Origin of the sequence: Citrifermentans bremense (assembly GCF_014218275.1) — a bacterium.
In the GTDB taxonomy this organism is placed as follows: Bacteria; Desulfobacterota; Desulfuromonadia; order Geobacterales; family Geobacteraceae; genus Geomonas; species Geomonas pelophila.
Genome location: NZ_AP023213.1, coordinates 3,487,177 through 3,543,559, shown reverse-complemented (window position 1 = coordinate 3,543,559; position 56,383 = coordinate 3,487,177). Strand labels below are relative to the sequence as shown.

Sequence of the window (56,383 nt, the reverse complement as noted above, 5' to 3'; positions counted from 1 at the left end):
AGCGGGGGGAAGAAGGACCCCGTCCTGGCGCTGTCCTGGCTGCACCGGGCTGCCGACGGCGACTATGTGAAGGCCTTGACCACCCTGGCCGTCCTGAACTACAGGGGTGAAGGAGTCACTCAGGACAAGGCCGAGGCGGCAAGACTCTATACAAGGGCTGCGGCGCAGGGAGACGTCAATGCCGCCTACAGTCTAGGGGTCATGTACTACCAAGGCGACGGGGTCTGCCAGGATTACTGCAAAGCCGCGCGCTTGTTCGACTTCACGGCGCGGCGCGGAGATGCGGCCGCTCAAGGCTTGCTGGGCTTTCTCTACGACAACGGCTGGTGCGTTCCGCGTGACAAGTTCACTGCCGCCATGTGGTATCTTGCCGCGGCTCGTGGCGGAAACGGTCAGGCACAGTACAACTTCGCGGTCATGTGCCTCAATGGGGAGTTAGGCCGCACCGATCGGAACATGGGGTTGGAGTTCATGGAAAAAGCCGCGGCCAACGGAATTGCCGAGGCCCGCGATGCTTTGGGAAAACTGAGGTGATTTGACGGGGGAGCTGATGACGAGAGTTTGGATCGTTGCGATTATAGCTGTTTGTTTTTCTTGCGAAGCCGTTTGGGCGTCGGCGTCCGACCCTGCGCCGGCGGCTGCTGCTGCCGCATCCGGGCTGGTTGATCTCAACCTGGCGAGCAAGGAGCAGTTGATGACCCTGCCTGGGATCGGCGAGGAGGAGGCCGGCAAGATCATCGACGGGCGGCCTTACAGCGAGAAGACGGAGCTCTTGCGGAAAAAAATCCTCCCGTCCTCGTTGCTGTATCGCATCATCGACAAGCTCACCATCAACTTCAAGGCCTTCAACGAGGTCGGCAAGGCAAAGGAAAAAGAGACCTTCCTCGCGGAGATGCGCAGCAGCAAGACGATCAGGACGGTTAAGACCGCCTCGGGTCTTTCTTACCAGGATCTGAAGGCGGGGCACGGGGCGAAGGTCGTAAACGGCAAAAAGGTCCGGGTGCAGTATACCGGGTGGCTTCAGGACGGCACCAAGTTCGACAGCTCCCTGGACCGCAACAAACCCATCACCTTCACGCTCGGCAAGGGAGAGGTGATCCGCGGCTGGGATGAGGGTATCCAGACGATGAGGGCGGGCGGCAAGCGCAGGCTCATCATCCCTCCGGTGCTCGCCTACGGAGACAAGGGGAGCGGCGGCAAGATCCCGCCAAAAGCCACTTTGGTCTTTGACGTCGAAGTCCTGGACGTCGAACCCTAAACTAAGAGATCTGCAACAGGTTCCCCATGAAAGCATCATCCTGCTCGCCGAAAAACTACCGCAAGAACCTGATCTGGTTTTTGCTGGTTTCCCTCGGTTCCCTGATCCCTGCAGGCTGCTACCTGGCCGCCGGCCGAACGCTGGTCTGGCGCGACACGGCCAAGTTGTTCCTGCCGGTACGCTCCCTTGTTGTCCAGGCGCTGCGCAACTGCCAACTCCCCCTGTGGAATCCACACGAAGCCCTGGGGATACCGCTCTTCGCCCAGATGATGCACGGTGTTTTACACCCGTTCTCCCTACTGGGCGCCTTCTTGTTCCCTGATGCCGGGATGGACTTCTTCATAGTCGGCCATTTCTGGTTGGCCACCCTGGGCGCCGCCGTGCTGGCACGAACCCTCGGGGGCTCGTTCGGCGCCTCCGGCGTAGCCGGTTTCGCCTACGGGCTGTCCGGCTATACCCTCGGGATGAGTTCGATCGTGCAGTACCTTAGCGCCGCCGCGGTGGTCCCCTGGATGCTGGCGGCCTTCCGACTGGCGGGTGAGGGGCGCCGCTTCGGGGTGCCGGCTGCAGCGCTCGCCCTGGCCGTGCAGTGGTTTGCCGGCGACCCGCAGTGGGCGGGTATTGCCGTTGCCCTCGCCCTGGCTCTCGCGGCGGACGCGGCTGCATGGGCCGGACTGAAGCGCGCCGCAGCCGCCGCTCTTCTCGGTACCGTTGTCGCTGCCGTTCAGCTTCTTCCTACGCTCTCCTTTTTGAAGGAAGCCTCCCGTGGGGCTGGGGTAGATGCTTTGGACAAGGTGCAGTGGGCTTTCGCCCCGTGGCGCACTCTCGAGTTGTTCGCACCGGGGTTCTTCGGCAGTGTAAGTTCCGGCGCGGAGAAATGGCCGGTCTTCATGTGGCTTGGGGGACTGACGCGCAGCGGTTTCGAGATTCCCTTCGTCCCCAGTGTCTACGTAGGAAGCACGGTCCTGGCTCTTGCTGCTGCTGGGATCTCGCGGCAGCGTCTCAGCCGGATCCTTTGCGTCGCCGCCTTGCTGCTGTTCTGGCTGGCCCTTGGGTGCAACGCCGGTGCGGACTCGGTCGGCGCCTTCCTGCCGGTCTGGAACAAGTTCCGCTACGCCGAAAAGATGATTGGCCCCTTCACGCTCTGCCTCGCGCTTCTCGCCGCCTTCGGGGTGGACCGTTTGTCGCGGCGCCCCGGCGTGAAATGGAGTCTGGCCGTGGCGGCAGCGGCGTCGCTATCCCTTGTGGCGGCACTCGCCTTATCGAACTGGACCGGGTTCGAGGCAGGTTTTTCCGACCCCTCCGTCCGCATCGCCGCAATCAAGGCACGTCAAAACCTTGCCGTCGGGCTCTTGCATTCCGGGGCGGGGCTTGCCGTTTTGGCGGGAATCATCGAAATCTGCCGGCGCCGGGGAGGTGAACGCGGCTGGTTTCCAGCTGCGTGCGCCTTCGTGGTTCTGCTGCAACTCGCCCTTGCTTCCGGATTCGCGTTGCACCCTGGGCGACCCGATGCGCGCGACGAGGCGCCTTTGGCTCAGCTTAAAAAGGGGGGAGAGCAGGTTCGCATCCTCACTCCGATCGAGGAGAACTTTCTCTATCCTCACGACCTGGATGACAATGACGCCCAGGTGGCCGTGCAGTCACACATGGGGGAGCCGGCTTTCAACGTCTCGTCCCGCATCGACCAGTTCAACACGTACACGGGGCTGGTGCCTGAGCGTTTTCATCTGCTCACCCTCGGCATGTCACAGCAGTTGGGGGAACAGGCGGTGCTCGCCCTGCGGCGCTACGGCATCACCCATGCCGTCATAAAAGATCCGTATACCCCGCGGGAGCTTCAGGTCGCACAGCTATCGAGCGCCGGAGGCGTAAAAGTACTGGAAGATGCACGCTGGGGGTTCAGCGCCTGGCAGGTGCCGCATCGTCCCTGGGCTTTCTTCGCGACACGCGTGCAGACGGCGCCAGACGCCGGCCAGGCGCTGAACCGGGTGATCGAGAGCGCGGGTCGAAACGACGCCACAGTGGTGCTGGAAGGGGCGCCGGGAGTGGGAGAGACCGCTCCAGGCAGGGTGCTCGCCAGTGAGCGGGGCGGTGATTATCTGAGGATAGAGGCAACCTGCGAAGGTAGCGGCGTGCTCGTCGTCAACGACACCTTCTGGGACGGTTGGCAGGCAACACTCGACGGGCGCGAGGTGCCGCTTTGGCGTGCGGACTACCTGGTGCGGGCCGTGCCCTGGCCCGCGGGAAGGCATGTGCTCGAAATGCGCTACGCGCCGGGGGAGGTGAGGGTCGGGTGGGCGCTTACCCTTTGCGGAGCGGGGGCTCTGCTTGCGCTGCTGTTTTGGGAGTGGCGCTACGGCCGGAGCGAAAAAACGGGGTCAGCGTAGCAGGTTGTACTTCAGGATGCACTTGAGCGCGGCAACCCCGTCCTTCCAACCGATTTTCTTCCCTTCCTTGTAGGTCCTGCCGGAGTAGGAGATGCCGACTTCGTAGATGCGCACATTCATCTTGGCGATCTTCGCGGTGATTTCGGGCTCAAAGCCGAAACGGTTTTCCTCGATGGTGATGTTTTCCAAGACCTCTCGCCGGAACACCTTATAGCAGGTTTCCATGTCGGTGAGGTTCATATTAGTCATCATGTTGGAGAGAAGGGTGAGGAACTTGTTGCCCAGCATGTGCCAGAAGAACAGGACTCTGCGATACTCACCGGTGACGAACCTGGAACCGTACACGACATCGGCCTTACCCTCCCGTATTGGCTGGGTCAGCTTGACGTACTCCTGGGGGTCGTATTCAAGGTCGGCGTCCTGGATGATCACGATGTCTCCGAGCACATTCCGGAATCCGGTCCTGAGCGCGGCTCCCTTCCCCATATTCCGCTCGTGCAGCAGCACCCGGGTGGAGGGGCCGGCAAGTTCGTTCAGGATGTCGCGGGTGCCGTCGGTTGAATAGTCGTCCACAAGGATGATCTCCTTGTCCATAGGCACAGCCTGCACGGCGGCATGAATGGCTCTGATGGTTTCCTTTTCGTTGTAAATCGGAATGACGACCGACAGTTTCATGGGAACGGGCTCCTTGCAATTTGATGTCGCGCCTAGCGGATGCCCGTTGCTGAAGCGTCTAAAGGTGGCACGGCAGGCGCGGGAAGCATCATACTGCATAAGAGCTCGGCAAGGGAAGCACTTTTCATTGGAGCCCCGGTTGGTTGCCGGGGCGGTAAACACTTGCCTGTTGCTGACGCCTTGAGGTACATTGAGCGCTGCCGTGGATGAGATGGATTTCTTATGAAAGGGAGATGAACATGCCGGACACATGCAATGTCTGCGGCGGGTCTCTGCATCCCCTGATGCCCCAAGTGCCGGATCCTATGACCGGTGAACGGTTTGCCATCGCGACCTGTTCCCGCTGCGAACTGGGGCATACCCTGCCGCAACCTCATGACTTGACTCACTATTACACGGCGCAGTATTACGGCAAACGGCACGGGGCTACCGGCGGCTATTGCACGGCGCGTCGCCTGAGGCTCGTACGGCGGGCCCATCTAGGCAACCCTGGCAGACTGCTGGATATCGGCTGCGGCGACGGCTCTTTTTTGGTGGCGGCCCGTGCCGCAGGCTGGCAGGTGGCCGGCACCGAGCTGAACCCCGTTCCCGCCCGCGCGGCGGGGTTCGACGTCCGCGAAGCCGTTGAGGAGTACGGAGGGGCCTCGCAGTTTGACTGCATCACCATGTGGCACACGCTGGAGCACATGCGCGACATTCCGTCCATGCTGTCGCAGGTGGCGAGACTCCTCAAACCAAAGGGACGACTGATCGTCGCGGTTCCTGATTTCGGGGGGCTGCAGGCCCGGCTCTTCGGTCCTGCCTGGCTCCATGCCGACGTGCCGAGGCACCTTTATCATTTCAACCGAAAGGCGCTGGAATGCAGCCTTGCCGTTGCAGGCCTGACTCCTTACACCTGGCGTCACCAGGAATTCGAGTACGACCTGCTCGGATGGTCGCAGAGCGCGCTGAATCGGCTTCAGAAAAAGCCAAACCTCTTCTTTTACCTGCTCACCGGTAAGCGGTGCGACGCGGGACTGGCGAGCCGTTTCTTCGCCATGGTCGCTGGCACCTTCCTTACCTTCTTGTCTCTCCCGGCTCTTGCCGTGAGCACAATGCTCGGGCGCGGCGGCACCTTGATCGTAGTCGCCGGCCGGGCCCAATCGCCACAGGAACAAACAAAATGACCGAGGCAACTATCGGCACCCGCCGCCCAAGCAGGCGGCTTTGGCTCCCTCTCCTGGTTCTGACTGCGGCGACGCTGCTGGTCTACTCAGTCAGCTTCTTCAACGGTTTCGTTCTCGACGACGAGATGATCATCGTGAACAACCCGCAAACGCTCAGCCTGCGTAACGTGCCCGACGTGCTGTTCGCGCCCGACCTGGTCAAGCCTTACTACCGTCCGCTGAACCGAGCCACCTACCTGTTCGACTACCAGGTCGCCGGGATGAACCCGGTCTGGTATCACGGCGTGAACATCGTCATACACCTTGGAAACGCGCTGCTTCTTTATCTGATCTGCCGGCGCCTCTTGTCGGACCGATGGGCCGCGCTTGCCGTAGGACTGCTCTTCGCTGTGCACCCGGCGAACAGCGAGGCGGTGAACTGGGTCTCCGCACGCAACACCCTAATGGCGCTCTTCTTCAGCCTCGCTTCTCTTCTGGCTTATCTGGAGGGGAGGCTGAAAGGAAAGACGCTGCTGGTCGCCTCCCCTTTACTTTACTTCTGCGGCCTGCTCAGCAAGGAGACGGGGCTCATGATGTCCGCCGTTTTCTTCGTGCTCACCTTTTTCCCCTTGCAGGAGGGGGAGCCGCGGCTTTCTTGGAAGGACCGCATTATCCTGCTTTCCCCGTACTTCATCCTCACCCTGGTGTACTTCGGGATGCGCTTTTATTCGCTGCAGGGGGTCGTAGGCACCCCGGTCCCAGCTTCGGGGGTGCTGGAGCGATTGGCCCAGAACTACCACATCATCCCGCAGTACCTGGCCCTGCTTCTCTACCCGGCGGACCTCACCCTGTTCCACAAGGTGCCAAATGGCGGGCTTTTCTCCCCTTTCTGGCACCTCGCTGCCATGCTTTTCCTGACCTGGATGGTCTGGCTCGCGTTGCGCAGCCGCAACCGCGTCGCGCTTTTCGGTCTTGTCTGGTTCGCGATCAACTACGCTCCCATCTCCAATATCGTACCCATCCCGAGCGAGCAGATCACCGAGCGGTATCTCTACATGCCCGCCGTCGGGTTTTTCTTCGGTCTCGGCGCCGTGCTCTCCTGGATCTTGGCGCTGGCAACCCCGCGCTTTGCCAAGGCGGCGGTCGTGGTTATCCTCGTCGCCGCCTCGGCGGTCACCGTGCACCGCAATCTCGACTGGCGCAGCGGTCTGTCGCTTTTCTCCAGCGGCGTGCGCAACGATCCCGAGTCTCCGGGCGCCCACTACAACCTTGGGACCGCCTACATGGAAAACGGCGACTTGGCCTCGGCCCGGCGCGAATGGGAGCGGACCCTCGCGCTCAACCCAAAGCATGCCGAGGCCATGATGCAGATGGGGACGTTGGCGGCCATCGGCGGGGATCTTCGCACCGCCGAGACCTACTACCTTGCTGCCCTGCAGGCCCCTTCCGGCGAGACGGACCCGAATAAGTCCATGGCCCACCTGAACCTAGGCAAGATCTGCGAGAAAAGGGGGGACCTGAAGCAGGCGCTGCAGCACTACCGACTGTTCATGAAGGCGGCTCCCGTTACCTACATCGAGTACAAGGGGGATACCCTACGCAGGATCAAGCTTCTGGAGCAAAAGCTAATCGCCGAGGGCGCCACCAGCCATAGACCGCCGGGGCCGGCGGTCGGCCTTACCGACATCGAATCTCTATAAGCAGCAAAGTGGAGCACATGAAGCGTGCGGCGATCCTCATAGCATCACTGGCGACACTGGCCGTCATCCGGCCGGGTGCCTGCCACGCCATAGTAGGGGGGACTCTCGTCGGCAGCGACGAGCCCTTCCGGAAAAGCCTGGTCGGCATAGTCAACCCTGCCGCCGATGCGGTCTGTACCGGTATCCTCGTGCGCAAGGATGCGGTCCTCACCGCCGCCCACTGCTTCGACGGTTCCCGTGACCCCGAGAAGTACCTTGCTGTTTTCGGCACAAACCTGTTGCCCGGACACGGCGGCCGCGTCCTGCACGTTTCCTCAATCAAGGTGCCTGAGCAGTACGTCCCCGAACTGAACCGGGAGCAGAGTAACTTCGACATCGCCATCGTGCGACTCGCGGAACCCGCCCCTCCGGGTTACCTCCCGGCGGAGTTCGCAGAAGAAAGCGACTATGGCATTTCCGAAGGAGACAGCTTCCTAGCCGCCGGCTACGGGGTCTCGAAGTTTCTTCGCAACGACCCGGGGGTGCTGCGCAAACTGGTGCTGCCCGGGGCGAAACTCGCCGTCAAGAAAGAGGGGCGCTTGATAGAGCTGCAGCATGTGGGAGCAGGCCCCTGCAGCGGCGACTCGGGGAGCCCTCTCTTCAAGACCACGCCGGACGCTTCCGGCAAAGAGCGCTACCTTGTCATGGGAGTTCAGTCCCAGGCGGTCCAGCGTGCAGCCGACGGTCGATTCGAATACGGCATCTGCGAGGATATCGGCCTTTACACGAATCTTAAACCCTACCGCCCATGGATCGAGCGGACTCTCGCTCCCTGATGGAGACGCGCCTATGCTGAAAAACGATGCGAAGAAAACGATCCTTCTTGCAGTTATCCTCGTCGTCGCCACCCTCGCGGTCTTTGCCAAGACCGCCGGCAACGATTTCATAAACTTCGACGACCCCGGTTACGTCACGAAGAATCCTGTGGTCCAGCAAGGACTCAGCGCCGCCGGCTTCTCCTGGGCGTTCACCGCTACCGCCATGTCGAACTGGCACCCTCTCACCTGGCTGTCCCACATGCTCGACGTACAACTTTTCGGCTTGCACCCTGCCGGGCATCATCTGATGAACGTCGCGATCCATGCCGCGGCGGCGCTCCTTTTGTTCCTGTTCCTGGTCCGGGCCGTCGGAGGTGTCTGGCTCGGCTTCTCCGTTGCCGCGCTCTTCGCCCTCCATCCGCTTCACGTGGAGTCGGTTGCCTGGGTTGCCGAGCGCAAGGACGTGCTGAGCTGCCTACTCATGCTGGTGTCGCTTCATTTTTGGGTTAGCTATGTGAAAAGACCGGGTCCGCGTCCGTACCTAGGCGCCCTGCTCACCTTCGTGGCGGGGCTGATGGCGAAGCCGATGCTGGTGACCCTTCCCGTGGTACTTCTTTTGCTAGATTACTGGCCCTTTCGCCGTCTGTTCTCCGAGGTGGAAACGGGCGGGGCAGGTGTCGGCACCGCGAGGGTTACAACGCTTGTCGTGCTGGTGAAGGAGAAGATCCCCTTTTTCCTTTTCTCCGCGCTCTCCTCCATCATCACCATCTACGGACAGCAACATGGCGGGGCGATGGCGACCCTGGCCAAAGCCCCCGTCTATCTGCGCGTGGAGAATTCTCTGGTCGCCTGCGCGAAGTACCTCGGGCTCATGTTCTGGCCCCGGGGGCTCGCAATCCTGTACCCCTTCCCGCAGTCGGTACCATTGTGGCAGCCGGTCGCAGCTGCGCTCATGCTTGCGATGCTCACCGCGGTTGTTTTTATCCTGCGCCGCCGCTACCCGTACCTGGCCACCGGCTGGTTGTGGTACCTGGTGACGCTGCTCCCCGTGATCGGCTTGATCCAGGTTGGTGGACAGTCCATGGCGGACCGCTACACCTACATCCCATTGATTGGGATTTTCCTCGCCATCTGCTGTCTCGTCGCCGACCTGACTAAAGGGTGGCACGTGCAGCGAGCGTTTCTTTTCGCAGCCGGAGCCGTGTCACTCACCGCGCTGACCACGGTGAGCATCCGGCAACTGGACTACTGGAAGGACAGCATCGCCATCTGCCGCCGTGCCCTCGCGGTCACCCATGACAACTACCTCATCACCAACAACTACGGCATTGCCCTGGATGCGAGGGGGGATCTCGCCGGGGCCTACCGGCAGTTCCAGGAAACCCTGCGCATCAATCCTCGCTCCTCCATTGCTTACAGCAACCTGGGTGCGCTCAGCGTCCGCTGGGGGAAGTACCAGGACGGACTGATGTATTATGACAAAGCCCTGGAGATTACGCCCAACAGCGCCATCGCTATGGAAGGGATGGGGAAGGCCTTGGCGGGGCTTGGCCGCGGCGAAGAGGCCATTGCCAAGTTAAGGCAGGCCCTTGCCATTGACCCCAGGCTTCCAGAGGTCCACCTGGCGCTCGCCGCCGAGCTTACCAAGGCTGGCCGCCCGGAGGAGGCGCTCGAGCACGAGGAGGCGGCCCGGCAGTTGGCGCCGCTTTCTTCGCAGACGGCGATCAACCTGGGAGTGACGCTCGCGAAACAGGGACGCCTGGCGGAGGCGCTCGATTCGTTCAACCGTGCCGTCGCCATCGATCCGGCCTCGGTGGAGGCCCATTTCAACAGGGGGGTCGCCCTGGCGGGGTTGGGGCGTCCTGACGAGGCTGCCCTGGAATTCAACCGGGTTCTCGCCATCCGTCCCGACACAGTAGCGGCCCGCAATTGGCTGGAGAGGATCGGCAGGAAGTAACGGCTGGCTAAGACAGCTCTGTGGTTGACACCGGGAGGATGTCGGCTTAGACTCCGCAGCTGGTTCGCGCGGAGATTACACCTGAGAAGGGAACGGTTATGGATTACACACTATCTCGCTTAGCACGGTCCTTAAGGACGGCGGTGTCGCTGCTGTTACTTGGCGCGGCACCTTCGCTGGCTGCGGACGTCAACGCCGCCTATCTCTTCAACCTGTCGGACTTCGACGGGATCATCCCATACAACGCCGCCAGGACTTTCGTGGATGAGGCGCGCGGCGAGGTCTACGTCTCCACCAGTGGCGGGCTGGATATCTACAACCCCAGCGGCATGCTGACCTTCCACGTCGACTACGACCGCGAACTGGGCGGAGTGTATGACGCTGCACTCGACGACAGTGGGAACATCCTGCTGCTGACCAACAAGAAAGGGGACTATGGCATCGTCACCTGCAATTATCGCGGCGAGCCGCTTTCTTCGGTACCGTTGCGGCATGTCCCCCCCGATTTCGCCGAAGCTCGCCCCGGCCGCATGATCGTGCGCCACGGTGAGATCTACCTTGTGGACCAGGGCGGTATGTTTGTCGTCGTCGTGGATGCGGACGGTGAATTCATCAGGGGCTACGATCTCGGGGCAATGATGCGTGTGTCCGACGATCACCGTCCCGACGCAGGGTTGGGGGGCTTCACCGTCGACCGCGACGGACACATGCTCTTCGTCGCGTCCTCGTACGGCAAAGCATGCCGCGGTACTCTCGATGGCGAATTGGCTGTTTTTGGCAAAAGGGGGAGTTCCGCGGGCAAGTTCGGCGTCCCCGGGGGAATCGCCTCGGACCGCAACGGCAATCTGCTCATTACCGACAAACTGCGCGCTGTGATCATGATCTACAACAAGGAGTTCCAATTCGTTAAAGAGTTCGGTTACCGCGGCACCCAGCCCGGTAATGTTATCGTACCCAGCGAGATCACTGTGGACCCCGTGCGCAACCGTGTCTATGTCAGCCAGATGAGGCGTCGGGGCGTGAATATCTATCAGTTGAGCTACGGCGACTGATATCCCCGACTTTTAGCCGTTTCAACACGAACAAGCCCCGCCTTGCAAAAGGCGGGGCTTGTTCTGTTTTGGGATGCAGCGGTTGTCGGTAGGCGCGGTCCCAGCAGATGGGGCGCTGCCCGGGACGGTGGTATGGCTGGGGGGCGGCGAAATAGCCGGTGGCTTCCGGCCAAAGCACGGGTAAAACGCGGGGTCGGCCGTGAGGATGAAATGCCCCCTTGCGCTAAATAGTTGAAAGTAAACGGAAGACATTTTTTTTTTACGCTTGGCATGTGACGTGCTATATGGATGACAAAGTCGGTCAAGCAGCAAAGTTTCGAGTAGCACCATGTAATGCAGTTGAAATCTCACTGGCAGTACAAACTAAAAAGGAGAGAAAAATGAAACTGACCAAGATTCTCGCAACAACAGCAGTCCTCAGTCTTGCTACCGCTGGTAGCGCCCTTGCTTTCCACTCCGGCGGCGTCGCCGAGTGCGAAGGTTGCCACTCCATGCACAACTCGTTCGAAGGTGCAGCGAACGTGACCGGTATGACTCAGTACCAGTCCGGCCCGTACCTCCTGAAAGCTCAGGATCAGTCCGGCGCCTGCCTTAACTGCCATGAGTCTGCAGACACCGCACCGACCGGCTACCACATCTCCACCGCAGGTGTAACCCCGAACAACAGCTCCGCTCCGGTCGAAATGACCCCCGGCGGCGACTTCGCCTGGCTGAAGAAATCCATGACGGGCTCCATCCGCGGCAAGGCAACTACCTGGGAAGGCGATCGCCACGGCCACAACGTCATCGCTACCGACTTCGGCTACACCGCTGACAAAGTCCTGACCGCGGCTCCTGGCGGCACCTACCCGGCAGGCAATCTGGCCTGCTCCTCCTGCCATGATCCCCACGGCAAGTACCGTCGTCTTGCTGACGGCTCCCAGGCCACGACCGGCGCGCCGATCTTCAACTCCGGTTCCTACACCAACAGCAAAGACCCGATCACCGGCGTCTCCGCAGTCGGCGTGTACCGTCTCCTTGCCGGCGCAGGCTACCAGCCGAAGTCCCTCGCTGGCTCCTTCGCCTTCACCAACCCGTCCCCGGACGCAGTCGCTCCGAGCAGCTACAACGGCGTCAACACCACCATCGCTGGTACGTTTGACAAGGTCGCTTACGGTCAGGGCATGTCCGAGTGGTGTGCTAACTGCCACACCGCTATGCACAACAGCACCTTTACCTCCGGTGCGAGCGGCACGGTTCACCCGGCTGGCAACGGCGCCAAGCTGACCGCCGCTATCGCTGGTAACTACAATGCCTACGTTTCTTCCGGCATCGCCGGCACCCCGGCTGCCAATGGCTACAGCGCCCTGGCACCGTTCGAAGTAGGCATGACCGATCGCACCCCGGCTTCCTACACCGCACTGAAGGCGTTCCAGGCCGCTCCCGCTGCCGCCAGCACCAGCAACAACGTGCTCTGCCTCTCCTGCCACCGCGCTCACGCTTCCGGCTTCGAGAGCATGGCCCGCTACTACCTGGGCAACGAGTTCATGACCGTCGCTGACGCAACCAACGCCGCAGTATACGACAGCAGCACCACCGAGGCCAAAATCAACACCGGCTACGACGTCACCCAGCAGACCAACGCTTACAACGGCCGTCCGGCTACCCTCTTCGGACCGTATGCTCGTGACTACTGCAACAAGTGCCACGCTAAAGACTAGTACTTCAGTCTGACACTCTGTCATGCCATGAAGGGCCGGCTCAATGCCGGCCCTTTTTTTGCCTTTTCTTTACCATAATCCTTTGACTTTGGGGCGCGTTGCAGCTAGCATAGCGTCGCGTCTCGGTTCCGGTCCGGCCGTCGGTGACCGGGGGCTGTTTGTGCAGATGGAATGTTAATTGCAAAAAGTAAGCGCTCCCCTAGGTCGCCGTGCTGAACCTTTGCCGACCGGCCGGGTCAGCTTGTCCTTCTTTTCAGTCCTCGCTGCCTTGCAAAAAACAGCAAAATCGCTACTTCCCCGGGTTACGGCAGGGGAGGCTGGGGTAGCACCGTGGATCGGGATCTCGCCATTCCCTCATGTGACCTTGGTCTTATGGCGGAGGCAGTGGGGCGACATGCCGTCAAAAGACGTAAGGCTGTTGCGTGGGGGGCTTGATCCATGCTTTTCAACCTGAGGTCACTCTTGAGGATATCCAAACTTTTCGCCTTGCTTCTCTTCGGTGCGGTCTGCGGCGCTCTTATATCTTCCCACCCGGCTCTAGGGTTTCATTCCGGCGGGGTAGGTGAGTGCGAAGGGTGCCATACCATGCACAACTCCAAGGAAGGGACCAACGTGGGCGCCGGCGGTGCGGCACTGCTCAAGGGAAGCGATGCGACCTCCACATGTCTTCTATGCCACCAGGCGAGCAACCTCACCGGCCCGACTACCTTCCACGTCAGCACCCCCGACGGCGAGATCCTGGCGGGCGCCCCGCCCAAACAGCTGAGCCCCGGAGGTGACTTCGCCTGGCTCAAGAAGACCTTCACCTGGTATCCGGATATGGTGTCACCGCTCAACACCAGCCCTGGCGAACGCCATGGCCACAACGTGGTCTCGCTGGATTTCGGATACCAACCGGACGGTACCAACCTTACCGCGCCCGGAGGGGTTTATCCTTCCCAGTCGCTTTCATGCATCAGTTGCCATGATCCGCATGGCAAGTACCGCCGTAACCTGGATGGCACCGTCACCACGGAAGGACGCCCCATTAAGTCCTCGGGCTCGTTCGATGTCAGTCCCGCACCGGACGGTCAGACTTCGGTCGGTTCCTATCGGATGCTGGCCGGCTCAGGCTACGCCCCCAAGGGGGTTGGCGGCTCCCTGGCATTTGTGTACCCCCCGCCGGTCGCGTTGGCGCCGTTGACCGCCAACCGTTCCGAAGCGACTTCCCAAACCCGCGTGGCCTACGGCTCCGGGATGTCGGACTGGTGCCGGAACTGCCATACCGGTAACATCCACAACGGCAGCTTCGGCTTTCAGCATCCCACCTCGGGATCCGCCTCCGGAAGTTCCACTGGTACGCTCGATGCCGTGATGACCGCCTACTACGACAGTTACGTCAAGACCGGCGACCTGACGGGAACACAAGCCACAGCGTACATCTCCCTGGTTCCATTTGAAATCGGCACCAGCAGCTATTACGTGATGCAGAGCATCCTGGGGAATACCCCGACCAAGGGGCCGGACAGCGCGGACGGCACACCTTCGGTCATGTGTCTTTCCTGCCACCGTGCTCACGCGAGCGCCTGGGACAGGGGCGCCAGGTGGAATACGAACACGGCGCAAATCGAACGTAACGGCAAGTATTCCGAAGAGGGGGCGCTCTACCAGCCCTACGGACAGGGGCGCACCGAGGCCGAGGCGCTGCAGGGATACTACCAGATACCCGAAACGAGGTTCGACCCCAACCAGCAGAAGCTTTGCTACAAGTGTCACTCGACGCTGCCGCAATGATCCGTGCATGCAGCGGCGGCTCTGCCCACATCCGGAAAGCCTTTCGCCTGGAGAGATGAGAATGCCTATCAAGACGTTTGCGATACTTCTGATTCTTCTGCTCTGTGGCGCCTGCACATCGCAGGTGACCAGGCTTAAGCCGGTGCCGACCGAAGACGGTGAAGTCTACCTGTACGCGCAGCCGCTGCCGCAAGAGGCGACAGGCCTGCGTTTCCGCCTCAAACAAGTGATCGCGGTAAAAGGAGACGGCGCCGAGGTGCCGCTCACCGTGATGCTCCCGGACTTGAGGCCCGGAACTTCTGACCGGCAGCGGCTGCTGGCGCACGGCTTTCTGCCTCCCGGCCAGTATCAGGGTTTTTACTTCCAGGCGGAACAGGCGTTTTTGGCTGGGGAAAAGGGCGAGAACGAGTTGGCCATCGACGAGAAGCGGGAGCTGCAGGTATTCCCTTTCACAGTGAAGCGTAGACAGGCGGATCTTTTTTCCCTGTCCTTCAAGGTGGGGGAGTCACTGCGGAGAGTTCAAGGGTTCATGCCTATCTTCGTCCTCGGCACTTTGCCTAAACCATTGACGAACCTGACCGGCTATGTCACCAATTATGCCGCCGGCGATATCACCGTTTTCGACAAAAGATCGGGCGAAGCTCTAGATGTCATAGCGACGGGGCGCGCGCCTAAGACCGTCGTATTCGATAAGGAGCAGTTGCGGGCCTACGTGGTAGCCTCGGCGGACGATGCCATCGAAGTCATTGACATCCGGTCCGGCCAGCCTGTCAACACCATACGCCTCAACAACGGCGACCAGCCCAGCGACGCGCTCCTCACCCCCGACCGGGCGACGCTGATGGTGGTCAACCAGGGCACCAACTCGGTGAGCTTCATCGACCCCAACTCCAATTTCGAGTCGACCCGGGTCAAGGTGGGCAACAGCCCGGCTAGTATAATCCTCGACCCCCAAGGCAAAAGGGCGTACGTCTTCAACACCCTATCCAGCAATTTTTCCGTGCTGGATGTAAATGCGCGGGTGGTCCTTGCCACCGTGTCGACCGAGTCTGTGCCGGTCCGGGGCGATTTCAACAGGCAGGGGGACAAACTCTATGTCTTTCACCAGTGGTCTCCCACCTTGCTGGTTTACGATACCGCGTCCCTGACTGTGCTGAAGAGGATTTACACTGGGCTCGGGGTGAGCGCCATCAAGGTAGACCGCGCCACCGATCGCCTGTACGTGGCCAAAAAAGACAGCGCCATTATCGAGATCTATGATCCTTTTTCCCTGATACCGATCGATTTCCTTGAAGCGGGAGGTTGGGCGTCTTACATGCTCATAGACGCGGATGAAAACAACCTTTTGTTGGTGCTGCCGGAGAAGAACGCCCTTCAGAGCATCAACCTGATTAGCAAGAAAAACCGTTTTCTTATGGACACCGGCAGCGCACCCAACTGGTCTGCCATAATGGGCGCGAGGTAACCGGGAGTGCTGATTCGTAGTCAGAAAGTGACGACGGTGTCCCCGGTGGTGAAGAACGGAGTGCCCTTGGCGCTGGTCTTGACGCTGTTGGCAGCGCCCGGTGCTGCCCTTGCCGATGGCATTAGCGGCTTCCTGGAGTATGGCTTCGGCAGCGCCAACAACAAGGCCCGAGACATATCGGGGGCAACCTCCAACAGCAGTAGCAGCAACTTCCTGCAACGCTACAACCTCGTTTTCGACAGGTCACTGTACCCGTCTTTGCAGCTCAAGGGGGGGGGACTTTTTGAACAAACCACCCAACATGGCAGTTTCGAAGGGCGGGACAGCAGGTCGACCGCGGAGCGCCTCAGCCCATATCTGGAACTGAGCCTTAGAAACCCTTTTGTCGGTTCAGGCATCGGCTACAGGCGCAGGGAGGACATGTCCAGCGCCAACGGCGTCTCCGCTCCCAAGGAAATTCAAGATATCTACACCTTCGATTTCGGGCTCAACCCGTCGGACCTGCCCACGCTGTCCTTCAATTACGGGCACAGGGATCTGTACGACGAAAACCGCGTCATGCAGAATATCTCGCTCGACGACTTCACTTGGTCCAGCAACTACAGATCGTCGCAGGGACTCGAACTTAACTACAGCGGCGGCTACAGCTTGATGCAAGACCATCTGCTCCAGTCGGAGAACACCTTGCTCAATAACGCCGTACGCGCCGCCTATGCGGGTAAGCTGCCGTGGAAGCAGGTAACCTACCAGACCAGCTACAACTTCAATATACAGAATTCGCAAATCTCCTCTAAGGGCGACAGCGGTGCGACCGGCTACCTTCCCCAGGTTGGACAGCTGTTGTCTCTAATCACCGGCAACGTGAGTCCGACGGTTACCGAGGGGCAGTTGCAGGGCTTCCAGTCTCTCAACCTGGTCCTCCCCCAGGTGGGGGGGGACCAGGTTGCCACCCAGAACAACATCGGGATGTCCTTCGCCTCGGATACCGACGTGAGCACCCTCTTCCTGGCAGTGAGCTCGACGACGTTAAGCGGGACGAACCCAAGCGTCGGCAGCCTCGAAGGCTACCGGAGGCTCTTCACCTGGCAGCTTTACACCAGCAAGGACGGGATCAACTGGTCCATCCCGTCCGGGGTCACGCTGGAGGTTCGCGCCGGCAGCAACCCGGCCGCTCCGGGCTCCGACCAGACCGGTTTCGTTTTCACCTTCCCTGTGGTGCGAACCAGGTACATCAAGATTGTCGAAACGCCGGTCAAGTTGACGGCGCCGTTTCCCGTGGACATCAACCAGGACAGTATCATGGCCAAGAGCCTGCAGGCTTTCACTGTCCTGCAGGCGGCCCCAGGTAAATCCGCTTCTTCCAGCAGTTCCGGCGGTATTTTCAACTTCAACGCCAGGGCGCTGCTTTCGCCCAACGTCTCCTATGACCTCGGGCTGGTCTTTGCCCACAGCAAGACGGACCAGGCGTCGCTCAGCACGACCACGCTGGTCAATAACGGGCTTTCCCTGGTCTACCGCGTCAGCGACGCCGCCTCCCTGAACAGCCGTCTGACCGAAGAGTTCAGCCTCGACCCTGAAGGCAAAATCAGGAACACGCTGACCTACAACGCGGCCTTTTCGCTGATGTCGCTGCCGACCCTGACGCACTCGCTGGTCTATGGCGGCAGGACCGAGTTCGCCGAGGGGGGGACGGTGATCAACAACTCGATATTCCTGAACAACTCGGCCCAGCTCTACCAGGGGCTCTCATCCGTCCTCGCCGCAGGGTACAGCACCACCAGCCGGTCCACCGGCGAGGTGTCGGACGCGGTCACCTTCACCTTCGGCGCAGATATCGTGCCGAACAGGTACGTGACTGTGAGCCTCAGCTACCAGGACCAGACCGGGCTGCAAAGCGGTGGCGGGAAGCCCGACAGCAAAACGTATACGCGAACCGCAACGGCGAATGCGACCTATCGACCCTTCGATGCTCTCTATCTTACCGGCGGATACGGCCTGACGATGCAAAACGACAGGGCTAACGTCACGCTCCAAAATTACAGCATCGGCTGGGCCCCGTTCCGAGACGGCGATTTGCAGTTCGCATTCGGGTATAGCGAAGTTCTCGACTCCACAGGCAACCAGAAGACGAAAAGCGTGGCGCCCAGCCTCAGGTGGAATATCCGCCCGGGCGCCAGCCTGGATACATCCTACAGCGTCCAGCAGACGACAAGCGATTTGTCCGGCTCAACCGATACTAGAGCCTTCAGCGCCCAATTGCGGATAACACTCTAGCCTTATAGGAGCTCCACAATATGACAAACCCTAGAAAGATGAGAGCATGGAACCTCGTACTCTGCATGCTGCTGGCAGTGGCGCTGCTGCTCCCCGGCTGCGGCGGCAAAACCGGTGTTTACCTGGACTCCACCATGGACTTCGGTGCGGTGCGCTCCGTGGCCGTCATGCCGCTTGCCAACCTTACCAGGGAGCAACAGGCAGCGGACAGGGTCCGTGACGTCTTCAGCACGGCGCTCATGGCCAGCAGCGGCATCTACGTGACCCCCCCCGGTGAAGTCATGCGCGGCATCGTCAATTCCGGCATCGCCAACCCCAGTAGCCCCACAGCTGACGAGGTGGTCAAGTTCTGCAAGGCGACCAAGACAGACGCCGTTTTTACCGGGGTGATCCGTGAATATGGTGACCTGCGGTCTGGGACCGCCACAGCCAACGTTCTTTCGATGAGCATGCAGATGATCGAAGGGCAGACAGGTAAGGTCATCTGGTCGGGGGACTCAACCCAGGGGGGGATCAGCATTAGTGACCGCCTGTTGGGAGGCGGCGGCCAGCCGCTCAACGTCATCACGGAAAAGGCGGTTTATGATCTCCTGGGCAAACTTTTTTAGAAAGGTCGCCATCCTGGCGTCGGCCGCCCTGATCTGCCTGCCAGGGTGTGCTGCCCACCAAGTCGCACAACCGGCAGGTTCCGCGACCCCTCCCGGGTTCACGTTTGTCGTTTTCCCTGTCGACAACCTGACCGGAGCCTATGCCCCTACCAGGGAATTCGGCAAGGCGTGGCTTAGTAAGCTTCAGGAGTTCGAGATTCCCTTGATCACCGATGCGACGCGGGAAAAGATCCTGACTGAGCACCGGATACGGTCTGTCTCGGGGGTCGATTCCGTCTCTGCGAAAGCCTTCCGGGAGGAGGCCGGCGCTGGCGCCATATTCATCACCTCCCTGGAATATTATCGCGAGATGTATCCGCCCAAGCTTGCCGTGACCGTGAGAGTTGTCTCGACCGAGGAGACGCCGAGGATCCTCTGGATGGACAGCGTCGGCATGGCAGGGGACGATGCCCCTGGCTTGCTCGACCTGGGCCTCATCAAGGATTACGAGACGCTACAGGAACTGGCTTTGCGGCATTTGGCCGATTCCTTCGGCAACTGGCTTGACGAGCAGCGGCGTTACGTCTCTGACGGCGCTGTTGAGCGGCGCTTTAGTCCCAAACTGATGTACAACCAATCACCCATGCGGGAGGCGGAAAAAGCGACGGTAGCCGTCGTGCCCCTGTACAACGCAAGCCAAAGAAAACGCTCAGGCGAGATAATGCAGCTCCATTTCATCCGCCAGTTGCTCGCGACCGGGAGCGTCGAACCCATCGAGCCCGGCGTTGTCCGGGAGAAGATGCTCAGTTCCCGCATGATCATGCGCGAAGGCATCTCGGCGAGGGATGTTGACATCCTCACCTATATCCTTGGGGCTGACTATGTCCTTTCGGGGACGGTGTTCGACTATTACGATCCGCAAGGCGGCAACGGAACCCCTGTGGTCGACTTCACCACCTTGCTGATGCGGAAGTCCGACCGCAAGGTCGTGTTCAAATCCAAGAGTTCGAATATGGGGACAGACGGCGTTTACTTTTTCGACCGGGGCAAACAGAACAATGCCGCTGTCATGGCTGAGGAGATGGCGCGCAGCGTGGTACTGAACATGGTGCGGGCGAGATAGGTCAAACAGCTTTCCGCCGGGAGGACAGGGGCGTTTTTGAGGTTGCTATTCGTTCCGAATTTATCTAGATTGATCGTCGTTTGGAGTCATACGTTACTCAACCAAAGGAAAGTGAGGAGCAATGAAAGCTAAGTTACTTACTACTGGAACCGTTGCAGTTATGGCCGGCATGGTATTGTGCATGGAAGTCCCGGGCTTCGCATCTGAGCAGCCCGCACCTCAGGCAGTCGCGCAACCGGTTCAGACCCCCGAGCCGAAAGGCGCAACCCCGGAAGCCGGCACAGCTGGTACGGCTAAAACGGAATCGGTTGCAGTCACAAAGCCGGTTAGCGACGAGGCCAGGGCCGACGGGGTCTACATCCACCTGAAGGCACCGTTTTACTCCCCACTTTTCTTCGATGTGCCTCTAGCCTCAGTGAACGACGAGAAAATCACCTTGGGGGACCTGCAAAAAGCCCTGATGTCCTTGCATGAAAAGATGACCGAGGAGAAGGAAGTCTCGGCGAAGAAAAATTTCATGGAGCCGCTGGAGCGCCTGATCAACGTCAAGCTCGTGGTGCAAGAAGCGAAAAACATGGAGCTCGACCAGCAGGCTGAAATAAAGAGCAACCTCGAAAAGTTCGCGGATCAGCAACTGAGGCAGGTTCTTTTCCTTGAAAGGGTGAAGGACATCAAGCCGGACGAGAAGAAGGTCCAAAAGGAATACCGCGACGCGATCAAGGAAATGAAGCTTAAAAGCGTGATGTTCCTGAAGGAGAAGGACGCCAAGGCCTTCCTCGAGGAAATTAAGCACGGCAAGAAATTTGAGGAGCTGCGCGACAAGGTCCTGAAGGAAGGAAGGGCTGAAGCGGTAGGGCAGGACGAACGGCAGTTCGCCACCAATGCAGCCCTGGGGCCCATCGTCAGCGCGGAGCTCGCCGACGTCAAAGCCGGGGCCGTCAGCCCCATCATCGAGATCACGAACGGCTTCATCATCGCCAAGGTCGAGGAAATCCGCTATATCGATAATCCAGAGGCCCTGGAGCAGGCACGCAGCAAGGTGCTCAGCCAGATGAAGCTCGACAGCCTGAAGGGGTACAAGGCCGAACTCGTCAAGAAGTACGCGAAGGAAAACACCAAACTGGTTAACTCCCTTGATTTCGAGGCCAAGAAGCCGGGGTTCGAGAAATTTCTCACGGACAAGCGGGTGGTTATGTCCATCAAGGGGGAGGAACCGATTCGCGTCAGAGACCTGGCCGATGCTCTGAACTCCAAGTTTTTCCACGGCATCGAGAATGCGATCAAGGAGAAGAAGCTCAATAGGGAAAAACTGCTGGCGCTCGACGAACTCGAGTCGGTGCGGGTCTTCAAAAAGGAAGCCCTGGAGAAGAGGCTGGACAAGTCTGAAGAGTATCTGAAGAGGATCGAGGACCACAAGACTTCGGTGCTGTTCGGGGCCTTTATAGAAAAGGTTGTCAAACCCGACGTCACCTTCACGGTGACCCAGGTCAAGGACTATTACGAGAAGCATCTTTCGGATTACGCAGGGCCGGAAACCTTTCAGATAGCCGGCATCGCCTTCACCAAGGAGGGGGATGCACAGAAAGCGATCGACAAGTTGAGGGAGGGAGTGGATTTCGCCTGGCTAAAAAACAACGCGGACGGCCAGGTGGCTAAGAACGCGCGTGGCCTGCTCCAGTTCAACGATGAGGCACTTACGCTGCAGAACATGCCGGAGCAGATGCAGAAGGTGGTGAAAGGCGCCCGCAAAGGAGACTACAGGTTGTATGAAAGCCCGGAAGGGTATGCCTATGCCCTGTTCATCAAGGAGAAAGAAGAGGCGAAACCGCGTCCTTTGGAAGAGGTGAAAGATGAGGTCGGCCAGAAAGTTGCCTGGCTGAACATGACGCAGGATATAGAGAAATGGTTCAAGAAGCTGAGGGAAGCCTATCCCGTGAAGATTTACCTTGAATCGCGGTAATGCCGGATTGGTTAAAATGCCAAAATTAGCCCAAGGGGACGGTATGAAAATGCACGATATGCGTAACGGCAGGAGATTTTTGGTTTTTATGCTGACGGTGCTGCTGGCGGTGATGGTTTCGCTCACCGGTAGCAGGACCGCCCTCGCCGCAAAGGCATTTGTCCGTAAGGATTGTTCGGACTGTCACAAAAAATTCGACGACAAATTTTCCTCCGTCAAGTATGTGCACCCGATGGTGCACGACAAGAAGTGCGAGGACTGCCACCTGCGTCACGGCATTATCCCGAAACTGCTTCTCAAGCACGATGGCAACCAACTCTGCTTGAACTGCCATCCCGCCAACAAGATAGGTTTGACCAAGCCCAAGGTGCATACCCCCATTGTTAAGGGTAAATGTACGACCTGTCACAACCCCCATGGCTCTGATTCCCGTTATTTCATGAAGTCTGCCGGGAAGGAAGCCTGCTTCCAGTGCCATAAGAAATCAGCGTTCGAAAAGAAGGTCGTGCACAAAGTGCTCACCGACAAAGGCTGCAGTGCCTGTCATCTGGCTCACAGCTCGGATTACAACAACCTGCTCTCGTCCGAGGTGCCGAAACTTTGCCTGAACTGCCACGACAAGGGGAGCGCCTCCTTCAAGAAGTCGCACGGCGGCTACCCGGTCGACCAGAAAAACTGCACTGTATGCCACAACCCTCACTCCTCCGATCAACCAAAGCTGCTCAAAGGCAGCGTGCACAACCCTGTTGCCTCCGCCGGTTGCGACGGTTGTCACAACCCGCCCAATTCGGCCAATCCCTTTGCTGTTTCTCTGAAGAAGGGAGAACTGTGCGCCCAGTGCCATGAAAGCGCCACCCTCAAAGGGGGCGGCACCGTCGAGCATATGCCGTTCAAGGAAGGTGACTGTCTGTTGTGCCACAATCCGCATGCTTCCGAACAGACAAAGCTGTTGGTGCAGGAGGGCAACGATCTCTGCAAGGTCTGTCATGCGTCGGAAACGGCATCGCACCTTTTCAAGCACAAGGCTGTGATCGATGGCAAGGGGTGCCTGTCCTGCCACAAACCGCACGCTGCGGCCAAGAAGAAGCTTCTCGTCGCCGAGGGCGCCGACCTGTGCTACTCCTGCCATGCGAAGACCAAAGAGGCGCTGAAAGGTAAGGGCCTGCACGAGCCGTTCTCAGGCGGGGAGTGCAGCAGTTGCCACGATGCGCATGGCTCCAACTTCCCCGGCATGATGAAAGACCGCATGGATACTGTCTGCTTCAATTGCCACAGCGACGCGGAGACAAGGTTCAAGAAGAACTACACTCACAAGCCGGTCCAGGATTCCAACTGTGCTGCCTGTCATAAGCCGCACTCGTCGGACCTGAAGAAGCTCCTAAAGGCTGACGGGGCGCAGTTGTGCACGTCGTGCCACGCGGAGTTCATGAAGCCTGTAAGCCAAGGGGTTAATCACCAGCCCTTCACCGACGGGGACTGCCTTGGCTGCCATGATCCCCATGCCAGCAACATCCAGGGGATGATCACCAGCAACCAAAGCGAACTGTGCGTCACCTGCCACAGCGACCTGAACAAGAACGCCAAGGACGCCAAGAGCAGCCATGCTCCCTTCACCAAGGGGGACTGCACCAAGTGCCACAGCCCGCACAAGGCGAAACTCAACAAGCTCCTTCTTGCGCAGAGCCCCGACCTCTGCGTCAACTGCCACAAGGACATCAAGGAGAAGATCGCCCGGCAAAGGCCCCACCCCCCCGCGCAGAAAGATTGCTCGACCTGCCACCTGCCGCATCTCTCCAAGCAGAAGTCTCTTCTGGTCGAGCCGTTGCAGACGATGTGCGCAGAATGCCATGAAGTCGAAAAACCTTCTTTCGTCAAAGCTCATATAGGCATCAAGGCAGCCGACATGGATTGCATCAGCTGCCATAGCCCGCACGCTTCGAACGATCCCAAGTTTTTCAAAGATGTCGTGCATCCTCCGTTTGCCGGCAGAACGTGCGATGACTGCCACCTAAAACAATAGTCATTTGAGGAGCTTTACAATGATAAATAGACACAAGGTATTGATCCTGTTTGGTGTTATCGGCTCTCTCATGGTCGGCCTCATAGCCAACGCTCAAGATAACACCGCGAAATTCCGGCTTAAACCGGGGGCCTTCGGTAAACTCTGCCAGGATTGCCATACGACCTTCGAGGAGAAGCTGAAGAAGACCTATGTGCACACCCCGGTGAAGAAAGGGGACTGCACCGGGTGCCACAACCCGCACAGCTCGAATTTCAAGAAGCTATTGTCTGCCGACAGTTCCAAGATATGCTCGTCCTGCCATAAAGACCTGTTGTCTGCGAACGCGATAAGCAACCATAAGGTCGTCGTTGAAGGCAACTGCATGAAGTGTCACGACCCGCATTCTTCCGCCATCAAGAACAACCTGCTCAAGGGGGGGAACGAGTTGTGCCTTGAGTGCCACAAGGCATTGAAAAACGCCATCGCGAAGGCGAAGTTCCAACACGCGCCTGTGACGAAGGACTGCACCATCTGCCATGACCCGCACATGTCGGTCAAGGAGGATTTTCTCCTGAAGGACAAAGTAAGTGCGCTGTGCAGCGGTTGCCACAAAACAGACAAGCCTATGTTCATCAAGCGTCACATGAACTACCCCATGGCGAACACACATTGCACCTCCTGTCACGATCCTCACGGCTCTAGCGTGCAGGGGATCCTGTACAACAACGTGCACAAGCCGGTGGCAAGCAAGATGTGCAACCAGTGCCATGAAGACGCCGCATCGCCCAACGCCCTGAAGACCAAACGTCAGGGCGGCGAACTCTGCAAGGGTTGTCACAATGACATGTACAACTCGGCCTTCGGCAAGAACAAGGTCCACTCACCGCTGTTCAGCAAGAAAGGATGCCTGACCTGTCATAACCCGCATGCGGGTAAGGAAAAGGGGTTACTGAAGGAGCCGATGTTGATTGTTTGCGGCAAGTGCCATGCTGACACTATTCAGCGACAGAACAAGTCAGTGACCAAGCATGAGCCGGTGGCTTCTGGAAACTGTACTGCCTGCCACGATCCGCATTCCTCGAACTACCAGTTGCTCGTAAAGCAGGGCTCAGTCATAGACGTGTGCGCCACCTGCCACGACTGGATGAAGCACTCTACGCACCCCATCGGCGATAAGTACAAGGATCCCAGAAACAAGAATGCAACGCTTAACTGTTTGAGTTGCCACCGTTCTCATGGAACCGAGTACAAAGGCCTGATGCCGTTCAATACGGTAAGTGAACTGTGCGTCCAGTGCCACGAAAAATTCCGGAGGTAATTGACATGCGAGCCTTGATATACGCCAACCTTCTGCTTCTGGTCCTGCTGGTGCCGGTCCAGTCTTTTGCCGCTGGGTCACTTAAGCTCCGGTTCCTTACCACCATCAGCGCCGATGACAAGGAGGGGCTCATCAAGAGCCCCGAGGGTATCGCCTGCAACGACCAGTCGGAAGTAGTGGTCGCCGACACCGGCAACGGACGCCTTCTGCGTTACACCTTTCAGGACAGGACCCTCAAGGGGGGGCAGGAGATTAAACTCCCCCAGGTGCAGGTTCCCGTTAAAGTGCAGTTCGGTGCAAAGAACGACATCTTTGTCCTTGACGGCAAGCAGCAGAAGCTTGCACACCTCAACCCTGATGGCAGTTTCGCCGGTTTCGTAACCCCCTATGGCGTGACTAACCCGGATAAGTACGTCATCAAGAGCTTCAAGGTGGACGGCGCTAACAGTGTCTACCTTCTTGACATAGGCGGCGAGCGCGTTTTGCATGTGGCCATGGACGGTAAACTTCTTGGCCAGATACCTTTCCCTGCCGGATTTGGTTTTATAACGGATCTTGCCGTGACCCCTGGCGCTGATGTGATTTTGCTCGATTCGGTTGGCTCCAGGCTGTACGTGGCGAAAAAAGACGCGACGCAGTTCACGCCGCTCACTAAGGACCTGCATGAGTACCTGAATTTCGCTGGTTTCGTGACCACCGCGAGCCGGGGTGGGGAACTGTACCTGCTGGATCAGGATGGAGGTGCAGTCGTGACCATAGGCCCGGATGGCAGCTTTCAGGGGCGCCAGTTGGGTTTGGGCTGGAAAGCCGGCCAACTGTATTACCCCACCCAGATTTGCTTCGACAAAAACGGGAATGTCTTCATAGCCGACCGTGGGAACTCCCGGGTTCAGGTTTTCGAGAGCGCCAAGTAGCGCCTTGGGAGAGCGTCACCTCCATACCACCGGGTGACCTGCCACCCGGACTATTGCATGGCTGAGGAAAGCGACGATGAAGAAATCTCTGCCCGGTTTTGTTCTGTTGGCATCTTCTCTAATCTGTTCCCTTGCAATTGCGGCCGGCAATCTGGAACTGGCCGAAAAAGCCCTGAACGACGGAGACTATGAAACGGCCTTGCAACTCTACAGGGCGGATGGCGGGGCGCAGGCCCTCAATAACATAGGGTTGATGTATTACAGAGGAGATGGTGTCCGGCAGGACAAAGCCGAAGCGGTGCACTGGCTCTTGAAGGCGGCCGTTCTCGGCAATGAGGATGCTCAAGTGAACCTCGGGCAGATGTATAGAACCGGCGACGGCGTGGAGGAGAATCCCGCCGAGGCCGTTAAGTGGTACCGCAAAGCGGGTGCGCAGGGCAATCAGGAGGCGCTGGACGAACTTGAGCGCTTGTACGCCCTCAAAGAAGACATGGAGACCAAATGGTATCGACGTGACGCCGAGCGCGGCATAGTGCGAGCCCAGGTGAATCTGGGTCTGGTCTACTACTTTGGTCAGGATCTTGGGGTGGACAAGCGCGAAGCAGCCCTCTGGTTTAGCAAGGCTGCCCGGCAGGGCGATGCTCAGGCGCAGTACTACTACGGCCTGATGCTTTCTGAAGGTGACGGCATCGATCCGGACGTGGTAGAGGGCGCCAGGTTTTTGCTGCTGGCGGCCAAGGCTGGGCACGCCGATGCGCAGTATCAGATTTCAAAGTGCTACCTGCATGGTAAAGGTGTCGCACGCAACGCTGACGAGGCTGTGGCATGGCTTCGCAAGGCAGCGGCGCAAGGGAACCATAATGCCGCATCTGAACTTCAGTTGCTCGGGAAGTAGGAGAAGGTACCCTCAAAAGCTGAAAAAACATGTGTAAAATTCAGGGAATTCAGTAGGTCAGGAGGTAGGGTGTGAAAAGATTTGTTGTGGGAATTCTGGTGTTTGTTTCCCTGGCCGCCATCATATCGTGCAGCAAACCCGAAAGCAGGCTTCTTGGCAAATGGGTTGGCAAAAGCGGCAGCTTTCAGTTCAATGAAAACAAGACCGGGGTCATGAACCCTCCCGCTGGTGTGAATCTTCCGCACAACATCCAGTTTATCTGGGCGGTACGCGATGATGATTCCGTCCAGTTGAGCATTCAGCCCCCTATAGGAAAAGAGGTGCTCGCCAGATTCGAAGGCAAGAAAGTACTCGTCATCGAGGACGACAAGTTCGTGAAGGAGTAACGACTACTTTATGGACGAAGTAAAGGTATCACCAAGGCACCAAGGAGAACTTGATGAAAAGAAGAATCTTTAAAAGGTACATCCTCTCTACTGCCGTTATTGCCGGTGTTTGCTTTTTGACGTCGCCGCTGAGAGCCGACTACAGCAAAGGGCGTGAATTGTATCTGATGAAGGACTATCAGAACGCCATGAAAGAGTTCATGTTCGACGATGACCAGGGCTCGCTTTACATGGTCGCCTATATGTATGAGCACGGCGAAGGCGTCCCTGAAGATGGTGTGAAAGCTAGTGAATGGTATATGAAAGCGGCCGAGAAGGGTTCTGCCAAGGCCATGTACCGGCTTGGTGTGATGTATGCCAATGGTTACGGGGTCGACAAGGACGAGAGCGAGGCGATAAAGTGGTTTAAAAAAGCTTCTTTCAAGGGCTTCGCCCCTGCCAAAGACGCCTTGAAAAGGCTCACAAAGGGAACTGACTAGAGCAATTAAGCAGCGGTGAATATCGACGACATAAGAAAAGCCTCCCAAAGATAACGCCTTTGAGGAGGCTTTTTTGCCACTAAAACCTGCCGCATAACCTGCCGCAACTACATCTTTTCAAACTGGAGCACGGTCATCTCAGGATGATTGGGGACATAAAGGAACGACACCTTTGACTGCTTTCCTTTCCAAACGTAGGTCGACATATGCGTACCCTGCTTGCCGGCCTTCCCTTTGCCGTACTGCTGGATGAACATTTGCTTTAGTTTCTCCACGCCCGTTTTGGATACATATTTACCTTCAAATGTGACAGCGACGCTCACCATTAAACCATCTTTGAAGACAAACATGCGAGAAGCTATGGTTTCATCCGGTTTCTCCTGGGTGTACACCATCTGCTTGTTGTACTCGGCCATTTTACCCTTGGGGTAGGCTTCCACGATTTTGTGAAACATGGTGCCCCATCTGATGTCCTCATACCCGTTGGGAATGGTAGCGGCATGGCAGTTGATGGACAGTAAAAGCAGTGCGAAGGCCAGTAAAGCTGTGGTTGATCTAGTCATTGCAATTGGTTCCTTGATTGATTGGAATTGGTATAACCGCCGCTATTTATAACACTCTAGATCGGATTTTAACAGCTTTTACTACCATCGATGTGTTCAGAAAATAGCCTTGGCGCCCGCAGCGAATCAGTCTTTGGCGTGACACTTATTGCAAAGGCTTCTCTGATAAACGGCGAAATCAGATGCTTTTTTGCCATACATCGCCATCTTCACTTCGGCAGAGGTACGTCCCTGCGCTATGGCTGCAGGTGCCCCGTTATCTGTGCCTGGATACCTTCCGTCGTACACGATAAAGGTCGTATTGACATTCCACCTCATGCTGCTGTCCCAACCCGAGGCATGGGCACGGTGGCAGGACAGGCACATGACGTTGGAGTCCATCGTAGCACCGCTTTTGTTGGAACCGTTGCTGTTGGCCGTCGCCTTGAGCACAGAGTACTCGTCTGTTCCCATTTCAAAAGGCGCTAAAGAGTTGTATGCGGTCGCAGAGGACCCGTTCAGGTTTCCTGAGGAAATGTAGGCATTGTAGTTGTAAGTGACCTCTGCGCTCAGTTTGCCCTGTTTCCCGGAAGGATGCTGGGTGGCTCTGCCGGTGCCGGCATCGTGAATCGAGCCGTGGCAGTTGCTGCACCATTCGGACACCCCGCTTCCATAGGCGACCCGGGTGTCAGTTGAGGATTCCTCCCTGTTATAGGCCGATGGCGCCACCGCAGCCGGCGGGTCGGCTGTGAACTCGACACCGGGCGCGCCTTGATACCCCTTGCCTGCCAGCATCCTGTAGACGCTGACGGTGCTGAGTCCGTCTGGATCAGGGCTGTCGTTGTAGGAGCCTGAAGCGATGATGGGCTTGCCGGCATTGCTGATCGTTCCGTCGACGGACCTGCGGTAGTTGCCGTGCGGGTCGTGGCAGCTGATGCAGGATAACGAGTTGGAAGGGAAGTTGCCTCCCGGCGCTATCGAAAGTCTGGTGTCCGCTGAATAGCCGTAATCTGCGGCTACGATGTTGTGACCGTGGCGCTCTCCCTGGCTGGCTTCTTTGTCCCGGCCTTCACCGGACCATCGGTAATTTTTTTTCAACCAGCCGAAGTCCCCGCCGGGAGTGAGGTTTCTTGGAGCGATCCCTTCGACTAGCGTGATACCGCTGGTAGCGACTTGATAGGGTTCATCGTGTTGGAACCCTTCGGTGGACTGGTGGCACCGGAGGCACGTGGAACTTGCATCGCTACCTAACAGGTTTCCGCGTCTGGGTACTCCACTCTCGACGGCGCCGGTTGAATGGCACCCATTGCACTCTCCGGTTCCGCCGTTGTGAAAGGGCTTGGCGTTGCCGGCCAAGTATGCTGCATGGGAATTGTTGACCCAGAGTAAGATGCTTGCGATCACCACGAGACGGATTGCAAACATTCTGGCTGGTGTGCGCTTAAGGCAGGTCGTGAGCATGATGGTTTTCCTCCCTCATTTTTGCTTTCACCACCTGTTACAAATTGTACGCCATACCGTTAAAAATGGGGGGCAAGATTGTATCGTATTGAATTTAAAATGAAAATATGCTCTGGTCATGAGAACTATGAAAACGGTTATCTTTTGCGGGTGTTCTTCAAGCAGACAAAGCTCTGATCAGATCTTGGCTCTCTTGAAGCTAAGTTGCCGATGTTATTAATGGTTTACGAGGTGTTGGCGCGGTGCAGGTTTTGAACAGTGCATAGGCGCCGGGGCAGCAGGTCGTTTACTGCCCCGGCGGAAGAGGTGCATTTTCAGAGAAGACAGGGGGACGGTTGTCTCTGAAAAGGCATTGTGGGGGGAAGGGTTACTTTAAAATGATGACGAGGGCCCGGCGGTTTTTTTTGCGGCCGACCTCTGTCGTGTTATCGGCGATCGGTTCGGAACTGCCCATGGTGCGAATTTCGAACCGCTCGGCAGAGAGGTTGTACATCTTCATCAGGTACTGCTTTGTTCGCACTGCGCGTTTCTCTGAAAGCGCGAGGTTGTGGTCATCGCTGCCGGTAATATCGGCGTGTCCATGGATCTGTGCAATGATCTGTGGGTTGCGCTTCATGAACAGGCCGATCTTTCTACCCACATCGGTGAAGCTCGGCTTGATTTTGTAGCTGTTGAGGTCGAACTCGAAGGTGGCTTGGAGTAATGGGGCGGCAACTGGCACGGAAGGTGTTGACGCTTGTTTTTTTTCGGCGCCAGGTACTATTTGTTTTGCCTGATCTGTTGTTTCGGTGCTGTCGTTCTCTCGCGGCGCTTGTGCCGTCTTCTCTGCAGCCACAGGGGAAGGCTGCACGCTTGATGCAGAGGAGGCAATGCCGGGCGTGGCGATCGTTGAAACGGCAACACTCTGCGGCGTCGTTGCAACAGTTGTAGATGCGGGGGATGCGGGAACTGGTTTAGGGGTTTTCCTTTGCGTTACAACAGGCTGGTCTTTAGCCGTTGGTGTCGACAGGTTAGTCGAGGCTGCGGTGGACGCCGGATTCGTCATAGGTGTCGCTGCGGCAATCTGTGGGCGCGGCCTGCGGCGGGGCTGCTTCTTTTCTCCGCCGAAGACAAAACTTACCCCCGCAGTCAGTTCGAAACTGTTTCCCAGGCTGCTTGCGGCGACATCTCGGAAATCAAACCTGACGGCGACATCCTTTTTTATGAAGTACTTGGCTCCTAGACCGAAATTTACTAAAGGGCTCGATGACCCTTTGTCAGCTATGACTCCGCCAGCACCGAACGTCAAGAATGGAGTGAGATTGGGGCGTTCGAGAAAAGGATAAATAGTCTGAAAGGTGGCCAGGTAGAGGGTAGTGCTGCCGGACGATTTTGCGTCGGCACCTACCATGCTGAAATCTCCCTCAATCCCAAAAGCGTCTGTCAGCTGTTTGTCAATCTTGACCCCTGTCATTAAACCCGGCTTCAGTGAATTGAAACTGCCTGGCATGAAGATACCCACTACAGGGGTTGTGGTGAAACTGTCGTATTTGTCTGCTGCTAGGCATTGCGTGTGTAGAATCAGCAGTAAAGCAATCAGTACCGGTGGAGTGAGCACGCGCGTTATAGCGTTCATTATTGCGACCCTTTCATAGCATTGGAATCTGCTCGTACTGGGAATGCAGCATTTCGCATCCCGCGCTGCGATTTGTTGTAATGCCTAGTGACTTTAAGTGGGGGGAAACTATACTTTATTTATCCGCAAGAGTCAAAAGATGTATGAAGCTGATCTTATCCTCTTCTATAGCATGAGCCTCCCAATACTTTGGGGCGGCGCTAACCGCGGAGAGGCAGATCTTCTGAAATGATAGGATTCACTCCCGCATTCACACAATTTTATTAGGCAGTGCCCCCCTTCTCTAGCCTACGGTTGTGAAAATGCCACTTCGCGGGATGATTCTGTCACGGAGGATGTTTTTCTTCGCGCACACATATCTGCTTGTTTCCGTGTGGCCAGTAGTGGTATTTTGTTTGGCGATAAAACGATTATGCCGGGTAGTTGGCACCACTTCAAAAGCGAGGAGTTGTGATGAAAAAGATGATAAGCATGTTGACCGCAGTCCTAGTAACTTCTGCTCCTGGGTTTGGGGCCTGCTCCGATGTTCCCCCGAGCGGCATGGGGGGCGCCATGTCGGTGAACTCTGGGGTGACTGGCAAGGTTGTAGAGACAACGACTGCAGGGGATTATACCTATATCAACCTAGAGAAAGACGGTAAAAAGGCATGGGTAGCTTGTCCTCCCATGGCCAACGTGAAGTTGGGGCAGCAACTTGGGTTTACGGGATGCACTCCCATGATGGACTTTGAAAGCAAGGCTTTGAAACGGACTTTTGATCTGATCATGTTCTGCGGTGCTCCCCTGTCTGAGGCGCAGACGGAGTTGCTCAGCAAAAAGTCGACCGGTAGCAGCGGACAGGTGCCGGAATCGAAGGAAGGGATCGTTGTTGAAGCGGCTAAAGGTGCTGACGCACACACTATCGCCGACATCTATGACAAAATCGACCAACTTGACAAACAGACGGTCTCGGTTTCTGGGAAGGTGATGAAAGTCACTCCCCGGATTATGGGCCGGAACTGGCTTCACATACAGGACGGCACCGGTTCTGCAATGCAGAAAAACAACGATCTGGTGGTTACCACGAATGCCCTTCCAGGCGTTGGGGACGTAGTGACCATATCTGGGACCATAGCCAAGGACAAAGATTTCGGGTCTGGATATAAATACAGGGTGATTCTGGAACTTGGCAGCGTGAAACCCAAATAGGGGGGCTCGCGGCACGCCTGAAGCTTGGCAACCTCAGTAATCCAGTGCTATTTCCCTTCGTCGTTCGGGTCATCTTGATAACCTGGCACCTTGCCAAGGACGACCGCAACAGCCGACTCTGCCTCACCTGCCACATCATGTAGCGTGGCCTCCTGCTGGTCCGCCGGAAAATAAAGAAAAGGCGTCGGAGAGAACTCCGGCGCCTTTTTCATTTTCTGCCTGCGGCAGCGCTTGCTTAAGAGGGCAAAATCGCGGCTCACACCTTGTCGATGAGCGCGAGGAGCTCGCCGGTCTTTTCCTCCATCAGCGCCTGATCGCCCCGCGACTCCACGTTCAGCCGCAGCACCGGCTCGGTGTTTGAGCAGCGCAGGTTGAAGCGCCACTTGTCGAACTCCATGCTCATGCCGTCGGTGTCGTCGATGCTCAAGGCGCCCTCCCGGTAGGCCTTGCCGATCCGTTCGATGGCCGCCGCTGGGTCGTCGAGCTTCCTGTTGATCTCGCCGCTGGCGGGGAAGAGACGCATCCTCTCCTCGACGAGTTCTGTCAGCGATTTACCGGTCTTCCCCATGATGTTCAGCACCAGGAGCCAGGGGATCATGCCGCTGTCGCAGTAGGCGAAGTCGCGGAAATAGTGATGGGCGCTCATCTCGCCGCCGTACACCGCGTCCTCGCTCCTCATCCGCTCCTTGATGAAGGCGTGCCCGGTCTTGCTCATCACCGGTACGCCCCCCGCAGCCGTAACCACGTCGACGGTGTTCCAGGTGAGCCTTGGGTCGTGGATGATCCGGGCGCCGGGATGCATCTGCAGCATGGCGGCAGCCAGAAGCCCGACGATGTAGTACCCCTCGATGAAGTTCCCCCTGGCGTCGAAGAGAAAGCAGCGGTCGAAGTCGCCGTCCCAGGCAAGACCGAGATCGGCTCCGTGCGCGAGCACCGCCTCGGCCGTCGCGGAGCGGTTCTCCGGCAGCAGCGGGTTCGGTATCCCGTTGGGGAAGGTGCCGTCGGGCTCGTGGTGCACCTTGACGAAGCTGAAGGGGAGGCGGGACTCAAGAAGGTCGATGGTCCTGCCGGCGCAGCCGTTGCCGGCGTTGACCACGATCTTGAACGGCTTGAGCGTAGCCGGGTCGAGGTACCCCAGCAGGTGGTCGATGTAGCTTTTCTCGATGTCGAGCCGCTGCACGCTCCCCTTGGCCGAAACCTCCCCGAAGCGGTTTTGCTCCGCCAGCTCGCGGATGGCGTTCAGGCCGCTGTCGCCGCTGATGGGGCGGGACCCCTCGCGCACGAGCTTCATGCCGTTGTAGTCCATGGGGTTGTGGCTTGCGGTCACCATAATGCCGCCGTCCATCTTCTCGCTGAAGGTGGCGAAGTACACCTGCTCGGTGCCGCAGATGCCGATGTCGTACACGTCGACGCCGCTGTCTGTGAGCCCTTTGGCGAGCGCGCTGCAGAGCGGTTCGCTGGAGAGGCGCACGTCGCGGCCGACGATGACCTTCTTGGGCGCGAGGAAGGCGGCGTAGGCCCGGCCGATGCGGTAGGCGAGATCCTCGTTCAGCTCGTCGGGGACTCTCCCCCTGATGTCGTAGGCTTTGAAGCAGTGCAGGTTGCTCACTGGAAAGTTCTCCCCGTTTCCTTTATTTGCGGATGTTCCCCTGGTTTTCCAGGAACCACTGGTAAGACCTGGCGATCCCGTCCTTAAGGCCCACCTTCGCCTCCCATCCCAGCGCCTTCATCCGGGATACGTCCTGCAGCTTTCTGGGGGTGCCGTCGGGCTTGCTGGCGTCGAAGGCAAGTGCCCCCTCGAAGCCGACCACGTCGCGCACGGTTTCCGCCAGTTCCCGGATGGTGACGTCGATGCCGGTGCCCAGGTTGACGAAGCAGGGCTTGGGGTAGTTGGTGAGCTCTTCGGCGATGGTGGCGTCCGGGAGGTTCATCAGGTAGACGCAGGCCTCGGCCATGTCGTCCACGTAAAGGAACTCGCGGCGCGGCGTGCCGGTCCCCCAGATCACGACCTCAGGCTGCCGCTGCAGGGTTGCCTCGTGGAACTTGCGGATCAGGGCGGGGAGCACGTGGGAGTTGGCGAGGTCGAAGTTGTCCCCCGGGCCGTACAGGTTCGTCGGCATCACGGCGATGAACTTGGTGCCGTACTGGCGGTTGTAGGACTCGCACATCTTAAGGCCGGCGATCTTCGCGATGGCGTACGGCTCGTTGGTCGGCTCCAGCGGTCCGGTGAGGAGGTGCTCCTCCTTCATCGGCTGCGGCGCGTGCTTCGGGTAGATGCAGGAGGAGCCGAGGAAGAGCAGGCGCTTCACGCCGTTTCGGTAAGCCTCGTGGATCACGTTGTTCTGGATCGCCAGGTTCTGGTAGATGAAGTCGGCGGGGTAGGTGTTGTTGGCGTGGATACCCCCGACCTTGGCCGCGGCCAGTATGGCGTACTCGGGCTTCTCGCTTTCGAAGAAGGCCTTGACCGCGAGGTGGTCGGTGAGGTCGAGCCGGTCTTTCCCCGGGGTGAGCAGGTTGTGGTAACCGGCGGCTTTGAGGCTTCGCGTCAGCGCGGAACCGACGAGCCCGTTAGAGCCCGCGATAAATATCTTGGCGTCTTTATTCATGTCTGAACCAACTGTCCTCGCTCTACTCGTGGTAGTTGTAGGTGCTGAACCCGTGATGCTTGCAGAGCTCGTCGCGGCGCGCTTCCTCGAGGTCCGAGTGCACCATCTCGGCAACCAGTTCCTGGAAGGTCGTCTTCGGGACCCACCCGAGCTTCTGCTGGGCCTTGCTCGGGTCACCCAAAAGGGTCTCAACTTCCGTGGGCCTGAAGTAGCGGGGATCGACCTTCACGATGGTCTGCCCCACCTGCGGGTGCCCGGCGGCGCCCCCCTCGGTCTTGGTGCCGTGGCTGTCTATGGACGCCACGATGCCGACCTCGTCCACGCCTTCGCCTTCCCAGCGCATGCCGATGCCGACACCCTTGGCCGCCTCTTCCACCATCTGCCGCACCGAGAACTGCTTACCGGTGGCGATGACGAAATCCTCGGGCTCTTCCTGCTGCAGCATGAGCCACTGCATCTCCACGTAGTCGCGGGCGTGCCCCCAGTCGCGCAGGGCGCTCAGGTTCCCCAGGTAGAGGCAGTTCTGCAGCCCCAGCGAGATACGGGCGATGGCGCGGGTGATCTTCCTGGTGACGAAGGTCTCCCCCCGAATCGGGGACTCGTGGTTGAAGAGGATGCCGTTGCAGGCGTACATGCCGAAGGCCTCGCGGTAGTTGACCGTGATCCAGTAGGCGTAGAGCTTCGCCACCGCGTAGGGGGAGCGGGGGTAGAAGGGGGTCTTTTCCGACTGCGGCACCTCCTGCACCAGCCCGTAAAGCTCGCTGGTGGAAGCCTGGTAGAACTTGGTCTTTTTCTCCATGCCGAGGATCCGCATCGCTTCCAGGATCCGCAGCGTCCCGAGCCCGTCGGCGTTCGCCGTGTACTCCGGGGTCTCGAAGGAGACGGCCACGTGCGACATGGCGGCCAGGTTGTAGATCTCGTCCGGCTGCACCTGCTGGATGATCCGGATCAGGTTGGTGGAGTCGGTCAGGTCGCCGTAGTGGAGGATGAAGTCGCGGTTCTCTATGTGCGGGTCCTGGTACAGGTGGTCGATCCGGTCGGTATTGAATAGCGAGGCGCGGCGCTTGATGCCGTGCACGATGTAACCCTTTTTGAGCAGGAACTCAGCGAGGTATGCGCCGTCTTGCCCGGTGACACCGGTGATAAGAGCTACTTTTGCCATTTTGATTCCTTTCGATTGGTTTGATTCAGCCCAAGCCGGCTAGACGTACTTCTCCACCAGCTCCTCGATGATCTCACCGATGGTGGTCCTGCGGTATGCGGAGGCGATCTTGAGCTTCAGGTGCAGGTCCTGCCTGATGTTGGCGGTAAGGCGCACGTCACCCTCCGGGACCAGGCCGGAGACGGCCTTGGCGCCCTTCGCCGCGCCCTTCGCCTGCTCTTTCTTCCGGGACGGCTTTTGTGCCGCTCTCTCGCTCCGGGCGGCTGCGGGGGGCTCAACAGTCTTTGCGGCGGGGAGTGGGCGCGCTTCGGGGTGCGTCGGGGGCGCCTGGGGCGTCGGTGGGTCAAGGGGCTTTTCCGGCAGGACCTCTCCTGTTTCGAACAATCCCATCTGGTTTTCGGTATCCGACATCGCCGCCCCCTCAACTGCTTTCGATCGCCGGGCACTATAGCAACTTAGGCTTCGTCCGGGCAACCGTTTTCTGGCTTTACAAAGGAATCCTTAATGATGTATGTTTTCGGCGCGTGCGCCCGTAGCTCAGCTGGATAGAGCAGCAGGCTTCGAACCTGTCGGTCGGGAGTTCGAATCTCTCCGGGCGTGCCACGTTACTTCCTCTTCAGCTCGGCCTTTTTCCCTTCGTACCAGATGCTGCCGCTCATGATGTACAGGACACCTTTGGAGCCGCTGTAGCCTGCGCGCCAGCGCCTGTTCTCCACCGTGTCGATCAGTTCCACGGGGTATTCGGGGTCGGTCGTGGCCACCCATTTCCCCTTTTTGCCTTCATAGGAGATCCACTCTCCTCCTTCTGGTTTTGCCGGGGCTGTTGCTGTGGCGGAGAAACTGGACCAGGCGGGTTTTCGTCGGGCGATTGCTGTCATCAGGCTCATCGGGGGGGGATTTGATTCTGGGTGCCAATCGGGCAGACAATAACCCGAAATGACCGCTATTGGCAAAGACAAAATACCTTCTGAGGCAGTGACTCGCGCACTGCAGATTGACAGTCGCGAGCATGCCTTTAGAATTGTCTAATTGTGACAGAGAGGCCTTGCTAGGAAGCGCTTGAAGAGGAGTGGCAGCATAACCAAAATCTTGTTAGGAGTGAAAGATGAACCCTGATCTTGCGAAATTGACTCCGGGGCAAAAGCTTATGAAACAGGCGATCCACGAGATAGACGATTATTTCGGAGAGGGTGTTGCCTTCAAGAACATCGAGTTCCTCGGCGGGTACATGCAGACGCTTGCCATCCTGGAGCTGAAGGAAACCCTGCGGAACAAACTCTGAAAGCATGGCCCCGGAGGTTCCGCAGGGAATCTGCCGCCTTCTAGGGGGGCTGGGTCACTCCCTTTGGCAGCGAGAACCAGAAGGTCGCACCGCCATCAACCGCCCCCTCCGCCCAGACTCTCCCGCCGTGTCGCAGCACGATCCGCTGCACGATGGCCAGCCCGACACCGGTCCCCTCGAACTCCTCGTTGGCATGCAGGCGCTGGAACAGGCCGAAAAGCTTGCTCGCGTACGCCTCGTCGAACCCCACCCCGTTGTCCTTGACGAAGATCTCGGTATCCTGCTCCCGGTCGAGCGCGCCGACGGCTATTTTCGCCTTGTCACGGGAGCGGGTGAACTTGACCGCGTTGCCGATGAGGTTGATCAGCACCTGGCGCAGCATTGCCGCATCCCCAAGCACCACAGGCAGCGGGGCGATCTCCCATTGGATCTCCCGCTCCCGGTTGTCCCCTTCCAACTCGCTCACGATCTCCCTCACCAGTAGCCCCAGGTCGACCCATCCCTTCATCATCTCGCTGCGACCCATGCGCGAAAAGGCCAGCAGGTCGTCGATCAGCAATCCCATCTTGCTGGCGGCCTCGCCGATCACCTGCAGGTAGTGGCGGCTCTTCTCGTCCAGGGCGTCCCCGGCCTTGGCGTTCAAGAGGTCGACGAAGCCGATGATGTGGCGCAGCGGCGCCCGCAGGTCGTGAGAGACTGAGTAGCTGAACGACTCCAGCTCGCGGTTGCTGGCCCCCAGCTGTTCGAGCTGGTTTCTCAGGGCGAGGTTCAGCTCCAGTATCTTCGCCTCCCCCTGCTTTTGGCTGGTGATGTCCCGGATCACGGCGAAGACCCAGGTCCCGTCAGGGGTCTCGATCGGGTTCAGCATGATGTCCACCGGGATCTCGTGCCCGTCTTTGTGGCGCCCGTAGAGCTCCAGGCCGATTCCCATCTTGCGCGCGCGTGGGTCGGCGAAGTAGTTGCGACGGTGCTGGCGGTGGCGCTTGTGATAACGCTCCGGGATCAACAGCTCGATGCGCTGCCCCAGCATCTCCTCGCGCATGTAGCCGAAGATGATCTCCGCCTGCTGGTTCGTCCTGCGGATGACGCCGTTGCCGTCCGCGACGACGATGCCGTCGGGTGCCGTCTCGAAGAGCCGCTCCAGCATGTTGCGGCTTTTCAAAAGCGCCTCTTCCGAGGCGCGTTTTTCGGTGTTGTCGTGAATGATGAGCGCGAACCCGGCGAGCGTTCCCTGCTGGTCGTAAAAAGGGTTCAGCGTCACCGCGCCCCAGAAGCGGCTTGCGTCTTTTTTCAGCCGCCACCCCTGCAGCTCCAGGCTCCCCAGCGAGTGCGCCACGGCGAGCTCCCTTTCTGGAGCCTCGGAGCGCTGTTCCTCCTTTGGGTGTAGCAGCGAGAAATGCTTGCCCAGCACCTCGCTTTCCCGGTACCTGGTGATCTGCTCGGCGCCGGCATTCCAGGAGGTGATGTTCCCCTGAGGATCCAGAAGCGCCACTGCATACTCCTTCACCTGCTCCACCATCAGGCGGAAGGGGAGGTCGCCCTGCAGTTTTTCGGGCTCTTGCTGCTTGCGCGCTCCGGGGTTGGCAGTCAGCTCTTTGTCGGCCATGGCTTTTCCCCGTCCGCTATCGCGGAGCTACTACCCGCTCGAAGCTCTGCATCCACGAGTTGCCGCGTTCCAGGCCGTCTCCGCCTTCGCTGGCCCGGTACTTGTAGGTGAAGCGGAGCCTGTCGCCCGGCTTGACCGCCATCGGCAGCCGCACCGAAAAGGGCGCGATCTCGTCCTGCTTGAGGTCGGTGGGGATGACGAAGCTCACCTCGCGCTGCACCGGTTTCCCCTGGGGGCCAAGCAGTGCCACCCAGATCTCCAGGTCGCGCATCAGGAAGTAGCGCACGTTTTGCACCACCCCCTCGACCGCGGTCCCTCCGTTGTCTACCCTGGTCTCCCACCCCATCACCAGGTCGAACTGCCGGTAGTGCTCCGGCAGCGCCTCGAGACGCTGGCGGTGGTCGGGCGCAGTCGTGGCGCACCCTGCGGTCAGTGTTGCCAAGAGCAAAAGTAAGCCGATCAGTGGTCTCATTTGAATGTCCCTCCTTTTGGCGCTTCTAATTGTACGCGAGGAGCAGGAATTGACAAAAAAAAACTCCCCCGGCAAATGGCCAGGGGAGCAGGCAGGGGATAAAAGCCGCTGAATCTAGAATTCGGGACCCGCAGGCCCGCCGCACCGGGAGAAGCGCTCCCCGCGTTTGGCCCTGAACTCCTTGAGTTGGGCCGCCTGCTTCGGGGTGAGCAGCGCCAGGAACTGCTTCGCCCCCTGCGCCCTCGCTACTGCCAGGTCCGCCTGCACCGCCGCCACCTTGGCCGCCTGCTCCCTGATGGCGGCCTCGTCAGCGCCCCCCGAATGTACCAGGTCCTGCAATCGGCTCCGCTCCGCCCTCAGGCTCTCCATGAGCGGCTTGTGCTCTTGCCGGCTCTTTTTGAACAGCTCCTGCGCCTGGGCCTGCTGCTGGTCGGTCAGGTTCAGCTCGCTCGCCATCCGCTTGAAGAAATGCCCGTCCCGGTGCCCCTTCCTGTGTTTTTGGTGCTGCCCGGCTGCGGGGGTCGGGCCCTGGCCGGTGTACTCGGCGAACGCAGTCTGGCCGCCGAAGGCGGCGGCTGCGGTGATGCAGGCAACCAGGCCGAGCTTTCTCAGATTCCTTTTCATGATGAGGCTCCTTTTCGATGTGGTTTCTGTGCGCCAAGGCACGGTATGGAAGGAAGAGTAATGGGGGATTGTGTAGGCAATGTGGAAGAAGTATGGAAATGCTATCTGGCCTCCCTGTGAGAGAGGACCTTATCTTTTTTGCGGCAGCAGACCTTGATATGGCGGCATTCCATTGCTAGAATGTGCTAACGCTTGCAACAATGATCTCTTAGGGGGGGTGCCATGAAAATTCCGGTTGTGTTTGCAGACGAAAGGCGCGGCTTGGTAAAGGCAGAAGATCTTCAGGAACTGATCGAGCAGGCTGGCATTGTCTCGTTCCTTCGCAGCGACGGCGAATGTGTTCAGATCGGTACCGACGCTGTGAGAGGAATGGGGGGGAAGAACTACCGCGGTCCGGAGCGCAGAGGCAACGTCCTTTTCTGCTGATCGTGCAGCTTTAGAAGAGCAACCGGCGCAGACGGAAGGCCGACCCTGATTGGGCCGGCCTTCGCAGTTTCCGGGCGGCGCCCCCCCCCTTGCCGCCCCTTTTCCCCCCTCCCATCTTCCCCCTCAACTTTCATCCTTGTTATACGAATTGCGACAAATTCACAAATTTGCAAAACAGCTTTTTCCCTTTCGCATATCTGCGAATGCTTTCCCCGGGAGCATTAGCAGTGATCAACGTGCTGATTTTACGGCCGCATCGCAGGAAGTTGACCCTGTTTCAGCAGCACGGCTTTTTGCTGTTGTGCGAAAAAGTGCGCCCGGCAGCCGCCCGCGCAAGCGGTGAGCGTCCTGTCTAAGTCTACGTATTATCGACAATTTTGACCGATATACGAAATGGTAAAACGTTGGTATGCAAGTTGCTAACGTATACGGTAAGAGCGGTCAATCCCAACATGGAGGTATAAAGGCATGTCCAAAACAACATCTAACAAGGGGTGGCAGGTAGTCATCGCCGGAACCGGAATCAACCTGGCACTCGGGGTGCTGTATGCCTGGAGTATCTTCAAGGGTGCCATCAAGGCGTCCATCGAAAAGGGCGGCCCCGATGCGTTCCAGTGGAGCCTGAGCTCCATCAACGACCCGTACGCTCTCTGCTGTCTCGCCTTTGCTTTCTCGATGATCGTCGCAGGCAAGTGCCAGGACAAGATCGGCCCGGCAAAGACCGCGCTCATCGGCGGCATCCTGGTAGGCGCCGGCTTCTGCCTCATGGGCTACTCCAACAGCTACGCAGCCTGGGTCACCGGCTTCGGCGTCCTGGCCGGCTCCGGCTTCGGTTTCGGCTACTCCGCAGCCACCCCGCCGGCGCTCAAGTGGTTCTCCGCCAAGAAGACCGGCCTCATCGCCGGGATCGTGGTCGCCGGCTTCGGTCTCGCGCCGGTGTACATCGCGCCGCTCTCCAGCTACCTCCTGGGGGTTTACGGCATCCAGCAGTCGATGTACATCTTAGCCGCCGGCTTCGCCGTCATCGTCTGCGGCCTCTCCTTCGTGCTGGCCAACCCGCCCAAGGGGTACGTTCCCGCCGAACCGGTGGTTAAAGGCGAAGAAGGCAAGCCCGCCGTCGCCAAGAAGGCCGTGCATGACGCTACCGTTTCCGAGATGCTCCGCTCCCCCAAGTTCTACATGCTCTGGACCACCTTCTTCATCGGTGCAGGCGCAGGCCTTATGGTGATCGGCTCCGTGGCAGGCCTCGCCAAGAAGAGCATGGGCCCCATGGCCTTCGTCGCCGTGGCCATCATGGCGATCGGCAACGCCTCCGGCCGCGTGGTTGCCGGCGTGCTCTCCGACAAGATCGGCCGCCGCGCCACCCTGACCATCATGCTCAGCTTCCAGGCGGTGCTGATGTTCGCAGCCGTCCCCGTCGTCGGCTCCGGTTCCGCCACCCTGCTGGTGCTCCTCGCCTCCTTCATCGGCTTCAACTACGGCTCCAACCTGACCCTCTTCCCCTCCTTCGCCAAGGACTACTGGGGCTTCAAGAACTACGGCCTCAACTACGGCGCGCTGTTCAGCGCCTGGGGCGTAGGCGGCCTGGTGATGGGGCGCGTTTCGGAGATGATGAACGCGCAGCCCGGCGGCCTGAACAAGTCCTTCATCCTCGCGGGCTCCTGCCTTGCCCTGGGCACCGTCATCACCTTCTTCCTGCGCGAGAAGAAGGCGGTCGCAGTCGAGGCTACCGAGGTGGTCGGAGAGAAGGTCGCGGTCAAGGTCTCCGCATAGAACCGGCTTTGGCGTCAAGATGATAAAAAGCGGGGCCATGCATTTTCTGCATGGCCCTTTTTTTAACTGATGCTATCATGGCGCACCTGCGGGTTCACCTTCTGAGTAGTCAAGAGGATCTTAAATGGATACTTCCTACGTCACCATCATGCTGGTGGTCTTTCTCGTGCTGACCGGTCTCGCCATAGACATCGGCTACATGTACGTAAGCGACGAGGACCTGCAGCATACCGCGGAAATGTCAGCCTTGACCGGAGCCGAGTCGCTCAAAAAGCGTCTGCTGGTCCAGGCGCAGCAGTCCCCGGAAAAGCTGGCGCAGGTCTCCGCCGACCCCGTGCAGTCCGCGGCCCGCAGCACCGCCGTAGACACCGCGACCGGAAAGCACAGCGCCTCGGCCCTCGTGGCCCTCCTGAACGATAACGGCAACGCCCTCTCCGAAAACAACGACATAACCGTGGGCTTCTGGAACATGAGCAGCCGCAGTTACACCCCGGGGGGAACCCCGGTGAACGCGATGCAGGTGCGGGCGCGACGCACTGCCGAAAGCAGCTCCGTAGGCCTTGGCAGCCTCGGCACTTTCGTCGCCAAGATAAGCGGCACCGCCTCCTTCGGTTCCACGCCGGTGGCCGTGGCCGCCCTGGTCCCCGGCACCCGCTCCAACATCGCCATCTGCGCCGCTGCCTGCGACCCTTCCTGCAGCTATCCCGACGTCTGCAGCGTCCAGGAACGAAGGATGAGCCACCTGCCGTGGGATCCCAATGTCAAAAGCACCAGCGCCAACCGCTACCTCTATACCTCGCTCTTGCACCCGGTCACCATCACCAACACCATGAGCGATCTGGTCTGCCAGGAGATGCCGGTGCAGGAAGTCTGCGGCCTCCCCATCTTCACCGCCGCGATGAAGGACGACGCCATCCTGCGCGACCTGAAGGCCATGATGTACGACCCGAAGGTGGACAGCCCCAACAAGGAGTACGACCAAAACGGCAGGCTCGCGGGGTGGTGGGTGGTGGTCCCTGCCGCCGATTGCGGGGGAGGGCAGGCGGGGGAGGCGTTTGAGCCGCGCACCGTGGTCAAGTACTCCCTGGTGCGCATAAGCCGGATCTGCGTCGGCGGGGAGCCCGGTTGCGGCAAGACTTCCGGGCGCGCCGACCAGCCTGCGATCTCCTGCGCCCCCGGCGGGGAAGGGCTGTACATCGACCGCATCTCCTGCGTCGGCTGCGACAACGCCTCCAAGAGGCAGTTCTTCGGGCTGCGCCCCGTCCTGGTCAACTAGCGAGGCGCGCCGTGCCATGCCGCGCAAATGCGCCCCCCGGCGAACTGGTCAAGGCGGTAGAGGAATTCAACCGCGGGGAATGGTTCGAGTGCCACGAGACGCTGGAAGAGCTCTGGGTGGGGGAGAAGGGGGAGCTTAGGGATTTCTACCAGGGGGTGCTGCAGATCGCGGTCGCGCTGCATCACTGGCGTAACGGCAACTTCAAGGGGGCCCTGATCCTGCTGCAGGGGGGCGGCGAATGCCTGAGGCGGGTGTCGTCTGTCTGTCTTGAGCTCGACGTGGCGCGGCTTCAAAAGGACGCCGCAAGGTTCCTTGACGAGCTATCCGCGCTGGGCGAGGGGCGCATGGCCGAGGTGAATCCGGGCCTGGTGCCGAGGCTGCATCTCCTTTCCTGAAACGAAAACAGCCGCCTTCCGGTCCAACCGGAGGCGGCTGCTCTTTTTTGCGGCGACGCGCCTCTATTTGAGGATGGTGACCTTGCCGTCGTCCAGGTCGTACTTGGCGGAGACGATCTTCAGCTTCCCTTCCTTTACCATGTGGGCGACGACCTTGGATTTCCTGGTCAGGTCGGCAGCCACGTCCTTCGCGTTGATTTCAGCGGCGCACTCGATGATTTCCTCTTTGGATTTCCCTTTGTACTTGGCCTTGGCCTTCTTGGCTGCCGGTTCGATGGCCTTTACGATGGCCCCGATGTTCCCCTCGGCCTTTCCTTTGGCCCCGACGGTTGCCGTCACCGCACCGCAGCGCTCGTGCCCAAGCACCATGACAAGCGGAGGGTGCAGGTGTTCCGCCGCATACTCGACGCTTCCCAGGACCAGCGGGTCAGCCACGTTTCCGGCCACGCGGATCACGAACACCTCGCCCAGGGCCTGGTCGAAGACGATCTCTGGCGGGACCCGGGAGTCTGAGCAGGAGAGGATGATGGCGTACGGCTGCTGTCCCTTGGCCAGCTTGCCGCGGGCGGTGGCGTCGCAAAGGGCCGACGACTTCATCTTGCTTTCCACGTAGCGGTTGTTGCCGTCGATCAGCTTCTGCAGCGCTTCGTCGGCGCTGACCCCTGCAGCCGCGCCCGAGGCGAAAGCTATCCCTGCCGTTGCTGCCAGCGCCGTTGCCAGCGCTGCGATCCTGCCTGCTAACTTGCTGCTTTTCATGTTTCTCCTCCTTTTGATGGAAATCGGGAAAATACCCGAAAGTCTCTTTGTCTGACGCACTTCGCACCGTAAAGGGCGGCCCATTCTACATGAGAACGCCGATTGTTCCAGATTAATTTTTTCGTTGCCGTTTTGGTACCTTTGCCGCAGCGGCCGCCGTGGTTGGGGAGAGGAGGGGGAGGTGGAGTTGCCGGGTTGACAACCGGTGACGGTTCGGGCACATTAGCCGGGTTGGAAATCCGAAGGAAAAGAGGTTCTGTAAAGATGTTCTGGCTGCAATTGGCAGGTGTGGCGGCGCTCGTCACTGTAGGGATATTCGGCATCGCTTTCCTGGAAGAGAAGCTGGTGAGCGGCCCGCGCAGGCGGCAGCTCCAGGAGAAGGCCCGCGAAAAGATCAACGCCGGCACCCGCCGGGAAGAATAAGCTCCGTAGTTCCTCCAAACCGTTCGTTCACCGCGATTGCGGCCTCGGCATTTGGCCATACCCTCTGCCAGATCCCTGTGCCGCCGTCGATGACTCTCCCGCACCTTGATCCACCGTTTTCCCACCCTCTTTCCCACTCTCTTTCCCCTTTTTTTCAAGAAGAAGCCAGCGGCTTGCAAGGTGTCTTACCTGCCGTATGGACGGCTGCAAACGCATTGCCGCTGCCGGCTCCGCTGCACAAACAATAGGCTCTTCTGCCTGTTTTTTCATTGGGAATAGCATGCGGGGGGCGGCGCGCGTGCCGGTGAACTCCTTTTAAATCGACATGTTAGTGGGGGGCTTGCCGGTGTGGCATGGCTTCTGCTAATTATTGGCAGGACGCGAAGCACAACGAAGTGCACGCGGACGATAGACAGGCAATGGCGCCTCTCCACCTTGGTGGGAGGCGCCTTTTTTTATTCAGCGAAAGGGGGAGGATCAGCCGCGGAGGCTGACAGGCTCACAAGGTTAAGCAGCACCAAAATCCAAGATTACAAAGGAGTAAGCAGATGAAAAAGACCATCAAGACCCTCGTAATGGCAACGGCGCTGACCATGGCAACCGCAGCAACCGCAATGGCGACCCCTTCCACCCAGATCTGGATCCCCTCCACGGACGTCCAGGGTTACAAGAGCCTGCACCTTGGCATCGACAACTACACCCGCACCTCCAACAACTCCGCCGTGAGCCACGTCAACGACCTGGGGCTCACCGCCGGCGTGCTCCCCTTCGAGAAGGTGCAGGGCGAGGTAGGCATCGACTATATCACCAACGGCAACAACGGTTACGACAGCCAGCCGCTGTACTTCAACGCCAAGCTCGGGACCCCGGAGGGCTCCCTTTTCGAAGGCTCTCCGGCGCTCGCCGTCGGCGGTTACGGTTTCGGCACCAACAGGGACAAGGGAAGCGCCTACCGCACCGACCAGGACGTGATCTACGGGCTCGCCGCGAAGACCCTCCCCGTCGTCGGGCGTCTTTCCGCTGGCTACTACGTCGGCAACGACCAGCTGCTGCTCGACGTCGACGGCAAAAAGGAAAACGACGGCGTGCTCCTCTCCTGGGACCGCACCATGAGCGAGATCTCGGACAAGCTCTGGGTGGCGGTCGACTACCAGGGAGGCGACAACGCCTTGGGCGCGCTCAGCTTCGGCGCCTCCTGGGCCTTTGCCAAGAACGTCTCCGTGATCTTCGGCTACGACATCTACAACGAGAAGAAGCTCGCCGGCGAGAACACCTTCACCACCCAGCTCGACATCAACTTCCCGTAGGGCCGTCAGCTTCCGAGCACCTCGAGGGACGCGAACTGAAGAGGAGAGGGGACACCGGTCCCTTCTCCTCTTTCTTTGAATGCGCGGGGACTGTCACAGGAAGGCAGGGGCAGCTTATAAAATTTTTTCGAAAAAATGGTTGACTGTAGTTCGAAGCCTGTGGTACAAAGTGGGACTCAATGACGCGGGGTGGAGCAGTCTGGTAGCTCGTCGGGCTCATAACCCGAAGGTCACAGGTTCAAATCCTGTCCCCGCAACCAAAACATAACGCCGCTTAGCCCACAAAGCTAAGCGGCTTTTTTGTTTGTCTGACGCAGTTGCTGACGCAGGCAGAGGCATGATCACTTGCCTGTACCAACCTCTCCTTTCAACCCCTCCACAGTTTCATAGCCCCCTTTAAAGACCGCGGCATCGTTTCTGCCAGCTATTAGAAGTTAGTTACTGTTCAAGGCTTACTCTGACATGGCTCAGCGAGGCTGTTGCTGAAATGATGGTGCGAACTGTGCGGCGGAGTGAAAGCTGTCGATTCAGGAGACGCGACATCACGGCCGAACAGGACTCCGACAGATACGTGTTTGACACTCTCGCGCTATTGTGGTATTGAAGTACTTTATTGCCATTATCTATTTTTTTGCACAGATCCGGAGGGCAGTTCAGAGGAACCGAGTCATGAAAAAAGCTAGAGAAAAGAGGACCTGTAACCGAAGCGTCAGCCGCGCGCTGGACGTTTTGGAGCAGTTCCTCCTGGATGACCACGAGATCGGTCTGACGGAGCTGAGCCGGCGCCTCAAGCTGCCTAAGAACAACATATTCCGGTTGCTGGCCACGCTGCAGCTGCGCAACTACGTATCCAGGGATCCGGTCACGGAGCGGTACCAGCTGGGGTTCATGACGGTGGAGCTGGCCCAGAGGGCCCTCTGGCAGCGGGGGCTCGGTGGGGCCCGGAAGGTGATGGAGCGGCTGGTGCGCCAGTGCAACGAGACAACCTGCGTTTCCATCATGTCCGACTACAGCGTGATTAATCTCGACTCGGTGGAGTGCGACCACAACCTGCGGGTCATGCCCACCCTCGGCGTGCAGCTCCCTGCCTACTGCACCGCTCCCGGGAAGTCGTTCATGGCGCATTTCGGCGAGGAGGCGATCGCCAAGTACACCTCGATCAACAGATTCGAGAGGCACACCCCGCACACCATCACCGATGCGGAGAGCTGGATGGACCAACTGCGGGAGATCGCCCAGCAGGGGTACGCTGTGGAGTTCGAGGAGTTGAACCTTAGCGTGAACAGCGTCGGAGCCCCCATCCGCGACTACACCTCGCGCGTTATCGGCGCGGTGAGCATGCTGGGGCCTTCACAGCGTTTTCATCCCGAGCGGATAGAGCAGGAGCTTGCGCCGCTTTTGAAACAGGGAGCAGCGGACATTTCCGCCACGCTTGGCTATTAAAGCTGAAGCGCGGGGGGCGCGCCGAAGCTGGTTGCAGCAGATAGGGTAAAGAAATTACAGGGGATGAAAGACATGAAATTCAACGGAACTGAATCCTACATCGCCACCGAGGATCTGAAGCTGGCGGTCAACTCGGCCATGGTGCTGGGGCGTCCGCTGCTGGTCAAGGGGGAGCCGGGCACCGGCAAGACCATGCTGGCGGAGGAGGTGGCGCGTGCCCTGGACAAGCCGCTGTTCCAGTGGCACATCAAGTCGAGCACCAAAGCACAGCAGGGGCTCTACGAGTACGACGCGGTGTCGCGCCTGCGCGACTCGCAGCTTGGCGATGCGCGGGTGCACGAGATAGGGAACTACATCGTCAAGGGGAAGCTCTGGGAGGCGTTCGAGTCGGAACGGCAGGCGGTGCTTCTCATCGACGAGGTGGACAAGGCGGATATCGAGTTTCCCAACGACCTGCTGCGCGAGCTGGACCGTATGGAGTTCTTCGTCTACGAGACCAGGGAGCTGGTGCAGGCAAAGCACCGCCCGGCGATCATCATCACCAGCAACAACGAGAAGGAGCTCCCGGACGCGTTTTTGCGCCGCTGCTTCTTCCATTACATCCGTTTCCCGGACCGGGAGACCCTGGAGAGCATCGTTTCGGTGCACTACCCCGGCCTGAACCGGGCCCTGGTGAAAGAAGCCCTGGAGGTGTTCCTGGGGGTGAGGGAGATGCCTGGGCTCAAGAAGAAGCCCTCGACCTCGGAGCTCCTCGACTGGCTGAAGATCCTGGTCGCGGAGGGGGTTGCGCCGCAGACTCTGCAGGCTGCAGGAAAGGAGAGGCTGATTCCCCCCTTGCACGGGGCGCTCCTGAAAAACGAGCAGGACCTGCAGCTTTTCCAGGGGCAGCCCCGGCACACCGGCTTGGGCTTTCGGGCCTGAGGCGATGCTGATCGACTTCTTCCTGGGGCTAAAGCGCGCCGGCGTGCCGGTGACGCTGAACGAGTTCCTGACCCTTCTGGAGGCTCTCAAGAGAAGGCTCGCCTTTGGCAGCGCCGAGGAGTTCTACTATCTGGCGCGCCTGGTCCTGGTGAAGAGCGAGGCCAACTACGACAAGTTCGATCGCGTCTTCATGGAGTTCTTCGAGGGTGCGACCCTTGGGGGCGGCGAACTGTTCGCGCAGATCCCGGAGGAGTGGCTGCGCAAGATCAAGGAGAAGTTCCTCTCCGAGGAGGAAAAGCGGCAGATCCAGGCGCTGGGGGGACTCGACAAGCTCCTGGAGACCCTGAGGCAGCGGCTGGCCGAGCAGAAGGAGCGGCACCAGGGAGGGAGCAAGTGGATCGGGACCGGCGGCACCTCTCCCTTCGGCGCCTACGGCTACAACCCCGAGGGGATCCGGATCGGCCAGGCTGAGTCGCGCCACCGGCGGGCGGTCAAGGTGTGGGACAAGCGGGAATTCCGCAACCTCGACGGCTCGGTGGAGCTTGGGACCCGCAACATGAAGATGGCCCTGCGGCGGGTGCGCGACTTCGCCCGCGAGGGGGCGAGGGAGGAGCTGGACCTCCCCGGTACCATCCGGGCCACCGCCAGCAACGGCGGCTACCTGGATCTGCGCATGGTCCCGGAGCGGCACAACAAGGTTAAGGTGCTGCTGCTTCTGGACGTGGGAGGGTCGATGGACCCCCACGTGGAACTTTGCGAGCAGCTCTTTTGCGCCACCCGCAGCGAGTTCAAGCACCTGGAGCACTTTTACTTCCACAACTGCGTTTACGAAAAGATATGGCGCGACAACCGGCGCCGCCATCAGCATCACCTCGCCACCTTCGATCTGATCCACCAGTTCGGCCCGAACTGGAAGCTGATCATGGTCGGGGACGCGACCATGGGGCCGTACGAGATCGAGTGGCCCGGCGGGAGCGTGGAGCACGACAACGCCGAGCCCGGCTCGACCTGGCTCTTGCGGCTTTTGGCCCAGTACCCGCGGGCCGTCTGGCTGAACCCCGCGCCGCAGCGGGAGTGGGAAGTCACCCGGTCGGTGCGCCTGATCCGGCAGCTGATGGGGGACCGCATGTTCCCCTTGACGCTGGACGGGGTGGGGCAGGCGGTCGATTTGCTGAACCGGTAAGCGCCAACTTCAGGAGGTTCTCATGCCACCATACGCCGGATTCGAACAGGGTCCGATCCGCCCACCCAGCGAAGCCGAAAGCCTGTTGATCCGCGTGAACCGGAACTGCCCCTGGAACCGCTGCACCTTCTGCTCCCTTTACAAGAAACAGAGGTTCTCCATCCGGCCGGTGGAGGAAGTCATCCGCGACATCGACACCGTTCACCATTTGATCAAGCAGATCGCCCAGGGGGTGCCGCCGCAGACCCTGCCGGGGGACCACCAGGGGGTGCTGGCGGCCTGGAGCTGGTATTGCGGCGGGATGCACTCCGTGTTCCTGCAGGATGCCGACTGCCTCACCTACCGTCCCGAAAACCTGGTGCGGATTCTCCGTCATCTTAAGGAGAGGTTCCCGGGGGTGAAGCGGATCACCTGCTATGCCCGCTCCGAGAGCCTCGCCCGTACCCCGGACGCCGCCCTCAGGGAGCTGGCCGCGGCGGGACTGAACCGTATCCACGTAGGGATGGAGACCGGGTCTGAAGCACTGCTCAAGCTGGTGCAAAAGGGGGTCGACAAGGAGGGGCAGGTGGCAGCCGGGCTCAAGGTGAAGGGGGCGGGGATCGAACTCTCCGAGTATTTCCTTGCCGGGCTCGGCGGGACGGAGCTCTCCCTTGAGCATGCCGAGGAGAGCGCCGAGGTCATCAACAGGATAAATCCCGACTTCATCCGCTTCAGGACGCTGCACATCCGGGAAGGGGTGGAGCTCTTCCCCGGAAGCGGGGACCAAAAATTCCGCTTCGCGTCGGACCAGGTGCTGGCCCGGGAGATCGGCGCCTTCCTCGCCGCGCTCGACGGCATCACCAGCGCGGTCAGAAGCGACCATGGCTTCAACCTGTTTCAGGAGATAAACGGCGCTTTCCCGGCAGGCAAGGAGCGCCTGGTCGCTGTCCCGAGGAGATTCCTGGAGCTGGAGCCGGATCAGCGGATGTTGTTCCAGGTGGGGAAGAGGACGGGTCGCCTGCTGCGCCTGGACGATCTGAAGCGCCCGGACCAGGTCGAGCCTGTGCGCAAGTTCTGCAGGGAATCCGGGATCACGGCCGCCAACGTCGACGAGCGGATGCACGAGATGATGCAGGACAGGATGAGAAGGGGCATCTACGGCTAGATCTCAGTAGAGGTCGGGGTTCGCGAATGGGTCCTCGAGGCGGAAAGAGCTGTCCCCCTTCTGCTGCAGGCTCCCCAGGCGGTAGGCAAGCTGCGGGCGGGTGAGCCCCAGGGCCCTTGCCGAAGCGGCAAGGTTCCCCCCCTCCTTCTCCACCGCGGCCCGGATCAGCATGCTTTCCACCTGCTCCAGCGTCAGCCCCCCGTCGAGGACCGCCTCGCAGAGCTCCTTTCCGGTCGAGTCGCGGTTGATGTCGAGGCTACCTGTGCTGCTGACGCCGTATTCGACGCTTCCCTCCTCCGCAGTGGAGGAGAACATCTGGTCCAGCTCGATACGCGAGCCGGGCTGGGCCAGTATCACCCCCCGCTCCACCATGTTCTGCAACTCCCTGATGTTTCCAGGCCAGTGGTAAGCCAAAAGGGCCCGCTTCGCCTTGTCGGTGAAGCCACGCAGCCTCTTTCCCTGTATGGCCGCGTATTTCTCCACGAAGCGCTCCGCAAGGAGCAGGATGTCATCCTTGCGCTCCCTTAAAGAGGGAATCTTGACCAGGAACGCGTTCAGGCGGTAGTAGAGGTCCGAGCGGAATTTCCCCTCCTGCACCAGCTGTTTCAGGTCGATGTTGGTCGCCGCCACCAGTCTTACGTCCACCTTGCGGACCTTGTGGTCCCCCAGCCGCTCGATTTCTCCTTCCTGCAGCACGCGCAGAAGTTTTGCCTGCGCCGGCAGAGGCAGATCGCCGATCTCGTCCAGGAACAAGGTGCCGCCGTCGGCCCGCTCGAAGCGTCCCGGGCGCGAGGTCAGGGCGCCTGTGTAGGCCCCCTTCTCCACGCCGAAGAGCTCCGATTCCACCAGGTCGTGGGGGATGGCGGCGCAGTTTACGGCGATGAACGAAGCCTTGCTCCTGCTGCTGCGCTCATGCAGGGTGCGCGCGAACACCTCCTTGCCCACCCCCGTCTCCCCCTGCAAAAGGACCGTGATCTGGCTTGCCGCTGCCTGCTTGAGCAGCCCGAAGGCAGTTGTGAAGGCCTGGGACTTGCCGACCACGTCCGCCGGCAGCTTTTCCTTCTCGTTGATCGCCGAGCGCAGCTCCACCACCTGGGTCTGCAGTTCTATCAGTTCGTCGACTATGGGGTCGGGATGGAATATCCTCCTGAACTCGGCGGCGTCCTCCCACTCCTCAAGCGGTTTGCCGACGGTGCGGCAATGTCTGTCACCCTTGCCGACGCACTCCACCTCCTTGTAGAGGATCGGGCGCCCCATCAGCGTCGAGGTGTAGCCGCAGGCATACCCCAGCTGGCTCCAGCAGGTCGGGGCGGTATGAACCCCGTAGTGCTTCTTGTGCCAATTCCCCTCCCAGGAGTTCTCCCACATGAAATGGCCGGAGAACTTGCCTGCTGCACGGTCCACGTCCAGCTCAAGTGTGGTCACCTTGGCGATCCCCTCCAGGGTGTGCAGCTGCGTCCCGACGAGGAACGCCTCCTGGTCCGGAACCCCCTCGAGCTGTCTTTTAAAGACCTCCGCGTCCTGGGCGCCGGAAGCGAATCCCATGCGCATGAGCAGGGCCCGCGCCCGGTCCATGCCGAGGGTGTCGATCAGCTCCCTGCGCATCGCCCCTTGCGCCTCCGCGTGGATCAGCAGCATGCGGTGCTCGTGCAGCCAGATGTTGCCGGTGTCGGCGCAAAAATGGACCAGGGAGCGTACCTTGTTCCTTGTCGCCTCCGCTGAGATGTTTTTCTTTTTCTGCGATTTGCTCATCTTTGCCCGCCCCTCCAGAGCCCTCATTTTCATCGAATAACCTTGCAGCGTATTACGGTTCCCCCTCCCGTCCACGGAGGGGGAGAGCTGGAAGCGCCCTCCGTGGACGGGAAGAGGGAATAGTTAAAATGGTACTCCAATACCACAATTCCTGAAAAACAATGTTATATAGAATCGTAGACATTTGCAAGCCGCTTTCTTTGTATCCCGCGTATACGTTCAGGCGCAGTTCCCGATAGCGCCCGTTTCCCCCCTCCCGCAGTCACAGTCGAACCTTGAGAAATGAACCGCAACCAATCCACCGGCCGGGTCCATCTTTGCCCGGAAACCGGCACTGGGGTCATTTACCCTGTGAAATCAGCGAAGTGTTCATGCCGCTTCGTGGGGGGGGCGGATAGGCTTTGCGGCATCGTTTCATCAAATGATGAAACCGCCTCGGCGCACATCCCCGGAATTCATCAAATGGTGAAACGGTCCTCAATCCCTTCCGGCCGCGGATAAATCGCATGCGGCAGAATATGCTCTCCCTCCGATCCCGCAATCCCTAGATATCTCAGGGTATTCCCGGAAGCTAAAACCTCGCACACAACCGATAACATTGTTTTGGCACTCTGCATGCTAATAGGTGATATGTGCCTGGGAGAAAACTCCCGCTGCAGGTCCGAGAGAACGGACTGCATGGGGCGGGCAGGGGCTGGTGGTGTAACTAGTCGGTACTGAAGCCTATTTGAGTCGGCAGCGCCACTGCTGCCAATCCCGCTTTGTCAAGCGCTGCAGGTCTCATTTTCAGTAAAACATTTGTTTGCACCATATCGGAAGGAGGACGAGCCATGAGTGTACCGGGTGATGGGCAAGACGGCGTGACCATGGAAACAATGGAGACTGCGTGCATCGATGCGGCAAGCACCGCCGGGGCCGCGGCGGCTCCGAGCTTCGGACAGCTCGCGGCCTACCTGGCGCTGTTCATGGGGCTCAGCTGGGCGATGATGTACTTCATCCCGACGGGGCTGCTCTTCACCGTGCTGCTCCCTGCATCCTTCTACGTGCTCTTCAGCATCGTGGTGTTCTGCCCGCTCGTTTCGGGTGGCTGGCCCTTCGCGCCCCCCCTCGGCAACTGGAAACCGGCCGACGGCGTCTGGAAGCCGGGGCTGTCGAGCACGGCGCTGTTAGCCGCGATCGCCGTCGCGGGCCCCCTGGCCACGACATACCTTTACCCCCGCTTCCCGCTCTTTCCGGTCGGGTTCTGGTGGGGCATCATCCTCTTCACCGTGACCCTCTGGTATGCCTTCACCTGGAACGGGTGGCCGCTGAACCAGAAATGCTCGCCGGCTCTGCGCGGCATCGGGGGGGCGGCGGTCATCGTCGGCATCACCGCGCTTTTGTGGCAGCTGGTGAACCTCTCCGGCACCCCATTCGCCGGCGCCCCCTACGATCCCGGGGGCCCCTTCCAGGCGGAGTGGTTCTTCGGCTTGCTGGTCTGGATCATCGTCTGGATCCAGGCTTTCTCCAACGTGCTCAGCTTCCAGCAGTGGCCCTTCTACAAGCTCCCGCAGCCTATCGGCGAGATCGCCAACACCGCAGTCTGCATCCTGCTCGGCTGGCTCTGCTGGACCGTGAGCCTCAAGTTCATGTCGCCGACCTTCTCCTTCGCGGCTGTCGGGGGCTCCATCATCGGCATGCAGAACTTCCACGGCGCCATCTTCGGCTACTACCCCTTCGCGAAGTACAAGCAGCCCAAGCGCGGCATCTGCAACTTCGTGACCGAGCTGGTCCTCGCCTTCGGCTGGATCGCGCTGATGCGGTTGATCATGCCACCCGTCCTCGCCAAGGCGCAGGCGGCTGGGCTCCCCTTCGACCTGAACGTGGTCTCCGTGCTGTTCACGCTCCACTTCGTGGCCCTTTTGACGTTGATCCACAACTTCTATTTCCTGAGGGCGCCGCTTGCCCCGAGCGGTCCTCCTCCCGCGCCGGAGTAGGGCCCCTGGCCGTTACCCTCACCCACGCCCCTCTCCCACCTGCGGACCGGAGCCTACGGAGGGCGAGGGGAGACAAGACACCCGCCCCGTCACTTTATGGAGGAGTCGGAAATGGAAAAGCAAACCGGCAAGTACCAGGTGAAGATCCTGGGTATCGAGGAGTATCGGGCGCTTACCGCGTGCCAGAGCGCCTGCCCGGTGGGGACGGACACCAAGCGCTACGTCAGCGCCATCTCCAAGGGTGATTACGAGAAGGCCTACCTGATCGCCAGGCAGACCAATCCGCTGGTCTCGGTCTGCAGCAGGGTCTGCACCGCGCCCTGCGAGAAGTCCTGCCGCAAGGGGGCGACCGGCAACCCGGTGGACATCCGGGCGCTGAAGCGCTTCGCCTGCGACCAGCACGGCGCCGCCTCGACGAAGTTCGTGGTGCAGCGGCTGGACGAGCTCTCCCGGCGCTCCGATTGGGTGAGCGACCGCGCCGGCAACCACGTGCTGAACCTCTCCAGGCACCTGGGGAAGGCGAGGCTGAAAGGGAAGGGGGGCGCCCAGCCGGCGCGGGTGGCGATCGTCGGCTCCGGCCCCACCGGGCTCTCGGCGGCCCACGACCTGGCGCTCTTGGGGTACGGCGTGACCATCTTCGAAGCGGCTCCGCAAGCCGGCGGCCAGCTCCGCTCCGGGATCCCGGCCTTCCGTCTCCCGAAGGAGGTGCTGCAAAAGGAGATCGACGCCATCCTGGAGCTCGGGGTGGAGCTCAAGGTGAACACCACCATCGGCGCCGACCTCACCTTGAGCCAGCTGCGCGAGCAGGGTTACCAGGCGGTCCTTCTCACCATCGGCCTGCAGGACCCCATGCGCATCCAGATCGAGGGGACCAGCCTGTACGGGGTCTACAACGGCATCGACTACGTCCGCCATCACGAAAAGATCGATTTGGGGAAGAGCTGCCTCGTCATCGGCGGCGGGGGGGTGGCCATCGACTGCGCCCAGCACGCGGTGCGCCAGGGGGCGGAGCAGGTGATGATCGCCTGCCTGGAATCGTGGGAGACCATACCTGCCAGCCGGGTCGAGATCGAGGACGCGCAGGAAGAGGGGATCCGGTTCCATCCCTGCATGGGGCCGCAGCGCTTTTTGGGCGAGGACGGGAGGGTGACCGGGGTCCAGTTCATGAAGGTGGCGTCGATCCTGGACGGGGAGGGGAGGTTC

General features: G+C 59.6%; 51 protein-coding genes and 2 tRNA genes (2 of these 53 running past the window's edge). 38 read left to right on the top strand and 15 right to left on the bottom strand.

Translation table 11 applies throughout. The annotated features are described in order from the left end of the window. The 3 genes in view from GEOBRER4_RS15555 to GEOBRER4_RS15545 are tightly spaced (at most 26 nt apart) and all read left to right on the top strand, a layout consistent with a single transcriptional unit that may run on beyond the window. Positions 1 to 534, top strand: the 3' portion of a protein-coding gene (locus GEOBRER4_RS15555; RefSeq protein ID WP_185243078.1) for a tetratricopeptide repeat protein. The gene continues 384 nt to the left of window position 1, outside the view; the window shows 534 of its 918 coding nt (coding positions 385–918); the start codon falls outside the window, past its left edge; it ends in the stop codon at positions 532 to 534. Positions 535 to 550: 16 nt separating this feature from the next. Beyond that, complete coding sequence (locus GEOBRER4_RS15550) at positions 551 to 1,258, top strand: FKBP-type peptidyl-prolyl cis-trans isomerase (RefSeq protein WP_264177090.1); 708 nt, start codon at positions 551 to 553, stop codon at positions 1,256 to 1,258. A 26-nt stretch (positions 1,259 to 1,284) separates the two neighbouring features. Next, entirely contained in the window at positions 1,285 to 3,645 is a 2,361-nt protein-coding gene (locus GEOBRER4_RS15545) for a hypothetical protein (RefSeq protein WP_185243076.1), read from the top strand. Here GEOBRER4_RS15545 and GEOBRER4_RS15540 read toward each other — a convergent pair. Continuing rightward, positions 3,637 to 4,320 (bottom strand): glycosyltransferase family 2 protein, encoded by a 684-nt coding sequence (locus tag GEOBRER4_RS15540; RefSeq protein ID WP_185243075.1) that lies wholly within the window; start codon positions 4,318 to 4,320, stop codon positions 3,637 to 3,639. The genes GEOBRER4_RS15545 and GEOBRER4_RS15540 overlap by 9 nt on opposite strands. Before the next feature lie 239 nt (positions 4,321 to 4,559). On the opposite strand from GEOBRER4_RS15540, the gene GEOBRER4_RS15535 reads away from it, so the two are divergent. The 18 genes from GEOBRER4_RS15535 (at position 4,560) to GEOBRER4_RS15450 (ending at position 27,847) form a co-directional block, all read left to right on the top strand. Continuing rightward, on the top strand, positions 4,560 to 5,486 hold the full coding sequence (locus tag GEOBRER4_RS15535; RefSeq protein ID WP_185243074.1) for a class I SAM-dependent methyltransferase: 927 nt from the start codon (positions 4,560 to 4,562) through the stop codon (positions 5,484 to 5,486). Further along, positions 5,483 to 7,165 carry a tetratricopeptide repeat protein gene (locus GEOBRER4_RS15530; protein ID WP_185243073.1) on the top strand — a complete coding sequence of 561 codons (1,683 nt, stop codon included), beginning with the start codon at positions 5,483 to 5,485 and terminating at the stop codon, positions 7,163 to 7,165. Before GEOBRER4_RS15535 ends, GEOBRER4_RS15530 begins: the two co-directional genes overlap by 4 nt. A 17-nt stretch (positions 7,166 to 7,182) precedes the next feature. Next, the gene (locus GEOBRER4_RS15525) at positions 7,183 to 7,980 is read left to right on the top strand and encodes a S1 family peptidase (protein WP_185243072.1); all 798 of its coding nucleotides are present in this window, start codon (positions 7,183 to 7,185) and stop codon (positions 7,978 to 7,980) included. Positions 7,981 to 7,993: 13 nt separating this feature from the next. Further along, positions 7,994 to 9,919, top strand: a complete 1,926-nt coding sequence (locus GEOBRER4_RS15520) for a tetratricopeptide repeat protein (protein WP_185243071.1) — start codon at positions 7,994 to 7,996, stop codon at positions 9,917 to 9,919. 98 nt (positions 9,920 to 10,017) lie between these two features. Beyond that, positions 10,018 to 10,971, top strand: coding sequence for an NHL repeat-containing protein (locus tag GEOBRER4_RS15515; RefSeq protein WP_185243070.1), 954 nt, complete (start codon positions 10,018 to 10,020; stop codon positions 10,969 to 10,971). 380 nt (positions 10,972 to 11,351) lie between these two features. Next, entirely contained in the window at positions 11,352 to 12,671 is a 1,320-nt protein-coding gene (locus GEOBRER4_RS15510; protein WP_185243069.1) for a cytochrome C, read from the top strand. 462 nt (positions 12,672 to 13,133) lie between these two features. After that, the gene (locus tag GEOBRER4_RS15505; protein ID WP_226377807.1) at positions 13,134 to 14,444 is read left to right on the top strand and encodes a cytochrome C; all 1,311 of its coding nucleotides are present in this window, start codon (positions 13,134 to 13,136) and stop codon (positions 14,442 to 14,444) included. A gap of 61 nt (positions 14,445 to 14,505) precedes the next feature. After that, the gene (locus tag GEOBRER4_RS15500; protein ID WP_185243068.1) at positions 14,506 to 15,909 is read left to right on the top strand and encodes a YncE family protein; all 1,404 of its coding nucleotides are present in this window, start codon (positions 14,506 to 14,508) and stop codon (positions 15,907 to 15,909) included. A gap of 66 nt (positions 15,910 to 15,975) precedes the next feature. Further along, positions 15,976 to 18,183 (top strand): hypothetical protein, encoded by a 2,208-nt coding sequence (locus tag GEOBRER4_RS15495; RefSeq protein ID WP_185243067.1) that lies wholly within the window; start codon positions 15,976 to 15,978, stop codon positions 18,181 to 18,183. A 20-nt stretch (positions 18,184 to 18,203) separates the two neighbouring features. Beyond that, entirely contained in the window at positions 18,204 to 18,791 is a 588-nt protein-coding gene (locus GEOBRER4_RS15490) for a GNA1162 family protein (protein ID WP_185243066.1), read from the top strand. Beyond that, positions 18,766 to 19,893, top strand: coding sequence for a hypothetical protein (locus tag GEOBRER4_RS15485; RefSeq protein ID WP_185243065.1), 1,128 nt, complete (start codon positions 18,766 to 18,768; stop codon positions 19,891 to 19,893). The genes GEOBRER4_RS15490 and GEOBRER4_RS15485 overlap by 26 nt, the downstream gene beginning before the upstream one ends. A gap of 121 nt (positions 19,894 to 20,014) precedes the next feature. Beyond that, complete coding sequence (locus tag GEOBRER4_RS15480; RefSeq protein ID WP_185243064.1) at positions 20,015 to 21,853, top strand: peptidyl-prolyl cis-trans isomerase; 1,839 nt, start codon at positions 20,015 to 20,017, stop codon at positions 21,851 to 21,853. An 88-nt stretch (positions 21,854 to 21,941) separates the two neighbouring features. After that, positions 21,942 to 23,873, top strand: coding sequence for a cytochrome c3 family protein (locus GEOBRER4_RS15475; RefSeq protein WP_226377806.1), 1,932 nt, complete (start codon positions 21,942 to 21,944; stop codon positions 23,871 to 23,873). Between the two features lie 19 nt (positions 23,874 to 23,892). Further along, the gene (locus GEOBRER4_RS15470) at positions 23,893 to 25,173 is read left to right on the top strand and encodes a cytochrome c3 family protein (protein ID WP_185243062.1); all 1,281 of its coding nucleotides are present in this window, start codon (positions 23,893 to 23,895) and stop codon (positions 25,171 to 25,173) included. A 5-nt stretch (positions 25,174 to 25,178) separates the two neighbouring features. After that, positions 25,179 to 26,087 (top strand): NHL repeat-containing protein, encoded by a 909-nt coding sequence (locus tag GEOBRER4_RS15465; RefSeq protein ID WP_185243061.1) that lies wholly within the window; start codon positions 25,179 to 25,181, stop codon positions 26,085 to 26,087. A 76-nt stretch (positions 26,088 to 26,163) separates the two neighbouring features. Further along, positions 26,164 to 26,982, top strand: coding sequence for a tetratricopeptide repeat protein (locus tag GEOBRER4_RS15460; RefSeq protein WP_185243060.1), 819 nt, complete (start codon positions 26,164 to 26,166; stop codon positions 26,980 to 26,982). Between the two features lie 71 nt (positions 26,983 to 27,053). Further along, the gene (locus GEOBRER4_RS15455) at positions 27,054 to 27,368 is read left to right on the top strand and encodes a hypothetical protein (RefSeq protein WP_185243059.1); all 315 of its coding nucleotides are present in this window, start codon (positions 27,054 to 27,056) and stop codon (positions 27,366 to 27,368) included. A 53-nt stretch (positions 27,369 to 27,421) separates the two neighbouring features. Further along, entirely contained in the window at positions 27,422 to 27,847 is a 426-nt protein-coding gene (locus GEOBRER4_RS15450; protein WP_185243058.1) for a tetratricopeptide repeat protein, read from the top strand. Between the two features lie 107 nt (positions 27,848 to 27,954). Here GEOBRER4_RS15450 and GEOBRER4_RS15445 read toward each other — a convergent pair whose 3' ends face one another. From GEOBRER4_RS15445 to GEOBRER4_RS15435, 3 genes are all read right to left on the bottom strand, one after another. Next, positions 27,955 to 28,410 (bottom strand): hypothetical protein, encoded by a 456-nt coding sequence (locus GEOBRER4_RS15445; RefSeq protein ID WP_185243057.1) that lies wholly within the window; start codon positions 28,408 to 28,410, stop codon positions 27,955 to 27,957. 126 nt (positions 28,411 to 28,536) lie between these two features. Next, positions 28,537 to 29,487: a cytochrome C gene (locus tag GEOBRER4_RS15440; RefSeq protein WP_226377805.1), complete on the bottom strand. Its 951-nt coding sequence runs from the start codon at positions 29,485 to 29,487 to the stop codon at positions 28,537 to 28,539. A gap of 730 nt (positions 29,488 to 30,217) precedes the next feature. Beyond that, on the bottom strand, positions 30,218 to 31,465 hold the full coding sequence (locus GEOBRER4_RS15435; protein WP_185243056.1) for an OmpA family protein: 1,248 nt from the start codon (positions 31,463 to 31,465) through the stop codon (positions 30,218 to 30,220). Positions 31,466 to 31,918: 453 nt separating this feature from the next. Here GEOBRER4_RS15435 and GEOBRER4_RS15430 point away from each other — a divergent pair, with 453 nt between their 5' ends. After that, on the top strand, positions 31,919 to 32,653 hold the full coding sequence (locus GEOBRER4_RS15430) for an OB-fold nucleic acid binding domain-containing protein (RefSeq protein ID WP_185243055.1): 735 nt from the start codon (positions 31,919 to 31,921) through the stop codon (positions 32,651 to 32,653). Positions 32,654 to 32,700: 47 nt separating this feature from the next. Here the strand turns inward: GEOBRER4_RS15430 and GEOBRER4_RS15425 are convergent, their stop codons facing one another. Genes GEOBRER4_RS15425 through GEOBRER4_RS15405 form a run of 5 tightly spaced genes read right to left on the bottom strand, consistent with a single transcriptional unit; the run spans position 32,701 to position 36,832 of the window. Continuing rightward, positions 32,701 to 32,865, bottom strand: coding sequence for a hypothetical protein (locus GEOBRER4_RS15425; protein ID WP_185243054.1), 165 nt, complete (start codon positions 32,863 to 32,865; stop codon positions 32,701 to 32,703). A 44-nt stretch (positions 32,866 to 32,909) separates the two neighbouring features. After that, entirely contained in the window at positions 32,910 to 34,262 is a 1,353-nt protein-coding gene (locus GEOBRER4_RS15420; protein ID WP_185243053.1) for a phosphohexomutase domain-containing protein, read from the bottom strand. A gap of 22 nt (positions 34,263 to 34,284) precedes the next feature. Next, a complete protein-coding gene (locus GEOBRER4_RS15415; protein ID WP_185243052.1) occupies positions 34,285 to 35,259 on the bottom strand; it encodes a GDP-L-fucose synthase family protein in 975 nt (324 codons plus the stop codon). A 22-nt stretch (positions 35,260 to 35,281) separates the two neighbouring features. Then, entirely contained in the window at positions 35,282 to 36,421 is a 1,140-nt protein-coding gene (gene gmd / locus GEOBRER4_RS15410; RefSeq protein WP_185243051.1) for a GDP-mannose 4,6-dehydratase, read from the bottom strand. A gap of 39 nt (positions 36,422 to 36,460) precedes the next feature. After that, entirely contained in the window at positions 36,461 to 36,832 is a 372-nt protein-coding gene (locus tag GEOBRER4_RS15405) for a hypothetical protein (RefSeq protein ID WP_185243050.1), read from the bottom strand. Between the two features lie 115 nt (positions 36,833 to 36,947). Here GEOBRER4_RS15405 and GEOBRER4_RS15400 point away from each other — a divergent pair. Continuing rightward, positions 36,948 to 37,024, top strand: a tRNA-Arg gene (locus tag GEOBRER4_RS15400). Positions 37,025 to 37,026: 2 nt separating this feature from the next. On the opposite strand, the gene GEOBRER4_RS15395 is transcribed toward GEOBRER4_RS15400, so the two are convergent. After that, a complete protein-coding gene (locus GEOBRER4_RS15395; RefSeq protein ID WP_185243049.1) occupies positions 37,027 to 37,299 on the bottom strand; it encodes a hypothetical protein in 273 nt (90 codons plus the stop codon). Positions 37,300 to 37,526: 227 nt separating this feature from the next. On the opposite strand from GEOBRER4_RS15395, the gene GEOBRER4_RS15390 reads away from it, so the two are divergent. Continuing rightward, a complete protein-coding gene (locus GEOBRER4_RS15390; protein ID WP_012529572.1) occupies positions 37,527 to 37,703 on the top strand; it encodes a hypothetical protein in 177 nt (58 codons plus the stop codon). Positions 37,704 to 37,743: 40 nt separating this feature from the next. Here GEOBRER4_RS15390 and GEOBRER4_RS15385 read toward each other — a convergent pair whose 3' ends face one another. The 3 genes from GEOBRER4_RS15385 to GEOBRER4_RS15375 form a co-directional block, all read right to left on the bottom strand. After that, complete coding sequence (locus GEOBRER4_RS15385; protein WP_185243048.1) at positions 37,744 to 39,309, bottom strand: sensor histidine kinase; 1,566 nt, start codon at positions 39,307 to 39,309, stop codon at positions 37,744 to 37,746. Between the two features lie 16 nt (positions 39,310 to 39,325). Continuing rightward, a complete protein-coding gene (locus tag GEOBRER4_RS15380; protein ID WP_185243047.1) occupies positions 39,326 to 39,781 on the bottom strand; it encodes a hypothetical protein in 456 nt (151 codons plus the stop codon). 114 nt (positions 39,782 to 39,895) lie between these two features. Then, a complete protein-coding gene (locus GEOBRER4_RS15375; protein WP_085811795.1) occupies positions 39,896 to 40,405 on the bottom strand; it encodes a Spy/CpxP family protein refolding chaperone in 510 nt (169 codons plus the stop codon). A 222-nt stretch (positions 40,406 to 40,627) separates the two neighbouring features. On the opposite strand from GEOBRER4_RS15375, the gene GEOBRER4_RS15370 reads away from it, so the two are divergent. From GEOBRER4_RS15370 to GEOBRER4_RS15355, 5 genes are all read left to right on the top strand, one after another. After that, a complete protein-coding gene (locus GEOBRER4_RS15370) occupies positions 40,628 to 40,831 on the top strand; it encodes a GSU3473 family protein (RefSeq protein WP_185243046.1) in 204 nt (67 codons plus the stop codon). 227 nt (positions 40,832 to 41,058) lie between these two features. Further along, on the top strand, positions 41,059 to 41,187 hold the full coding sequence (locus tag GEOBRER4_RS20245) for a hypothetical protein (RefSeq protein WP_264177089.1): 129 nt from the start codon (positions 41,059 to 41,061) through the stop codon (positions 41,185 to 41,187). Positions 41,188 to 41,299: 112 nt separating this feature from the next. Further along, entirely contained in the window at positions 41,300 to 42,604 is a 1,305-nt protein-coding gene (locus GEOBRER4_RS15365; RefSeq protein ID WP_185243045.1) for an L-lactate MFS transporter, read from the top strand. 124 nt (positions 42,605 to 42,728) lie between these two features. Further along, a complete protein-coding gene (locus GEOBRER4_RS15360; protein WP_185243044.1) occupies positions 42,729 to 43,880 on the top strand; it encodes a pilus assembly protein TadG-related protein in 1,152 nt (383 codons plus the stop codon). 11 nt (positions 43,881 to 43,891) lie between these two features. Beyond that, positions 43,892 to 44,275, top strand: coding sequence for a DUF309 domain-containing protein (locus GEOBRER4_RS15355; protein WP_185243043.1), 384 nt, complete (start codon positions 43,892 to 43,894; stop codon positions 44,273 to 44,275). A 63-nt stretch (positions 44,276 to 44,338) separates the two neighbouring features. Here the strand turns inward: GEOBRER4_RS15355 and GEOBRER4_RS15350 are convergent, their stop codons facing one another. Beyond that, positions 44,339 to 45,031 carry a carbonic anhydrase gene (locus tag GEOBRER4_RS15350; RefSeq protein ID WP_185243042.1) on the bottom strand — a complete coding sequence of 231 codons (693 nt, stop codon included), beginning with the start codon at positions 45,029 to 45,031 and terminating at the stop codon, positions 44,339 to 44,341. 264 nt (positions 45,032 to 45,295) lie between these two features. Here GEOBRER4_RS15350 and GEOBRER4_RS15345 point away from each other — a divergent pair, with 264 nt between their 5' ends. The 7 genes from GEOBRER4_RS15345 to GEOBRER4_RS15315 all read left to right on the top strand — a co-directional run bounded on the left by GEOBRER4_RS15345 (position 45,296) and on the right by GEOBRER4_RS15315 (position 51,452). After that, complete coding sequence (locus GEOBRER4_RS15345) at positions 45,296 to 45,454, top strand: hypothetical protein (protein ID WP_015838381.1); 159 nt, start codon at positions 45,296 to 45,298, stop codon at positions 45,452 to 45,454. A gap of 548 nt (positions 45,455 to 46,002) precedes the next feature. Continuing rightward, the gene (locus tag GEOBRER4_RS15340; protein WP_085811799.1) at positions 46,003 to 46,761 is read left to right on the top strand and encodes a hypothetical protein; all 759 of its coding nucleotides are present in this window, start codon (positions 46,003 to 46,005) and stop codon (positions 46,759 to 46,761) included. Between the two features lie 183 nt (positions 46,762 to 46,944). Next, positions 46,945 to 47,021: transfer RNA gene (locus GEOBRER4_RS15335), tRNA-Met, on the top strand. Positions 47,022 to 47,430: 409 nt separating this feature from the next. Next, positions 47,431 to 48,204, top strand: coding sequence for an IclR family transcriptional regulator (locus GEOBRER4_RS15330; protein WP_185243041.1), 774 nt, complete (start codon positions 47,431 to 47,433; stop codon positions 48,202 to 48,204). A gap of 72 nt (positions 48,205 to 48,276) precedes the next feature. After that, on the top strand, positions 48,277 to 49,125 hold the full coding sequence (locus tag GEOBRER4_RS15325) for an AAA family ATPase (protein ID WP_185243040.1): 849 nt from the start codon (positions 48,277 to 48,279) through the stop codon (positions 49,123 to 49,125). Between the two features lie 4 nt (positions 49,126 to 49,129). After that, positions 49,130 to 50,308 carry a vWA domain-containing protein gene (locus GEOBRER4_RS15320; RefSeq protein ID WP_185243039.1) on the top strand — a complete coding sequence of 393 codons (1,179 nt, stop codon included), beginning with the start codon at positions 49,130 to 49,132 and terminating at the stop codon, positions 50,306 to 50,308. Between the two features lie 22 nt (positions 50,309 to 50,330). Further along, positions 50,331 to 51,452, top strand: coding sequence for a radical SAM protein (locus GEOBRER4_RS15315; protein ID WP_185243038.1), 1,122 nt, complete (start codon positions 50,331 to 50,333; stop codon positions 51,450 to 51,452). A gap of 3 nt (positions 51,453 to 51,455) precedes the next feature. On the opposite strand, the gene GEOBRER4_RS15310 is transcribed toward GEOBRER4_RS15315, so the two are convergent. After that, entirely contained in the window at positions 51,456 to 53,204 is a 1,749-nt protein-coding gene (locus GEOBRER4_RS15310) for a sigma-54-dependent Fis family transcriptional regulator (RefSeq protein WP_185243037.1), read from the bottom strand. Between the two features lie 830 nt (positions 53,205 to 54,034). On the opposite strand from GEOBRER4_RS15310, the gene GEOBRER4_RS15305 reads away from it, so the two are divergent. Continuing rightward, positions 54,035 to 55,180 (top strand): hypothetical protein, encoded by a 1,146-nt coding sequence (locus GEOBRER4_RS15305; protein WP_185243036.1) that lies wholly within the window; start codon positions 54,035 to 54,037, stop codon positions 55,178 to 55,180. Positions 55,181 to 55,291: 111 nt separating this feature from the next. Further along, positions 55,292 to 56,383: the 5' portion of an FAD-dependent oxidoreductase gene (locus GEOBRER4_RS15300; protein WP_185243035.1), read on the top strand. 753 nt of this gene lie beyond the right edge of the window; the window shows 1,092 of its 1,845 coding nt (coding positions 1–1,092); its start codon is at positions 55,292 to 55,294; its stop codon lies off the right edge, out of view.

What these genes read in the sequence shown, in the direction of transcription:
- GEOBRER4_RS15550 (WP_264177090.1), top strand. Translation starts at nt 551, where the DNA reads ATGACGAGAGTTTGGATCGTTGCGATTATAGCTGTTTGTTTTTCTTGC.
- GEOBRER4_RS15545 (WP_185243076.1), top strand. Translation starts at nt 1,285, where the DNA reads ATGAAAGCATCATCCTGCTCGCCGAAAAACTACCGCAAGAACCTGATC.
- GEOBRER4_RS15540 (WP_185243075.1), bottom strand. Translation starts at nt 4,320, where the DNA reads ATGAAACTGTCGGTCGTCATTCCGATTTACAACGAAAAGGAAACCATC.
- GEOBRER4_RS15535 (WP_185243074.1), top strand. Translation starts at nt 4,560, where the DNA reads ATGCCGGACACATGCAATGTCTGCGGCGGGTCTCTGCATCCCCTGATG.
- GEOBRER4_RS15530 (WP_185243073.1), top strand. Translation starts at nt 5,483, where the DNA reads ATGACCGAGGCAACTATCGGCACCCGCCGCCCAAGCAGGCGGCTTTGG.
- GEOBRER4_RS15525 (WP_185243072.1), top strand. Translation starts at nt 7,183, where the DNA reads ATGAAGCGTGCGGCGATCCTCATAGCATCACTGGCGACACTGGCCGTC.
- GEOBRER4_RS15520 (WP_185243071.1), top strand. Translation starts at nt 7,994, where the DNA reads ATGCTGAAAAACGATGCGAAGAAAACGATCCTTCTTGCAGTTATCCTC.
- GEOBRER4_RS15515 (WP_185243070.1), top strand. Translation starts at nt 10,018, where the DNA reads ATGGATTACACACTATCTCGCTTAGCACGGTCCTTAAGGACGGCGGTG.
- GEOBRER4_RS15510 (WP_185243069.1), top strand. Translation starts at nt 11,352, where the DNA reads ATGAAACTGACCAAGATTCTCGCAACAACAGCAGTCCTCAGTCTTGCT.
- GEOBRER4_RS15500 (WP_185243068.1), top strand. Translation starts at nt 14,506, where the DNA reads ATGCCTATCAAGACGTTTGCGATACTTCTGATTCTTCTGCTCTGTGGC.
- GEOBRER4_RS15490 (WP_185243066.1), top strand. Translation starts at nt 18,204, where the DNA reads ATGACAAACCCTAGAAAGATGAGAGCATGGAACCTCGTACTCTGCATG.
- GEOBRER4_RS15485 (WP_185243065.1), top strand. Translation starts at nt 18,766, where the DNA reads ATGATCTCCTGGGCAAACTTTTTTAGAAAGGTCGCCATCCTGGCGTCG.
- GEOBRER4_RS15480 (WP_185243064.1), top strand. Translation starts at nt 20,015, where the DNA reads ATGAAAGCTAAGTTACTTACTACTGGAACCGTTGCAGTTATGGCCGGC.
- GEOBRER4_RS15475 (WP_226377806.1), top strand. Translation starts at nt 21,942, where the DNA reads ATGCTGACGGTGCTGCTGGCGGTGATGGTTTCGCTCACCGGTAGCAGG.
- GEOBRER4_RS15470 (WP_185243062.1), top strand. Translation starts at nt 23,893, where the DNA reads ATGATAAATAGACACAAGGTATTGATCCTGTTTGGTGTTATCGGCTCT.
- GEOBRER4_RS15465 (WP_185243061.1), top strand. Translation starts at nt 25,179, where the DNA reads ATGCGAGCCTTGATATACGCCAACCTTCTGCTTCTGGTCCTGCTGGTG.
- GEOBRER4_RS15460 (WP_185243060.1), top strand. Translation starts at nt 26,164, where the DNA reads ATGAAGAAATCTCTGCCCGGTTTTGTTCTGTTGGCATCTTCTCTAATC.
- GEOBRER4_RS15450 (WP_185243058.1), top strand. Translation starts at nt 27,422, where the DNA reads ATGAAAAGAAGAATCTTTAAAAGGTACATCCTCTCTACTGCCGTTATT.
- GEOBRER4_RS15445 (WP_185243057.1), bottom strand. Translation starts at nt 28,410, where the DNA reads ATGACTAGATCAACCACAGCTTTACTGGCCTTCGCACTGCTTTTACTG.
- GEOBRER4_RS15435 (WP_185243056.1), bottom strand. Translation starts at nt 31,465, where the DNA reads ATGAACGCTATAACGCGCGTGCTCACTCCACCGGTACTGATTGCTTTA.
- GEOBRER4_RS15430 (WP_185243055.1), top strand. Translation starts at nt 31,919, where the DNA reads ATGAAAAAGATGATAAGCATGTTGACCGCAGTCCTAGTAACTTCTGCT.
- GEOBRER4_RS15425 (WP_185243054.1), bottom strand. Translation starts at nt 32,865, where the DNA reads ATGAAAAAGGCGCCGGAGTTCTCTCCGACGCCTTTTCTTTATTTTCCG.
- GEOBRER4_RS15415 (WP_185243052.1), bottom strand. Translation starts at nt 35,259, where the DNA reads ATGAATAAAGACGCCAAGATATTTATCGCGGGCTCTAACGGGCTCGTC.
- gmd (WP_185243051.1), bottom strand. Translation starts at nt 36,421, where the DNA reads ATGGCAAAAGTAGCTCTTATCACCGGTGTCACCGGGCAAGACGGCGCA.
- GEOBRER4_RS15405 (WP_185243050.1), bottom strand. Translation starts at nt 36,832, where the DNA reads ATGTCGGATACCGAAAACCAGATGGGATTGTTCGAAACAGGAGAGGTC.
- GEOBRER4_RS15395 (WP_185243049.1), bottom strand. Translation starts at nt 37,299, where the DNA reads ATGACAGCAATCGCCCGACGAAAACCCGCCTGGTCCAGTTTCTCCGCC.
- GEOBRER4_RS15390 (WP_012529572.1), top strand. Translation starts at nt 37,527, where the DNA reads ATGAACCCTGATCTTGCGAAATTGACTCCGGGGCAAAAGCTTATGAAA.
- GEOBRER4_RS15385 (WP_185243048.1), bottom strand. Translation starts at nt 39,309, where the DNA reads ATGGCCGACAAAGAGCTGACTGCCAACCCCGGAGCGCGCAAGCAGCAA.
- GEOBRER4_RS15380 (WP_185243047.1), bottom strand. Translation starts at nt 39,781, where the DNA reads ATGAGACCACTGATCGGCTTACTTTTGCTCTTGGCAACACTGACCGCA.
- GEOBRER4_RS15375 (WP_085811795.1), bottom strand. Translation starts at nt 40,405, where the DNA reads ATGAAAAGGAATCTGAGAAAGCTCGGCCTGGTTGCCTGCATCACCGCA.
- GEOBRER4_RS15370 (WP_185243046.1), top strand. Translation starts at nt 40,628, where the DNA reads ATGAAAATTCCGGTTGTGTTTGCAGACGAAAGGCGCGGCTTGGTAAAG.
- GEOBRER4_RS15365 (WP_185243045.1), top strand. Translation starts at nt 41,300, where the DNA reads ATGTCCAAAACAACATCTAACAAGGGGTGGCAGGTAGTCATCGCCGGA.
- GEOBRER4_RS15360 (WP_185243044.1), top strand. Translation starts at nt 42,729, where the DNA reads ATGGATACTTCCTACGTCACCATCATGCTGGTGGTCTTTCTCGTGCTG.
- GEOBRER4_RS15350 (WP_185243042.1), bottom strand. Translation starts at nt 45,031, where the DNA reads ATGAAAAGCAGCAAGTTAGCAGGCAGGATCGCAGCGCTGGCAACGGCG.
- GEOBRER4_RS15345 (WP_015838381.1), top strand. Translation starts at nt 45,296, where the DNA reads ATGTTCTGGCTGCAATTGGCAGGTGTGGCGGCGCTCGTCACTGTAGGG.
- GEOBRER4_RS15340 (WP_085811799.1), top strand. Translation starts at nt 46,003, where the DNA reads ATGAAAAAGACCATCAAGACCCTCGTAATGGCAACGGCGCTGACCATG.
- GEOBRER4_RS15330 (WP_185243041.1), top strand. Translation starts at nt 47,431, where the DNA reads ATGAAAAAAGCTAGAGAAAAGAGGACCTGTAACCGAAGCGTCAGCCGC.
- GEOBRER4_RS15325 (WP_185243040.1), top strand. Translation starts at nt 48,277, where the DNA reads ATGAAATTCAACGGAACTGAATCCTACATCGCCACCGAGGATCTGAAG.
- GEOBRER4_RS15320 (WP_185243039.1), top strand. Translation starts at nt 49,130, where the DNA reads ATGCTGATCGACTTCTTCCTGGGGCTAAAGCGCGCCGGCGTGCCGGTG.
- GEOBRER4_RS15315 (WP_185243038.1), top strand. Translation starts at nt 50,331, where the DNA reads ATGCCACCATACGCCGGATTCGAACAGGGTCCGATCCGCCCACCCAGC.
- GEOBRER4_RS15310 (WP_185243037.1), bottom strand. Translation starts at nt 53,204, where the DNA reads ATGAGCAAATCGCAGAAAAAGAAAAACATCTCAGCGGAGGCGACAAGG.
- GEOBRER4_RS15305 (WP_185243036.1), top strand. Translation starts at nt 54,035, where the DNA reads ATGAGTGTACCGGGTGATGGGCAAGACGGCGTGACCATGGAAACAATG.